At 68.0% G+C, this 57,163-nt stretch carries 50 protein-coding genes (1 of these 50 cut by a window edge); 30 read left to right on the top strand and 20 right to left on the bottom strand.

Annotation, left to right across the window (positions count from 1 at the left end):
* From NR810_RS29830 to NR810_RS29815, 4 genes are all read right to left on the bottom strand, one after another.
* Positions 1-595, bottom strand: the 5' portion of a protein-coding gene (locus NR810_RS29830; protein ID WP_257457692.1) for a serine/threonine-protein kinase. 917 nt of this gene lie to the left of the window's left edge; only the first 595 of its 1,512 coding nucleotides appear in the window; it begins with the start codon at positions 593-595; its stop codon lies off the left edge, out of view.
* 169 nt (positions 596-764) lie between these two features.
* Positions 765-1,541, bottom strand: a complete 777-nt coding sequence (locus NR810_RS29825) for a hypothetical protein (protein ID WP_257457690.1) — start codon at positions 1,539-1,541, stop codon at positions 765-767.
* Positions 1,538-2,101: a hypothetical protein gene (locus tag NR810_RS29820; protein ID WP_257457689.1), complete on the bottom strand. Its 564-nt coding sequence runs from the start codon at positions 2,099-2,101 to the stop codon at positions 1,538-1,540. Before NR810_RS29820 ends, NR810_RS29825 begins: the two co-directional genes overlap by 4 nt.
* Positions 2,102-2,184: 83 nt before the next feature.
* Positions 2,185-2,814 carry a DUF3575 domain-containing protein gene (locus tag NR810_RS29815; protein WP_257457687.1) on the bottom strand — a complete coding sequence of 210 codons (630 nt, stop codon included), beginning with the start codon at positions 2,812-2,814 and terminating at the stop codon, positions 2,185-2,187.
* 66 nt (positions 2,815-2,880) lie between these two features.
* Here NR810_RS29815 and NR810_RS29810 point away from each other — a divergent pair, with 66 nt between their 5' ends.
* From NR810_RS29810 to NR810_RS29800, 3 genes are all read left to right on the top strand, one after another.
* On the top strand, positions 2,881-3,705 hold the full coding sequence (locus NR810_RS29810; protein ID WP_257457685.1) for an acyl-CoA thioesterase: 825 nt from the start codon (positions 2,881-2,883) through the stop codon (positions 3,703-3,705).
* A gap of 222 nt (positions 3,706-3,927) precedes the next feature.
* Positions 3,928-4,299 carry a hypothetical protein gene (locus NR810_RS29805; protein WP_257457683.1) on the top strand — a complete coding sequence of 124 codons (372 nt, stop codon included), beginning with the start codon at positions 3,928-3,930 and terminating at the stop codon, positions 4,297-4,299.
* Between the two features lie 282 nt (positions 4,300-4,581).
* The gene (locus NR810_RS29800; protein WP_257457682.1) at positions 4,582-5,070 is read left to right on the top strand and encodes a hypothetical protein; all 489 of its coding nucleotides are present in this window, start codon (positions 4,582-4,584) and stop codon (positions 5,068-5,070) included.
* 4 nt (positions 5,071-5,074) lie between these two features.
* Here the strand turns inward: NR810_RS29800 and NR810_RS29795 are convergent, their stop codons facing one another.
* Positions 5,075-6,376, bottom strand: a complete 1,302-nt coding sequence (locus NR810_RS29795) for an MFS transporter (RefSeq protein WP_257457681.1) — start codon at positions 6,374-6,376, stop codon at positions 5,075-5,077.
* A gap of 409 nt (positions 6,377-6,785) precedes the next feature.
* On the opposite strand from NR810_RS29795, the gene NR810_RS29790 reads away from it, so the two are divergent.
* The 4 genes from NR810_RS29790 to NR810_RS29775 all read left to right on the top strand — a co-directional run bounded on the left by NR810_RS29790 (position 6,786) and on the right by NR810_RS29775 (position 12,353).
* Positions 6,786-8,864, top strand: coding sequence for a serine/threonine protein kinase (locus NR810_RS29790; protein ID WP_306818626.1), 2,079 nt, complete (start codon positions 6,786-6,788; stop codon positions 8,862-8,864).
* Positions 8,865-9,175: 311 nt separating this feature from the next.
* Positions 9,176-9,922: a DUF2381 family protein gene (locus NR810_RS29785; RefSeq protein WP_257457911.1), complete on the top strand. Its 747-nt coding sequence runs from the start codon at positions 9,176-9,178 to the stop codon at positions 9,920-9,922.
* A gap of 110 nt (positions 9,923-10,032) precedes the next feature.
* On the top strand, positions 10,033-11,715 hold the full coding sequence (gene sitA5 / locus NR810_RS29780; protein WP_257457679.1) for a SitA5 family polymorphic toxin: 1,683 nt from the start codon (positions 10,033-10,035) through the stop codon (positions 11,713-11,715).
* A gap of 11 nt (positions 11,716-11,726) precedes the next feature.
* Positions 11,727-12,353 carry a hypothetical protein gene (locus tag NR810_RS29775; protein ID WP_257457678.1) on the top strand — a complete coding sequence of 209 codons (627 nt, stop codon included), beginning with the start codon at positions 11,727-11,729 and terminating at the stop codon, positions 12,351-12,353.
* A gap of 144 nt (positions 12,354-12,497) precedes the next feature.
* Here the strand turns inward: NR810_RS29775 and NR810_RS29770 are convergent, their stop codons facing one another.
* Positions 12,498-14,096 carry a CapA family protein gene (locus NR810_RS29770; protein ID WP_257457676.1) on the bottom strand — a complete coding sequence of 533 codons (1,599 nt, stop codon included), beginning with the start codon at positions 14,094-14,096 and terminating at the stop codon, positions 12,498-12,500.
* A 245-nt stretch (positions 14,097-14,341) separates the two neighbouring features.
* On the opposite strand from NR810_RS29770, the gene NR810_RS29765 reads away from it, so the two are divergent.
* From NR810_RS29765 to NR810_RS29755, 3 genes are all read left to right on the top strand, one after another.
* Complete coding sequence (locus NR810_RS29765) at positions 14,342-14,839, top strand: DUF4365 domain-containing protein (RefSeq protein ID WP_257457674.1); 498 nt, start codon at positions 14,342-14,344, stop codon at positions 14,837-14,839.
* Positions 14,836-15,969, top strand: coding sequence for a hypothetical protein (locus tag NR810_RS29760; RefSeq protein WP_257457673.1), 1,134 nt, complete (start codon positions 14,836-14,838; stop codon positions 15,967-15,969). The genes NR810_RS29765 and NR810_RS29760 overlap by 4 nt, the downstream gene beginning before the upstream one ends.
* A gap of 77 nt (positions 15,970-16,046) precedes the next feature.
* Positions 16,047-16,430 carry an Ig-like domain-containing protein gene (locus tag NR810_RS29755; RefSeq protein WP_257457672.1) on the top strand — a complete coding sequence of 128 codons (384 nt, stop codon included), beginning with the start codon at positions 16,047-16,049 and terminating at the stop codon, positions 16,428-16,430.
* A gap of 33 nt (positions 16,431-16,463) precedes the next feature.
* Here NR810_RS29755 and NR810_RS29750 read toward each other — a convergent pair whose 3' ends face one another.
* The gene (locus NR810_RS29750) at positions 16,464-17,225 is read right to left on the bottom strand and encodes a hypothetical protein (protein WP_257457671.1); all 762 of its coding nucleotides are present in this window, start codon (positions 17,223-17,225) and stop codon (positions 16,464-16,466) included.
* A gap of 69 nt (positions 17,226-17,294) precedes the next feature.
* Here NR810_RS29750 and NR810_RS29745 point away from each other — a divergent pair, with 69 nt between their 5' ends.
* From NR810_RS29745 to NR810_RS29735, 3 genes are all read left to right on the top strand, one after another.
* Positions 17,295-18,188, top strand: coding sequence for a metallophosphoesterase family protein (locus tag NR810_RS29745; protein WP_257457670.1), 894 nt, complete (start codon positions 17,295-17,297; stop codon positions 18,186-18,188).
* A gap of 63 nt (positions 18,189-18,251) precedes the next feature.
* Entirely contained in the window at positions 18,252-19,625 is a 1,374-nt protein-coding gene (locus NR810_RS29740; protein ID WP_257457669.1) for a hypothetical protein, read from the top strand.
* A gap of 113 nt (positions 19,626-19,738) precedes the next feature.
* Complete coding sequence (locus tag NR810_RS29735) at positions 19,739-20,986, top strand: hypothetical protein (RefSeq protein WP_257457668.1); 1,248 nt, start codon at positions 19,739-19,741, stop codon at positions 20,984-20,986.
* Positions 20,987-21,081: 95 nt separating this feature from the next.
* On the opposite strand, the gene NR810_RS29730 is transcribed toward NR810_RS29735, so the two are convergent.
* On the bottom strand, positions 21,082-22,044 hold the full coding sequence (locus tag NR810_RS29730) for a hypothetical protein (protein ID WP_257457667.1): 963 nt from the start codon (positions 22,042-22,044) through the stop codon (positions 21,082-21,084).
* A 98-nt stretch (positions 22,045-22,142) separates the two neighbouring features.
* Positions 22,143-23,516: an MFS transporter gene (locus NR810_RS29725; protein WP_257457666.1), complete on the bottom strand. Its 1,374-nt coding sequence runs from the start codon at positions 23,514-23,516 to the stop codon at positions 22,143-22,145.
* A 70-nt stretch (positions 23,517-23,586) separates the two neighbouring features.
* Here NR810_RS29725 and NR810_RS29720 point away from each other — a divergent pair, with 70 nt between their 5' ends.
* The 6 genes from NR810_RS29720 to NR810_RS29695 all read left to right on the top strand — a co-directional run bounded on the left by NR810_RS29720 (position 23,587) and on the right by NR810_RS29695 (position 29,074).
* Complete coding sequence (locus NR810_RS29720; RefSeq protein ID WP_257457664.1) at positions 23,587-24,480, top strand: LysR family transcriptional regulator; 894 nt, start codon at positions 23,587-23,589, stop codon at positions 24,478-24,480.
* Positions 24,481-24,736: 256 nt separating this feature from the next.
* A complete protein-coding gene (locus NR810_RS29715) occupies positions 24,737-25,192 on the top strand; it encodes a hypothetical protein (protein ID WP_257457662.1) in 456 nt (151 codons plus the stop codon).
* Positions 25,193-25,199: 7 nt separating this feature from the next.
* Positions 25,200-25,697 carry a hypothetical protein gene (locus tag NR810_RS29710; protein WP_257457661.1) on the top strand — a complete coding sequence of 166 codons (498 nt, stop codon included), beginning with the start codon at positions 25,200-25,202 and terminating at the stop codon, positions 25,695-25,697.
* A gap of 18 nt (positions 25,698-25,715) precedes the next feature.
* Complete coding sequence (locus NR810_RS29705; protein WP_257457660.1) at positions 25,716-26,903, top strand: winged helix-turn-helix domain-containing protein; 1,188 nt, start codon at positions 25,716-25,718, stop codon at positions 26,901-26,903.
* Between the two features lie 30 nt (positions 26,904-26,933).
* On the top strand, positions 26,934-27,476 hold the full coding sequence (locus NR810_RS29700) for a GNAT family N-acetyltransferase (protein WP_257457657.1): 543 nt from the start codon (positions 26,934-26,936) through the stop codon (positions 27,474-27,476).
* A gap of 32 nt (positions 27,477-27,508) precedes the next feature.
* Positions 27,509-29,074 carry an alpha/beta hydrolase-fold protein gene (locus tag NR810_RS29695; protein WP_257457656.1) on the top strand — a complete coding sequence of 522 codons (1,566 nt, stop codon included), beginning with the start codon at positions 27,509-27,511 and terminating at the stop codon, positions 29,072-29,074.
* A 6-nt stretch (positions 29,075-29,080) separates the two neighbouring features.
* Here the strand turns inward: NR810_RS29695 and NR810_RS29690 are convergent, their stop codons facing one another.
* Complete coding sequence (locus NR810_RS29690; RefSeq protein ID WP_257457910.1) at positions 29,081-29,839, bottom strand: tRNA1(Val) (adenine(37)-N6)-methyltransferase; 759 nt, start codon at positions 29,837-29,839, stop codon at positions 29,081-29,083.
* A gap of 120 nt (positions 29,840-29,959) precedes the next feature.
* Between NR810_RS29690 and NR810_RS29685 the strand changes: the two genes are divergently transcribed.
* Entirely contained in the window at positions 29,960-30,469 is a 510-nt protein-coding gene (locus tag NR810_RS29685) for a hypothetical protein (RefSeq protein ID WP_257457655.1), read from the top strand.
* Between the two features lie 21 nt (positions 30,470-30,490).
* Here the strand turns inward: NR810_RS29685 and NR810_RS29680 are convergent, their stop codons facing one another.
* The 7 genes from NR810_RS29680 to NR810_RS29650 form a co-directional block, all read right to left on the bottom strand.
* A complete protein-coding gene (locus tag NR810_RS29680) occupies positions 30,491-31,408 on the bottom strand; it encodes a hypothetical protein (RefSeq protein WP_257457654.1) in 918 nt (305 codons plus the stop codon).
* A 41-nt stretch (positions 31,409-31,449) separates the two neighbouring features.
* Positions 31,450-35,472: a hypothetical protein gene (locus NR810_RS29675; protein WP_257457653.1), complete on the bottom strand. Its 4,023-nt coding sequence runs from the start codon at positions 35,470-35,472 to the stop codon at positions 31,450-31,452.
* A gap of 121 nt (positions 35,473-35,593) precedes the next feature.
* Positions 35,594-37,462: a beta propeller repeat protein gene (locus NR810_RS29670; protein ID WP_257457652.1), complete on the bottom strand. Its 1,869-nt coding sequence runs from the start codon at positions 37,460-37,462 to the stop codon at positions 35,594-35,596.
* A 112-nt stretch (positions 37,463-37,574) separates the two neighbouring features.
* Positions 37,575-38,252, bottom strand: a complete 678-nt coding sequence (locus NR810_RS29665; protein WP_257457651.1) for a retron system putative HNH endonuclease — start codon at positions 38,250-38,252, stop codon at positions 37,575-37,577.
* Complete coding sequence (locus NR810_RS29660; RefSeq protein ID WP_257457649.1) at positions 38,249-39,589, bottom strand: AAA family ATPase; 1,341 nt, start codon at positions 39,587-39,589, stop codon at positions 38,249-38,251. Before NR810_RS29660 ends, NR810_RS29665 begins: the two co-directional genes overlap by 4 nt.
* A gap of 22 nt (positions 39,590-39,611) precedes the next feature.
* Positions 39,612-40,571: a glutathione synthase gene (gshB, locus tag NR810_RS29655; protein ID WP_257457648.1), complete on the bottom strand. Its 960-nt coding sequence runs from the start codon at positions 40,569-40,571 to the stop codon at positions 39,612-39,614.
* Between the two features lie 880 nt (positions 40,572-41,451).
* Complete coding sequence (locus NR810_RS29650) at positions 41,452-41,703, bottom strand: hypothetical protein (protein WP_257457647.1); 252 nt, start codon at positions 41,701-41,703, stop codon at positions 41,452-41,454.
* Between the two features lie 148 nt (positions 41,704-41,851).
* Between NR810_RS29650 and NR810_RS29645 the strand changes: the two genes are divergently transcribed.
* Genes NR810_RS29645 through NR810_RS29630 form a run of 4 tightly spaced genes read left to right on the top strand, consistent with a single transcriptional unit; the run spans position 41,852 to position 47,744 of the window.
* Positions 41,852-43,120 carry an endonuclease domain-containing protein gene (locus tag NR810_RS29645; protein ID WP_257457909.1) on the top strand — a complete coding sequence of 423 codons (1,269 nt, stop codon included), beginning with the start codon at positions 41,852-41,854 and terminating at the stop codon, positions 43,118-43,120.
* Positions 43,121-43,137: 17 nt separating this feature from the next.
* Complete coding sequence (locus NR810_RS29640; protein ID WP_257457646.1) at positions 43,138-44,139, top strand: hypothetical protein; 1,002 nt, start codon at positions 43,138-43,140, stop codon at positions 44,137-44,139.
* A 36-nt stretch (positions 44,140-44,175) separates the two neighbouring features.
* Positions 44,176-47,427 (top strand): helicase HerA domain-containing protein, encoded by a 3,252-nt coding sequence (locus NR810_RS29635; RefSeq protein ID WP_257457645.1) that lies wholly within the window; start codon positions 44,176-44,178, stop codon positions 47,425-47,427.
* A gap of 2 nt (positions 47,428-47,429) precedes the next feature.
* Positions 47,430-47,744, top strand: coding sequence for a DUF1330 domain-containing protein (locus NR810_RS29630; protein WP_257457643.1), 315 nt, complete (start codon positions 47,430-47,432; stop codon positions 47,742-47,744).
* An 86-nt stretch (positions 47,745-47,830) separates the two neighbouring features.
* Here NR810_RS29630 and NR810_RS29625 read toward each other — a convergent pair whose 3' ends face one another.
* Both NR810_RS29625 and NR810_RS29620 read right to left on the bottom strand, forming a co-directional pair.
* On the bottom strand, positions 47,831-49,678 hold the full coding sequence (locus NR810_RS29625) for a serine/threonine-protein kinase (RefSeq protein WP_257457642.1): 1,848 nt from the start codon (positions 49,676-49,678) through the stop codon (positions 47,831-47,833).
* A gap of 288 nt (positions 49,679-49,966) precedes the next feature.
* A complete protein-coding gene (locus NR810_RS29620) occupies positions 49,967-50,254 on the bottom strand; it encodes a hypothetical protein (RefSeq protein WP_257457641.1) in 288 nt (95 codons plus the stop codon).
* Between the two features lie 242 nt (positions 50,255-50,496).
* Here NR810_RS29620 and NR810_RS29615 point away from each other — a divergent pair, with 242 nt between their 5' ends.
* From NR810_RS29615 to NR810_RS29590, 6 genes are all read left to right on the top strand, one after another.
* Positions 50,497-52,638, top strand: coding sequence for a tenascin-X (locus NR810_RS29615; protein ID WP_257457640.1), 2,142 nt, complete (start codon positions 50,497-50,499; stop codon positions 52,636-52,638).
* A gap of 481 nt (positions 52,639-53,119) precedes the next feature.
* Positions 53,120-53,530, top strand: coding sequence for a hypothetical protein (locus NR810_RS29610; RefSeq protein ID WP_257457639.1), 411 nt, complete (start codon positions 53,120-53,122; stop codon positions 53,528-53,530).
* On the top strand, positions 53,530-53,931 hold the full coding sequence (locus tag NR810_RS29605; RefSeq protein WP_257457637.1) for a hypothetical protein: 402 nt from the start codon (positions 53,530-53,532) through the stop codon (positions 53,929-53,931). The genes NR810_RS29610 and NR810_RS29605 overlap by 1 nt, the downstream gene beginning before the upstream one ends.
* Before the next feature lie 124 nt (positions 53,932-54,055).
* Positions 54,056-54,703, top strand: a complete 648-nt coding sequence (locus tag NR810_RS29600; RefSeq protein WP_257457635.1) for a hypothetical protein — start codon at positions 54,056-54,058, stop codon at positions 54,701-54,703.
* Positions 54,704-54,731: 28 nt separating this feature from the next.
* Positions 54,732-55,196, top strand: coding sequence for a hypothetical protein (locus NR810_RS29595; RefSeq protein WP_257457634.1), 465 nt, complete (start codon positions 54,732-54,734; stop codon positions 55,194-55,196).
* 78 nt (positions 55,197-55,274) lie between these two features.
* Entirely contained in the window at positions 55,275-56,315 is a 1,041-nt protein-coding gene (locus NR810_RS29590; protein ID WP_257457633.1) for a phytoene/squalene synthase family protein, read from the top strand.
* A 213-nt stretch (positions 56,316-56,528) separates the two neighbouring features.
* Here the strand turns inward: NR810_RS29590 and NR810_RS29585 are convergent.
* On the bottom strand, positions 56,529-57,163 hold a 635-nt coding region (locus NR810_RS29585), incomplete at its 5' end, for a tetratricopeptide repeat protein (RefSeq protein WP_257457631.1).

Genomic DNA, 57,163 nt, shown 5'->3' with positions numbered 1-57,163 from the left:
CTCCGATGCGCTCCTCCAGCGTGTACTGGCCCAGCCGCATGGCCTCGCGGACCTTGCGTTGGAGCCCGTAGATGACGTGCGAGATGAAGGCGCACAACACGACGGACACCAGACACCAGAGCAGGACGAGACCGGCGAGGAAGCCGGGGGAGGGGACGTAGGCGGGGTCCTTGCCGTGAGTATGGGACCACCAGGTGCCCAGGGCGATGGGGACGGAGCAGAGCACACCGACGAGCACCGTGCGCAGGGGGGTGCTGGGGACGATGCCGGCGCGCGCGGTGAAGAGCATCGAGAGGACGAGGATGAAGACGAAGTCGGCGCCGAGGACGGAGTCGAACTGGGAGAGGAAGACGCCGAGCAGCGCGGCGAGCGTGAAGGTGGCGCCCAGGTCGATGGCGGCGAGCGTGGAGAGCGCGCGGGTGCCGCGGCGGAGCCACAGCCAGAGGGAGCCGGAGAGGAGGATGGCCGCCACGCGCAGCCACGTCATGGGCGAGTCGAAGAAGGTATAGCGCGCGTCGATGAGCGTGAACAGCAGGGCATCGATGCCGAGCATGACGCCCCAGAGCACGAAGAGCAGGGCGAGGTACGTGGCCATGCGGCTCTGAACCCAGGCGCGTACCTCTTCCGCGTCTCCGGGCAGACTCCTGAACCCGAAAGCGCGCCACCAGGAGCCAGACCGCGAGGAGGTGTGCATGGCGGGAGCACCATACCCGTGTCGGGGTCCGCGTGCGCCACAGAGGGGAGCCTGCCCACCTGCTTCGGCGTCAGCCCTCGCCGGGAGCGTTCGGCTTCTGAGACTGAGAGCGAAATTCGGCGGCATGGGAGAGGAGCTGGCGGATGGCCTGCTCCGCGTCTCCCTGGCTGGCCTGAAGGAGTGGTGACGTCCACTCCTGGCCCGGCGGCAGGCCCTTGTCCTCCTGGAGCCAGCGCTCGAAGCGCGGGTACTCCTCGTCTCGTGCGCCCGCCAGCGCGAGGCACAACCGGTAGCCATCGATGAAGCCCGCCATCCGCCTCACCTCGATGGGACCGATGAACATTCCGAGCCGTCCGGGCACGTCTCCAATCTCCCGGCGGACTTCCAACAGCATGTCCAGCGTGGGCTTGGGCGGGTGCACGGGAATCCAGGAGGCCGCCCTGCTCGCGGGGTGTTCACCGCTGAAGTGCCACGGGATGGAGGCCAGTGCTTCCGGGGAGAGGGCACGGAACTCGGCGACGAAGTCCAAGAACTTGAGCAGGGCGCGCTTCTGGTCTCCGTGGAATTCCTCCAGATAGGCAGTTTCCCATCCCCGGCCCGGCCAGGCTTTCTTGACATCGCGAAACCACTCGCCGAACACCGAGTCCGCCCCCTCCTCGACGCCCAGGGAATGGAGACACTCCCCATAACCCCCGATAAAGCACATCAACCAATCCACGTCGGGCATGCCGATGTAGAGGTACGGACCCGTCGCGCGGCTTCTCAGGTCCTCGCGGATGCGCAGCAGCACGTCCAGCAGGGGCACAACGGGCTTCACGTCGGCGAGCGCGGCGGGCTGCTGGCTCATGGGGCCACCATCACTGTTTCAACGACCTTCTGGGTGATCTCCGAACGGGCGCCCAGCCTCTCCAGGTACTCGGCCCAGGGCATTCCCACTGCTCCTGTGTATGCGTCGTACGCGCGACCGTTCATCCGGACCAGGACATGATAACCATTCCGTGAAAGATTCACATCCAGGCCGCTCGGCATCTTGAACATCATGTAGGGGTATTTGATGCGGGAGCTGGTCTCCAGCTCCACGAACTCCGGCTTGCCGCCCAGCCGTGTGAAGGCGGCGGAGATGGACTGCGCCACGCCCTGGCAAGAGCCCGCCACCTGCTTGCTCGTGTCGAATGCCGTCTTGAAGGCCCACAACCAGGCGGGGGCTTCCTTGCCCGTGGTCACCACCCAGTAATCGATGGCCTCCGTCACCTGTCCCCGCGCCAGCAGGCTGAGGGTATGAGCCCGGAGCGTGTCCGCGCCCATCACCTGCGCGGCCACCATCTCCCGGACGGGTACTGCACCGTACGCAGTGCCGGTGAACCCCATCCCCAGGAACAAAATCAGACAGACGCGCGGCAGCCACATGCAGCGTGATTCTCAGCCGCGGCCCGCGCCGTGTCGATGCACACCGATTGACTGCCCGGGCGCACCCGGAGTGCGTCACCCGCTCAGAACGTCCAGCCCACGGCGAGCTGCCCGCGAGGGCCCACACTCCACTCGTCGAAGGGCGTGCGCAGCTCCAGCCACTCGCCACCACTCGTCAGCATCGTGGGCTCGCTCACCGTGCCTCGCTCATACGTCAGTCCCAGGCCCAACGAGGCCTGCACGGTGAAGCCCCGGCCCAGGCGCAGGCTGTAGCCCGTGAGCACCGCGCCTCCCACGCTCCACGCCTTCTCCAGCGAGCCCACCGGGTAGCCCCCGCCCTTCAACTCCCACCACCCATGTGCCACCTCGAGCCGGGGACCCACCCACATCCCGTTCAGCGCCGAGCCCGTCATGTAGAAGCGCGCGCCGGGCTCGATTCCCACCCGTAGGAACGCCTCGTCCGAGTCGCCCAGCAGGCCGTTCCATGTCTCCAGGTCGAAGGCCACCCGCAGTCCCAGGTTCACGCTGAAGTGCTCGTCCACCTCCCGCTCCCCCTCCACCGAGAACCCGTTCCGGTCCAACAACGGCACCGTCACGCCCACGAACGTCCGGCGGGGCTCCAGGCGGGGCACGGTGGCGCTCGTGGCCACCTCGCCCTCGTTGCCCGCCGCGGCCATCCACAGTGCCGTCATCACTCCCACCACACCGTGCATGTCACCTCCTCCGACGCGCTCCGGCTCCACCTTCCACCCGTAGCACGGACTCACTAGGGTGTGGCCATGTCCTCGAACACCCTCGAATCCCCCTTCGTCACCGCCACCACCTGGAGCTCCCTGGGGGATGGGCGCTACCGCGGCGACATCCGCCCCGAGTGGTTCCAGGGGCGTGGCGCCTACGGCGGCATGCTCGGGGGCTCCCTGCTGCGCTCGATGATGCGCGAGCTGAACGATTCGGCCCGCGCGCCGCGCTCGCTCACCGTGCACTTCTGCGCTCCCGTGAGCGAGGGCGAGGCCACGCTCGCGGTGCGCATCGAGCGCGCCGGCCGCCAGGTGACGCACCTGTCCGCGCGGCTGGAGCAGGCCGGACAGGTGGCCTGCCTCGCGAGCGCCACCTTCGCCACCTCGCGCGAGACGCCCCTCGTCTACGACGACGCGCGTGCGCCCCGGGTGCCGCCTCCCTTCGACGTGCCTTCCATGCCGAGCGAGTTGCTCCCCACCTTCGGCGCTCACTTCGATTACCGCTGGTGCGTGGGCGCCGCGCCCTACTCGGGTGCCGCCGAGGCCCGCACCGGTGGGTGGATCCGCCCGCGCGTCCCGACACCGCTCGATGCGCCCCTCGTGGTGGGCCTGCTCGATGCGTACCCGCCCGCCGCGCTCTCGCGGGTACAGGGCTTCTGCAACGGCGCCACCATGGACTACACCGCGCACTTCTACGCGCCCCTGCCGCTCTCCGGGGCCGCACCGGATGCCTTCTACCTGCGCACCGGCCACTCCCGTCACGCCGCCGAGGGCTACGCGGATGACCTGGCGGAATTGTGGAGTGAGAGCGGTCAATTGCTCGCTCAATTGCGCCAGGTGGCGGCGGTGTTTCCAGCGGCGCGGTGAGCCGTACCGTCTGTCTCCTCGGGAAAGCGAGGGAACTCCAGACACAGGCAAGCATTGACGCGAAGCGCAAGACTCTCTTTCGCGTGTCCAAAGTTGGCCTTCTGTGTAACGGAATGCTAACACGGCGGCCCTCTCCGGTCGGACGGTCATCCACCTCAGGAGGGGGGGATTGAGGTCGGTCCGGGAGGTAGCACTCCCCGCAGTCGCCACAGGAGAAGTCACATGCGCAAGTTCTTCCTCATCAGCAGCGCCGCCGTGTCTCTGTTCGCCGTCGGTTGCACCTCGCCCGAGTCCGTGTGCAAGTCCGGAATCGATCTCGCCTGTGAGCGCGCCTTCGAGTGCATGTCGAACGAGATGAAGGCCACCGAGCAGTTCAAGGCCGCCTACGGCGCCAACGCCGAGGAGTGTAAGACCAAGCAGTACGGCACCGCGAAGTGCGAGGCTCGCAAGGAGTACGACGAGGCCTGCACCGACGGAAAGAAGTACGACCTGGGCAAGGCCTCGGATTGCTCGGACGCGAAGGCGGCCCAGACCTGCACCGACTACCTGGACGCGACCAAGATCCCGGCCGCGTGCAAGGAGATCTGCGCCTAGTCCCGCGCGGCACCTCCAGGTGCCGGAGCCGTGAAGCACGAAGGGCCGGTCTCCCCATCCCGGAGGCCGGCCCTCTCTTCTTTCCCGGCCTTCGTGCCGGAGCTGTTCCACCCGTTGAGAAAGAGGCGGCGAGCGCGGGGACTTCGCACGAGCGGTGAAGGGGAGCGAAGGCCGTCACGGGGGTTCGCCGGGGGCCACTTCCGCTCCACGCGGGGCTCGGGTACCTTGCGCCGCCCTGCGTTCCGCAGTTCCGCAGTACGCAGCAAACCGAGGACCCCAACGATGGCAAGGATTTCCCAGGACCAGGCCCAGGAGCGCCACGCGTTCCTGCTCGAGCTCTTCCGCAAGCAGCCGGACATCAGCCGCAACGAGGCGATGGAGGCCTACAAGGACAAGTTCGGTGCCTCGCTGAACGCCAAGACGTTCAACGAGCTGCGCGAGCAGGCCCTGAGCGAGGCGGACGGCGCCGAGGAGAAGGCCGAGGAGACCTCGAGCGAGTCGGAGTCCGAGAACGAGACGCCGGCGGAGGACGTGGCGTCGCGGCTGAAGGTGGTGGCCTCGTCCGAGCCGATGAACGGCGCGAGCGCCCAGCCGGCGAAGAAGCCGAAGGCGAAGGGCACCGGCCCGAAGAACGTGTTCGTGGACGCCTCGCAGGAGCAGCTGCAGTTCCTGGAGCGCGTGGTGCAGCAGCTCCAGGAGTCCGGCGCGAGCAACCTGCGCATCGACCACGCCACGGACCGGTGGATGGTCCTCACCGTGGAAACGAAGTAGCCGGCTAGAAGTCCCCGGGCCCCTCGAGGTGGACGGAGGGGCTCGGAGCGCCCGCGGGAGCGAGCGCGCTCGGAGTCTCGGTGGCGTCGAAGGCGCGCGGGCGCAACAGGCGCAGCGTGAGCACGAGCGCGAGGAAGAGCAGTGCGCAGCTGACGGTGATGAAGCGCACGCCCACGCGGTCCGCCAGGGCCCCCTGCAACCACACCCCCCCCGCGTACCCCACGCCGAGCATCATGCCGTAGATGCTGCTGATGCGGGCCTGGAGATCGCGCGACACGCGCAGCTGGCAGGTGGTGTTGAAGCCGGTGAGGGTGGCCATGTAGAGCGCGCCCAGGGCGACGATGGCCAGCGCCGCCACGTGCAGGGTGGGCGCCATCCAGTACAGCGCCGCCACGGGGCCGATGAGCAACACGGTCCACTCCATCAACCGCTTGCGGCCGAGCCACTCCACCAGGGGCCCGAGCATCACCGCGGCCGACACGGCGCCCACGCCCTGAGCGGTGACGAGCAGCGAGGTGGCGACCTCGCCCTGGTGGAAGACGCGGATGGCGTACACGGGCACCAGGCCGATGAAGGGGGCCACCAGCGCGGAGAGCGTCAGCGTGCCCATCATCACCAGCAGGATGCCCCGGTCCTGCCACGCCACGCGGGCGCCGCGCACGATGCCGGGCCACAGCTCCTCGGGTACCTGGGCGGCATCCCGGCCGGAGGAGCGCACGCGCCACAGGGCGACGAGCACCGCGAGGAAGGAGAGGGTGTTGCACAGCAGGGCCCAGGCCGGGCCGCCAACGGCGAGCACCAGGGCGGCGAGCATGGGGCCGATGATGCGCCCCAGGTTGTACTGCGCCGAGCTGAGGCTGAAGGCGCTGTGCAGGTCCTCGGAGGGGACGACCTCGGAGATGAGGGCGGAGAAGGCGGGGCCGATGAGGGTGTTGGCGCAGCCGTTGAGGAAGGAGATGACGGCCACGGCGGGCACGGTGAGGCGGCCGGTGAAGGCGAGCACGGTGAGGATGCCGGCCAGCAACGCCTGCACGAGGGTGCCCACGGCGACATAGGCGCGCCGGTCGAAGCGGTCGGCGAGCGCTCCGCCCACGGGGGAGAGCACCACGGCGGGGAGGTAGGTGAGGGCGGCGATGCCCCCGGTGGCCTCGGCGCGGCCCGTCACGGTGGTGACGAACACACCCAGGGCGAGCAGCTCCATCCAGGTGCCGATGTTGGACACGAGCGCGCCGGACCAGACATGGACGAAATCCCGATGCCCGAAAGCTCGGAGGGAAGAGAAACGAGACAGGTGAAGGGCTCGCACGGCGCTCCCCTTGTAACGCACCGGGGTGACGCGCGCTCGGTGGGCACCTGCGCACACGTCCCGAGTGCATGCTCGTCGGCTCGGCGGGTGGGCTTCCGGCAAGCCTTCAGCCGAGGCGAACTCCTATGAACACAAACCAATCACGCACCACACTGCCCCAAGCACCCTCTCCCCCTGGGAGAGGGCCGGGGTGAGGGTATGCGTCCCCGTGCTCGTCCCAGTGTGGAACGAAGAGGCCGGCCCCGAGCCCCCGCGTGCTCACGGGGGCGCGGGTGTCCGGGAAGCCCTCGGAACCCACGGGAGAAGTCAGGTCGGGAGATGGGAGAGGAAACTCGCCCACCGCTCCGGCGATACCACCGCGTGCGTCGGGTTCTGCTAGGGTCGGGCGGACGTTCGGAGGCCCACAACCCTGATCATCCACCTTCCGAGAATTGGCGCCCGGGTCGGCGACTACATCATCACCCAGAAGCTGGGAGAGGGCGGCTCGGGCCATGTGTACAAGGCCGAGCGGGGCAATCGACTCTTCGCCATCAAGTTCCTGACGGACCCGGAGCTGACGGGCTGGAACCGGCGGGAAATCACGCTGATGCTCCGGCTCCAGTTGCCGAACGTGGTGGGCTTTCGCGCGTGCGAGCGGTGGCCCCACCCGGACCTGGGCTACCCCTACATCGTCATGGACTACGTCCACGGGCTGACGATGGACCAGTGGGCGCAGCGCATCAACCCCACGGCCCGGGTGGGGATGCACACGTACCTGAAGATCGCGCGAGCCATGAGGGAGGTGCACCGGCGCGAGGTGCTGCACCGGGACCTGAAGGAAACGAACATCATGATCCGGGCCGATGACGGCGAGCCGGTGGTGATCGACTTCGGATTCGGAGCCATGAAGGGAGCGCCCACGGAGACGAAGCCGGGCCTGGTGCCGCCCGGGACCCCCGAGTATCGCAGCCCCGAGATGCTCAAGTTCCTGAGGGGCGAGGCAGAAGAAATCACATACACCTACACGCTGTCCGACGAGTTGTGGGCGATGGGGGTGCTCCTGTACTGGCTGCTGACGGATGAGATGCCATTCGGCGATCGGACGGAGCTCGGGCTGCACGACCGGATATTGCAGAAGACGCCCAGAGCGCCCCACGACCTGAACCCGCGAGTGCCCGAGGCGGCGAGCCGGCTGTGTATGCGCATGCTGGCGAAGGACCCTCACGAGCGCTTCACGGGTGATGACGAGTTGTGCGCCGCACTGGAAGCGGTGCTGGCCGCGGCCGAGGGGGACGCGAGCTGGGACGAGCCGTTGATGGAGCCCCCGGGCGCGAGCGGGGAGTCCAACGAGGAACCGGAGGAACCGAAGGAGGAACAGCAGTGGATGGCCCACGAGCCCCCACGCGGTTGGTGGCCGGAGGAAGAGCCATCGGCGCGGGAGGAGACAGCGGCCCCCCCCGTGGAGCCAGCAGTGGCCCGTGCCCATGAGCCCGCCGTGGCGGCGGATATGAACGCCTCGCGGGAGGCAAAGCCAGCCGTGGGGACGCAGTGCCCGGAGGCGCCCACCGTGGGGACGGTGGCTGACGGAGCGGGGCCAGGGCGGGAGCAGGAGGTGCGCCACGCCGCGCGGGTGGAAAAGGTCGAGCGGCTTTCCGTGGCGCTGGTGGTGGGTCTCACGGTGGTGGCGGCGCTCGTCGTGGGTTCGCTGAGCGCGTCCGGGCCCGCGCCGGATGCCGCGCCCGCCTCCGTGGCGGACGGGACCTCCTCCCCACCTGATGCATCCGCTCAGGGGGAGGTGACGACTCAGGCCATATCTTTCCGTGAAGTGGCGCGACCGGGAAACCTTGCCGAATCTGAATCAGACGCGGCGCCCGACAGGGCTCAACCCCCCGCGCCTCTTCCTACCGCCATGTCTCGAAAGAAAGATTCCCGCCCGAAGCCCGAAGAGAAGCTCACGCCCCAGTCGCCGAACAAGGCCCGGCGATGTGTCCCCATTCCCCAGAAGGTATGCACGGCGGCCAGTGTCTGCACCATCGTTCTCACGGGCTGCTCTGGCCCCCAGGTACGTCCCACTCCCGAGCCTGTCGAATGCCCGGCGGGTTGGCGCGAGACCCACGCCCGATTGGACATTTCCGGACGAGGAAACGTCGTGCTGCAAGGGTATGAAGGGGAGAACACGGAGAGGGCAACCGTGCATGAGGGCCCCGCCAATGTCGTGGTGTCAGGAGGGGGAATTGGCGATCTGCCTCGGGGCACCTTGCTCTCTGGGACGCGGCAGCCTGGGGAGAACCGCTTCTACGGCACCTTCACCCAGGCGCGGATTCCAGGCGGTGGGACCTACCCCGTTTGTCTGGTCATTGCCCGGGACGCTCCGGGAATCTGGCCCGATGGCTCGACTTGCCCCGTAGGACTGGGTGAGTGTCCCACGCCTGAAAGCAGGCCGGGCAACATGAAGAGCGCGACTCGCTTTCCTGTCTTCGCAAAGGGTGAGTATTGGTTTAGCAGGTAGGTACCCTTGCTTCGAGTGCCGTCCGCAGGGGTTGGCGCGATGTGCGCTCGAGCTTGGCACCGTTTGGGTCAACAGGGGAGCCACATCGGGCCCCGTTCCTTCTGGAGATTGAATTCCCGTGCTGCTCCTGTCTCCCGGCGCTCTCCTGGCGCTGGTTCTCCTCGCGGGTGCTACGGAGGCCACCGAGATCCCCTTCCATCCGCGCTGCGCCGCGAAGCCTCGCATTGACCTGGTGGCGGACTCCACGGGGCAGGCGCCCGAAGTTTGCGTCAGCCCGGACGAGCCGACGACATTGATCTTTTGACTCCCCCCTGGCGCCGAGGGCGGTGGAGTTTCAACCAGCAGGCCGCCTGGCGGATTGGGCACAGGGCCAGGAGGCTTGGAGTGTGCTTGTCATTCCCAAGGAGAATTATCTTCCAGGAGAGCGGGTAAAGATAACGGTGCGATTCGCGGATGGTGCGGCCCCGGCAAGTGCGAGCTTCTGGCTGGTGGGCCACGCGGCGAGGGGAGCACGGCGTGTGGAGGTATTCCGCCAGCCGCACCCCGCGGACGCGCTCAAGAGAGAGGTAATCGAGGCACAGGCCGAAGCACGTCAGTGCCAGGAGGACAAGGCGCGGCTTCTGGTCGAGCTCAAAGAGCCTGGCAGACTCATGGGGACCGCATTGCTGGAGCGTAAACACATGGTTGTGTCAGATGACATCTGGATGCACGTGAAGCACCACCCGGCAAACGCACTCAGGGCGGAAACGGTCCGAAGCTACATCCATCCGGGAAGACTGGCGGTAAGGGTTGAACTCAGCAACCCTGGCGCCGAGTCCTGGAGAGCGGAGGGGGCCGTGTTGAAGGACCCGACGGGCGCGGAGATAGCGCTTTCGGTGTGGCAGGAGTCGGCCATTGATTCCGGCATGCTTGGCCTTGTCGTGGTGGGCGCCGAGAAGCCAGCGGATCAGCTCAGTTGTCCCTGCACCCTCAAGCTGTGGGAAGAACAGGGGCCCCGCACCGTCACCCTCGGGAACATCACGTTCCCGGCAGTGCCGCAAGAAGCGGAGTCCAAGTAGTCGCTGCATCCTCTCTCACTCCACCAACCCGGTGGTTTGACGAGCGCGCCCGTATTTCAGTGTAATTCCGGAGCGACGGCTTTGGGTCGCATCGCCTCTGGAGGTGCGCCGTGTCCACCCGTCTTCCTGGTAGGTGCCCTACAGGCGCGCATCTGGGCCCCTGCTCTCGCGCCTGGGCCCTCATCGTCCTCTTCCAGTTCGCGTGTGCCACGGGCACCCCGCACGGCAGCCTCCTTGCTGGCTACCGTTACAACCCGCTCACCCTCCCGCCGTCTCCCAAGGAACGTGTGGCCGCCACGGTGGAGCCAGGTCTCGAGTCCGCCACCGTGTACGTCGTGGACTTCATGGAGCCCGGCAACGTCACCACCCAACCGGTGCCCATCCCCAGGGCCGAGTTTCAGCAAGCCTTCCAGCGGCTCGCTCGCGACGCGCGGCTGAAGCGGAAGTCTCCACGTGAGGCCGCCCACGAGTTGCTGAGTCTCGTGGCGACGCAGCCGGACGACTCATGGGTCACCATGACGGGTGACTGGGAGGTGGAGCAGCACCACCGCTCGGCCCCCACCTGGACACCCTTGCGTCAGGACGGCCCGGTTGAGCTCATTCCCGAGGCCGAAGCAGCCCTCAAGCAGAAGTACCTGAAGTGGTGTGAGCACCAGGGGGGCGGCGACTGCCTCGGTCTGCTGGACGATGGGCCCTATTTGCGCGCCGATGATCGGCGAGCGTTTGCCCTGGCCTTGGCCTTTGGCAGGGTCCTCGAGGAGACGCGCGATGCACTGAAGGCCGAGCTGCTGGACGTGCGAATGATTGTTTCCATGGTCGTCTGGACAGTGGCCCTCTACTGCATGATGTGGCTGGTGCCCGAGCCGACGACCAAGGCCCTGGCCGCCAGCCTGACCCTCCTCCTCGTGGGCTACCTGGGGCTCGAAACGGTGTACGGCCTCATGGACGGGTGGGCCCGAATGGCCGACACGGCGCACCACGCCGCCACCTTCGAGGAGCTGCGCGCGGCGGGCGAGGAATTCGGCAAGGTGCTGGGCGAGGATGCGGCCCGGGCCATGATTCTCGCCGTGTCCACACTCGCTGGGCACACGCTGGGGCAGGTGGTGGCCCGGGCGAAGTCGCTTCCGCGCTTCAACGTCGCGGGGGCGCAGTTCGAGGCGCAGGGCGGCGCCGCCGTCATGGGGCGCCTGGAAGTCACCGAGACGGCGGTCGCATCGGAAGGCGCCCTGGCCAAGGCGGTGGCGGCGGTGGAAACGGTGGCCACCTCTCCTCAGGGCCCCATGGCCGTGGTCATGCTCAAGAAGGGGCCGGGCGGTGGGACGGGACAGGCCACAGGGGGCCGCTCCTCCGAAACCGTCATCCGTCATCGGGGTGGCAACCGGCAGGTGGAACTCAGCGACGGCCAGCGCTGGCATCTGCCACGCGGAAAGTCGGCCGCGGACATTCCCGCTGAGGACAAGGTGGGCGACATGCTCCAGGAGGCCGTCACCAAGGCCGCCAAGAAGTGGGGGCCCGACAGGCTCTCTTTCAAGGAGGACAAGGCCATCAAGGAGGCCCTGGAGCGAGGAGAATACTGGCTGGCGCGACTGCTAGAGCGCGAGGCCCGAGGGCGTTTCGTGCACGAAGAGGTCAAAGCCCAATTGGGAGGGGGCCTTCGGTTCAAACACCAGGGAGTGGACGTGGTTGACCTGAAGACGGGCCGCAAGTACGAGATTCTCTCCGGCACGGAGTCGAATCTGGCTCGTCACGGCAGGCGCATGGCGGGCGAGTTCTTCCGGATGCTCACCTTCTGAAAGGGACAACCATGGGGTGGCTGGAGAACGTCCGCCTTGAGGACAAGGAGATTGAGAACGAGCGGCTGGAGTTGACGGACAAGAACTCGCTCTATTTCCTTGGCCCCAACCTATCGCTTAGAAACTGCACCGTCATCCTGAAGGTCTCCGCCAGGAACTTGATCATCGTTGGGGCACGGTTCATTGACAGCACCTTCGAGGTGAAGCAAGAGCTGAAAAATCATCAACAATGGGTGAAAGCCTCCCTCAAGGGGTGCCGCTTCAAGGGACGCCTGACGGGGTGCGACTTCGGGCACTGGCCCGACTACGGCACAGGTTGGGAGCACGGGGCCATCGAGGACTGCGACTTCACCGAAGCCCGTCTGGATGGCTGCCGCATCATGGGCTCGGACCCTGCCACCATTCGCTTTCCCAGGTGGCCCTGCTTCACCATCCTGGACCCCATCGGGCGAGCCCCCGAGCTGCGCAGCGTCAAGTGGCCGGGCCGATTTGGCCGCATCGTCATCGAGGACCTGCACAAGCAACCGGCCCCCACGAAGGCCTTGACCTTGTCCGCTACGGTCGAGGCAAAGCACTTCGAGACTACCCCAGAAGAATTCCGCGCCGTCGTCGAAAGGTTTGACTGCATCCTCTACTGAGGGGCGGTCCGAGGTCGCGCGGGGCCTCGCTCTCCCCAAGCGGTCCCCCCTCGCTCACCACATAAAATGCGGGAGAGCCCTCCCACCGGGAGAGGGCCGGGGTGAGGGTATGCGTCCCCGTGCTCCTCCCGGTGCAACGAGAGGCTACTCCGCGCCGGTGGCGATGGCCTTGCGAGGAGTGATGACGCCGTCCGTGCCCACCACGGCGCCGGTATCGGGGAAGTCCTCGGAGGTGAGGCGGCGCACGAGGGGAATGACCTCGCCGGAGGGATCGGGCTGGGGGATGCCGCGGCCTTCCTGGCGGGTGGGGAGGATGCGGCCGGAGCGGAAGCGGCCCTGGGAGTCGAGCTCCACGTCCACGATCATGCCGAGCCCCTGAGGGCCCTTGAGGTTGAAGGTGCCGTAGGTGGCGAAGTTGCCCATGGAGTAGACGATGAGCCGATCCTTGTAGAACTCCAGGGCGCGCACGACGTGGGGCCCGTGGCCGAGCACCAGGTCGGCACCAGCGTCGATGACGGCGTGGGTGAAGACGCGCAGGTTGCCGCGGTTCTCGCCGAAGAACATCTCGGAGCCACGGGGGATGTTGAGGGCCTTGGAGCCCTCGGCGCCGCCGTGGAAGGAGACGAGGACGAGGTCGTGGTTCTGCTTCACCGAGCGCACGAGGGCGGCGGCGCTGGGGGTGTCATTGAGGTAGTTGCAGTTGGCGGAGGTGTGGAAGGCGACCATGCCGATGCGCAGGCCGTTGCGCTCGACGGTGGCGACGGTGCCGGCGGGGCCGCTCCAGCGGATGCCGAGCGCATCGAGGGTGGACTCGGTCTCGCGGCGGCACAGCTCGCCGAAGTCACCGGAGTGGTTGTTGGCGGTGGAGGCCAGGTCGACGCCCGCGTCCTGGAGGTACTTGCCGTAACGGGTGGGGGAGCGGAAGGCGTAGCAGTTGCCGCTCTTGCGGCACTTCTTGGTCTCGCCGTTGTCGCAGAGGGGGCCCTCGAGGTTGATGAAGGTGAGGTCCGCGTCGCGCAGGAGGGGGGCGACGGTGGCGAGGCTGGAGACACCATCATCGGGGGGCAGGAGGCCCTCGGGGAAGGAGGAGCCGAGCATCACGTCACCGACGGCGCGGATGCGCAGACGGGCGTTCTTGGGAGGAGCGGGGCGGGGAGAGGGCTTGCCCGACTCGACGGAGGCGAGCTTCTGCTGAAGGGAGGACTGGCCGCGGGCCTGGGTGAGGGCGTCCTCGAGGTCGGGATGGTTGGGGTCGAGCTTCTGCACCTGGGTCCACTCGGAGAGGGCGTCGGACCAGCGGTTGACGAGCGAGTAGGCCCAGCCGAGCTCCCAGTGGCAGTCGATGCGGGAGGGAGCGGCGCGGGTGCAGGCGGAGAAGGCGTCGATGGCGGCGTTGGCGTCCTTGACCTTGAGGGCCTCGACCCCCCTGGCGTAGAGCGCGTCAGCTCCCTCTCCCCCTGGGAGAGGGTTGGGGTGAGGGTCTTCGGCCTGCGCGGCGGGAGCGGCAGGGGCCTCGGGAGCAGCCGGAGCAGCCGGAGCAGCAGGGGCGGCGGGAGCCTCTGAAGCGGCGGGGGCGGCGGGAGCGGGAGCGGCACTGCTCGCGGAGCCCTGATCGACGGGCTGAGAGCGGGAAGCGGACTCGGACTCGGCCACGGAGGGGCCACGAGCGGTCGCGCAGCCACCAAGGGCGGAGAGCGCGAGCACGGAGAGCAGAAGGGAGCGGGAGCGCATGAGGGCGCGCATCTTACGGCTCCCAGGTCCACGGACAGAGGAAAGCGTGCGCACACGTCCAGCGCTCGACGGCGGAGCAGCCGGGCGGGCGTCCAGGAGTGAGGTAGAGGAAATCCCCGCTGCCCTGAAGGAGGCGAGGAGAAGGTCGAGGGGCCGTGCCCACCACAGTCCACCTGACCGCTTGAGTTGGCCCGGAAAGGCTCCTACAGTCCACCTCTCGGGTTCGGTGGAGCGGATGGAAGGGGCAGGGGATGGGGATGGACATCAACCAGCGCAAAGAGAAGTTTGGCGAGGCGTACCTCCGCGCTGTCGCCAGCGTAGCTGGCTTCACGCTGTACAGGCCCGAGGTCGATGATGACAGCGTGGACTGGGGCATCGCCGCTCGAGGCACTGAAGTGTTGCGCCGCAGACCGCGCGTCGAGCTGCAGCTCAAGTGCACCTCGGCTGATGTCCTCCGGGAGGACGGACTCCACTTCGCCCTGGGTCTGCGCAACTATGAGCAGCTCCGGGAGACGAACCTCCTCGTGCCCCGGATCCTCCTCGTCGTCCGCGTCCCGGTCGAACCCGGCGAATGGCTATCTCAATCGGAGCGGGAGCTCACGCTACGCCACTGCGCCTGGTGGGTATCACTGCGTGGACTCGAACCGACCCCCAATACCGGAACCGTCACGGTCGTACTCCCGCGCCTTCAGGTGCTGAGTCCAGGGGCACTCCACAGGATGATGGAGCGCATCAACCGGGGAGAGGCGCCATGAAACCCGACACGGAATCCTTGATGGCCCTGCGTCCACTCGAGCTGGCGGCCTATCTGCGGAGCCGGGGATGGCACGAAGCCGAGCGTCTGGGCGAGCGTGCCTCCATCTGGCTGGCAAGACGGGGAGGAGAGGAGTTGGAGCTCCTCCTGCCTCTGGACCCCACGCCAGGTGACTACATGTCACGGCTGGCGGAGGTCGTCTCGACGCTGGAAGCGGCCGAGGCGCGTCCACGCTCGGAGATCCTCGACGACATAGCGGCAACGACAGCCGACACCGTCCGCTTCCGCTTCCTGGGTCCCACCTTCGAGCAACACTCGGTCAACGTCGAGCACGGGGTGCACATCTACGAAAACGTGAGGGAGTTGTTGCTCGCCGCGGCCTGTGCGGCGGTTGGACCCCGCCCGGTCTTCTCCACCCGGAAGCCCACACGAGCGCTCGAATACCTCACCACCGTCCAGCTCGCGCCCCCGGCACGGGGAAGCTACGTAGTCACCGTGCGCTCCCCGGTGCCACCGACACTGGCCCACCAGGGAGCCCCTCTCCCCGAGGCGGATGAGCCCTTCGAGCGCCGGGTCATCTCGACCCTGGCCACTTCGCTCGCGGGCGCGCATCGCGCCGCCATCCGCGCGGCTTCCGGTGCGACCTTCCAGCCATTCCACGACGAGGTGGCATCGGGTGTCAGCGCCAATCTGTGCGAGGCACTCGCCGGGCTCGTCGCGCGAAGTGGGGCACGCACGTGCGAGATCACCGTGGCCGAGGCTCCCAGCCGCCCCGGCTTGGAGGAGCGGCACGTATCCTTCTCGGCGGACGTGGCTCCGGTGCTTCGGGAAGCAGCGCGTGTCTTCCGCGCGAGCGCCCTTCGTGAGGATTTCGAGCTGGAGGGGCTCGTCATCCGGCTCGAGCGAGGCGAGGGAGCCACCACGGGTATCGTCACCGTCGCGGGGGTGGTCGACTCCAGCCTCCGCAAGGTGCGGTTGGAGTTGGAAGCCAACGACTACCCGACAGCCATCGAGGCCCACCTCAAAGCGCGGCCCGTGCGCTGTGAGGGCGAGCTCGTCCGCGAGGGCCGTGCCCATGTCCTGCGCCACCCGCGTCGGTTCGTCCTGAAGTCGGAGGAGCGCGAGGAATGAGTTTCGAGCCCTGGACAGTCCCGCTTCCACTGCGACAGGGTCGGAATGAGACTCTTCCCTCTTCACGAGGATTCCCCATGCGCCTCTTCCCCACCGCCGCGGTGCTCGCCGTCTCCGCCCTCCTTCCCGCCTGTGAGGTTCCGATCTCCGAGTACTGTACCCTCGAGGCACGGCCCTCGGTGCAGGTGACGGTGGTGGATGCACAGGGCAATCCGCAGCGGGACGCCCGCGTCACCTTCACGCGGGACGGCGGCCCCGAGCAGCAGGCTCAGTGCAATGGCGGTCGCGACCCGCAGCAGGGCAACTGCGACACCTGGGTGACGGAGTACGAGCGGCCGGGCCAGTTCGTCATCAAGGCCACGAGCGCCGACGGCCAGCGCTCCGTGCAGCAACAGGTCACCGTGACCGAGGACGAGTGCCACGTCCGCAGCGAGTCCGTGAAGCTCGTCCTCCCGGGCTGAACCGTCTCCCCACGAAACGGGCTGACCCCGCCCTCACGGCGTGCAGCTTCCCTCCAGCGACAAGCGGTAGCCCGGAGAGCAGCTGCCCGCCTCGACGCACCAGCCATCGCCTCCGTCGTGCAGACCGGGCCCACAGGCCGACGCCTCGAAGCACTTCGCTTCCGGGTCACCCGTGCTGAGCAGCTCCCCGTGCAACTCCAGGCCCCCGAGATTCACCGTCAGCTCCGCGGGTGAGGGGCTCGCGCGGTAGAGGCGCAGGGGATACGCCGGAAAGCCCAGCCGAACCGACCGCATGCACACCCGCTCGGCCATGCGCTCGGGGACCTCCCGAGGCCCGAGATGAAGCCACGGCGCGAAGCCCTCCGGAGTGCCGTAGACACCCTCCACCGCGTCCAGGAAACCCGGACACGCCGAGTCCGCCGTGAGCCGCGCCTCCGTGAGCCCTCCCTGGACACCGTTCCTCCCCGTGAAGACGAGCCGCAGGGGACACTCTCCTCGAGCCAGCGACACGGTGAACTCGAGCCGGGCCACACACCGGTCCTCGACCGCGTCCACGTCCACCTTGTGCACGGCCGTCACCGTCACCCTTCCGCCGCTGTAGTCGATGGGCACCCCGCCCGCCTGGACGATGCCCGAGGGCGACAGCCGCGAGGCACAGGCCCCCGCGTCCGAAGAACCCTCGTCCGGCGGGTAATAGCCGGGATCGATCGCCACACCGGGCTCGAGCACCCAGCAGCCCGAGGTCATCGTTCCCATCAGCACGAGACCGAGCAGTGTCCTCCCTCGACGTGACATCCCGGCTCCTCCCAACGCTACGTTCGACGCCTCGCAGTGCATTGCCCGAAACCCTCCGGAGTGGATCCCATGAACCTGTCCCCCCTTCTGCGCCGCGCGGGGAGCGCGGCCCTGCTTCTGTCACTCGGTGCCTGCCAGACGGCGGGAGTCTCGGGAGGAACGAGCTCGCAGGTGCGTCCGCCACCGGCGGTCCTGGTGGGAGCGGGAGACATCGCGAGCTGCGAGTCGGACCAGGACGAGGCCACGGCGAAGCTGTTGGATGGACTCGAGGGGACGGTGTTCACGCTGGGGGACAACGCCTATCCGGATGGCACGGCGGAAGACTACGCGAAGTGCTACGCGCCTTCATGGGGGCGGCACAAGCAGCGCACGCGCCCGACGCCGGGCAACCATGAGTACCACTCGGCCCGGGCGCAGCCGTACTTCGAGTACTTCGGCGAGGCGGCGGGCAGGCCGGGCCAGGGCTACTACAGCTACGAGGCGGGCACCTGGCACGTGGTGGTGCTCAACACCGAGCTTCCGGCGGAGGCGCGAGCGGAGCAGGAGCGCTGGCTGCGCGAGGACCTGAAGGCGAACCCGGCACGGTGCACGCTGGCCTACTGGCACCGGCCGCTCTTCAGCTCGGGGTGGGAGCGGGACAACCCGGGCGTGAAGGAGCTGTGGGACGCGCTGTACGAGGCCGGAGCGGAGCTGGTGCTGTCGGGCCACGACCACTTCTACGAGCGCTTCGCCCCCCAGACGCCCGACGGCCACGCGGATCCAGAGCGGGGCATCCGGGAGTTCGTGGTGGGAACGGGAGGCAAGGACTCCTACGTCTTCGGCGATCCCCAGCCCCACAGCGAGGTGCGCCAGAGCGACACCTTCGGGGTGCTGAAGCTCACGCTGGAGGACGGCGCCTACTCGTGGGAGTTCCTCTCCGTGGAAGGTGACTTCGAGGATCGGGGCCAGGGCGTCTGTCATTAGAAGCCCGGGTACCTCCAGCGGAAGTCCGCACTTTCCAGTACAGTCGTTACCTGGAGGTAGGCATTGGCGAGCAAGGACCGGGTCCTGGGTGAAGTACGGAGGCTGGCGAGCTTCGACGAGAACGGCATCGCCCACCGGGCCCTCCTCATCCTGATGCTGGCGCTGCTCCCGGCGTGCGGAGGCTGTCACAAGACGGACGCCGAGCGCGCCGCGGAGGAGCGGGCGAAGATCGAGAAGCGGATTCGCGACTCGAACACGCTCGTGCCCTACCGCGCGCTCAAACTGACACTGAGGGCCCATGGCGCGGAGGATCAGCCCGAGGCGGTGACGGCGCTCTGGGAGATGGTGCAGGAGACACAGAAGCTGCCACAGCGGGAGCTCACCCCGGAGGAGGCGCGCCAGGCGGCGGCGACGTACCTGAAGCTGGCCATCGCCTTCTATCGGGCGAAGCAGACGCTGCGGGAGCACGACGAGGACGACTATCCACTGCTGTGGTCGAAGCTGGAGCTCGCGAAGCAGACACGGCCCGAGCCGCCGTTGCCCGGCTACGACGAGGGCATGGAGCACCTGTTCGAGGGGCTGTTGCTGGTGCTGCTGGACACGGTGGACCAAGGCAACCGGCTGCCGATGACGGACCTGACGCTCTACGAGTTCTCCCGCGCCACGCCGCAACCCGGGTGGCCCGCCCTGCTGCGCACGGTGTCGCGTGCGGGCCGGGGCCTGTCCTTCATGCAGGCGCGCTACCACTACGCCTCCGAGGAGGAGCTCACCGCCTACGTGACCGAGGTGGAGGCGCTGCCGGAAGTGGACCTGCGCCTGCTGGGCCAGCTGAGCCACGGGGGAGCGACTCCAGAGCGGACGCGCGAGGGCCTGCTGGCGGCGGGCTACTTCCTGCGCGCGTGGAACCGGATGCAGCTGAAGCGGGACGAGCCGGCGGCGGACGACGTGGAGCGGGGGCTGAAGTCACTGGAGAACCTCGGCATCGAGAATGAGCTGACGTGGTGGGGCTGGGCCTTCGTGCACTACCGCCGCGAGAAGTATCCGGAGGCGGCGGTGAGCCTCGACAAGCTGGCGAGCAGCCCATACGTGGACGAGCCGACACGCCAGGAGCTCCAGGCCAGCGCGGAGGAGCTGCGCCAGCACGGCAAGAGCCTGCCCATCTTCCGGCAGCACCGCGCTGCGCTCATCCTGGTGCGCGCGCTGGTGGCGAGGGCGGGCGGAGTGGAGGAGCTCCTCGTCACCTTGCTGGGCGAGGAGCGGGCCAGACAGGTGTACGAGCCCGTGGCGTGGATGGACCGGGTGGTGCAAGGACTGGCCGCGGTGAAGGGAGAGGACGTGGTGCGCGAGGCCGGGGGCGTGATGGACAAGGCGCTCGAGGCGGGCAACCAGGGGTGGAGCACGTTGAAGGAGAAGCTCGGTAACTCCGGGCCTCCATAGACAGACAGTCATCCTCTGAACGTCCTGGGGAGCGCACTGGCCGGGTGTGGGCTTGGAGCGCTCCTGACGATGACTACCCTCGGCTCCCCTGAATCGACATCGGGAGCCCCCTCGTGGCCGAAGGTTTCTCGCACGTCTCCCCCCGCGCGCTCGTCCTCTCTCCCCTCCTGCTCGCCATGCTGGTGTCCCGGCCAGTGCGCGCCGACGAGGGCCCCACACCGCTGGAGGACAACCGCCGCATCACCACGGGTTACATCCAGCTCGCCGGGTCCTTCCAGGCGCTGCTCGACCCGGACTTCCAACCTGGGGGCACGAGCGGCGTCCGCCCCAACTGGTTCGGCTTCGCGCCCCATGCCTCGCACGAGGCCGGCAAGGGCATGTTCAACGCGGCGCTCGCGCGGCACCTGCTCGACATGGCCCGGGGACAGCCCTCGCTGTCGGTGGCCGGGGCGCTGGACCGGCTGGGACTCACGGGCACCTTGCGCCTCTCCGTGGAGCAGCTCTCCCTGGAGCTGGTGCTCCAGGGACTGCCCACGGATCCGGCCACGGCGCTCGGCGCGCTCACCACGGGGATGAATGGCCAGGCCCTGGCGGATCCGCGCACCCTGCTGACCACCGCGTCACGACTCGCCTCGCTGTACTGGAGCGCGCCGGGGGTGCATCCGCTCGACAAGGCGGAGGCCGTGGTGCGTACGCTGGAGCGCACCCTGCACGAGGGCAACGTGGCCATCTTCGCGGACATCGGCGGGGCGGCGAATGCGTACCTCGACTGGCGCCAGTCAGCCGGAGCGGTGACACCCGAGCGCGTCCTGGGGGACTTCCAGCTGCCCGGCGCGAGGCCGGAGGAGACACGGCTCGCCTACGCCTACGCACTGGCCCACATGCACGACACGCCGAGACCCCACGTCTTCGACACACTCTTCCCGGGGATGGACGGGAGGAGCCTGGTAGTGGCGGCGTTCGCGCTCTACGAGCGGGCGCGGCTCAGCGGCGAGCCCGGCGAGCGCGAGGCCCTCATCGGGGTGGCGAACAACTACCTGGCGTGGCGCGAGCAGCACGACGCGGTGCAGGTGGCGTTCACCCCGGCCACGGCGCGGACGGACGAGGTGTCACGCCCCGAGGTGATGCGAGCGATGACGCCGATGCTGGTGGTGCACTTCGGCACGCTGGAGTGGACGCTGGCGGACTACGCATACGGCCAGCCGGAGCGGGACGGAAACGTGCTCACGGCGCCGCCGACGGAGTACGGCTGGGCGACGTTCTGGGAGCGCTGGGAGCCCATCCTGGATTCATTCGAGGGGGGCTACGGGGAGCCAGAGGCCCTCTGGGTGATGCCAGGACCCCTGGAGGATCCCTTCTAAACAACAACACCGAACAACAACCCCTCTCCCTCTGGGAGAGGGACGGGGTGAGGGTAGGTCCCCCCGTCCTCCAACCCGCGACCCCCCCCCCGCGCTCACTTGCGCTTCTTGACGGTGACCTTCTTCGCGGGCCGGCAGAGGGCGCTGGGCTTCTTGTCGACGGAGGCCTGCTGGAAGGAGCGGCGCCCATCGCAGGCGATGCGGAGGTCGGGGTTGTCGTCCTTGGGGACGCGGAAGGTCTTGGCCTTGGCGCCGCGGACCATCAGGTGCTGCCACCAGACCTTGGCGCGGTCCTTGCCGTACATGGCGTTGCCGCACTCCACATAGGGGAGGCGACCCAGCACGGAGGAGAAGGAGGGCACATGGGCACCCTCGACGAGCCGGGTGCCGAAGAAGACGCGGCCCTCGTAGCGGACGAAGCCGCAGCCGAGCTCCTCATAACCCTGACCATCTCCCCGGGGAACGGCGACGAAGGCGGGCAACTCGGGGCGGTTGGTGTGGTTGAGATAGAAGAAGCGGACATCGCGGGGCCGGCAGTCGCGATCGACCTCGAAGGTCTCGGCGTCGGCGAGGTCCAGGCGGGTGAGGACGTCGGCGAGCTGGCCGTTGGGCTCCTTGACGTGGTCATCGCCGCCGAGGGACTGGCTCCAGTAGATGGAGGTGGCGTAGCGGAAGAAGCCGCAGCCGAGGGGACGGAAGGAGTCCGGGGCGAAGGGAACGGGCGGGCGGTTCTTGAGGGGGCGCTGGAGGAGGAGGGTGCAGCCGCGGCGGACGCGGTGGCCATCGAGATAGAAACCATGGCCGAGGGGCCGGAGCATGCCCTCGCCGGTGCCGACCTGCTTGTGGCCACACTGGGTGACTTCCGTTTCCACGAAGGCGGGCTGGGCCGGAGCCGGAGCGGGGGCCGGAGCCTGGAGCTCGGCCTGACCGGCGTCCGGAGCGCCGGTGTCGGGGGTGCCCGCGTCCTGGGCGTGCGCGGCGGAGCCCAGGACCAGCGTTCCGAGGAGGAACGCCAGCGGGGGCGGGAGCCGCTTGGATGAAGACCTCGTACTTCCCATGGCGGCGCATCATGACGTGTCCCGGGCCCGGGAGCGAAGAAACCCGTCAGGGAGGCAAGGGCGCACGGGAGGAGGGGAGGCGGGCGTGGGGGAGAGGCTCAGGAGGCGGCGGGCTCGGCATCGGTGACGACCCGGCCGGGAGCGAACCCCCCGAGGGCCAGCGCGGCGATCCCGGCGACGAGGGCGATGAGGGCGAAACGCAGGGAGAACCCGCCGTGGACGAGGTCCACGAGGGCGATGGTGAAGGAGCCGCCGAGCATGCGGGTGGCGTAGATGGCGCTGGTGACCATGCCGCGGTGGTGCCAGGGGGCGCGGGTCTGGGGGCCGATGAGAGAGGTGGAGGCGGCGGGACCGAGCCCGAGCCCCAGGAGGGCGAGGCTGGCGAAGGTGGCGGGGATGCCCCAGCCGCGAGCCACGCCGAGGGCGAGCAGGGAGGCGCCGAGCAGGGCGATGAGGAAACCACCGCCAGCGCTGGCGCGGAGCCCGCCGCGCATGAAGACGCGGACACCGAAGGTGGAACCGAAGGCCCAGCCGGCGAGCAGCGGCACGAGGGCGGTGCCGGCCATGAGGGGGGTGTAGCCGCCGCGCTCGGTCATCCAGAGGGGGACGAAGGCGGTGGTGGTGTAGAGGAGGCCGCCGCCGAGCAGACCGCCGAGCACGCCACTGAGGACGGTGCGATCGCGCACCAGCTCCAGGGGGATGAGAGGGGAGGGGGAGGTGCGCTGCTGACGCACGACGGCGACGAGGCCGATACAGGCGGCAAGCGCGAAGGCGGAACGGAGACCACTGGAGCCCCCGTGCTCGAGGGCGAAGAGGAGCAGGCCGAGCGAAGCGCCGATGAGGGCGGGGCCCCAGAGGTCGACGCGACCGGAGCGGCGTGGGGGGTCGCGGTAGGAGACGTGGAGCATGACGAGCGCGAGCAGGCCGACGGGGACGTTGACGAGGAAGGCCCAGCGCCACGAGGCGTGCATGACGAGCCAGCCGCCGATGAGGGGGCCGATGACGTTGGCGCCACCCCAGGCGGCGGTGAAGACACCCTGGATGGCGGCGCGTTCACGCAGCGTGTAGATGTCGGCGCTGATGGTCATGGTGGTGGGCTGGAGGGCACCGGCGCCGAGCCCCTGGATCAGGCGGAAGACGATGAGGGAGGGGACGGACCAGGCGGCGCCACAGAGCACGGAGCCGAGGAGGAAGAGGCCCATGCCGAGGGTGAAGACGGGCTTGCGGCCGAGGTGATCGGCGAGCTTGCCGAAGAGGAGCACGCCCACGGTGGAGGCGAAGAGGTAGGCGGAGAAGACCCAGGAGTAGAGGTCCTGGCCACCGAGCTCACGGGTGAGGGTGGGCATGGCGCTGGTGACCACGGTGGTCTCGAAGGCGGCGACCACGAGGCCGAGCATCACGGCGGAGGTGGCCATGCGCCGGGCGGTGCCGGGGCGTGCGGCCGGTTGAAGCTCGGAGAGGCTCGCGTCCATGGTGCAGGAGTAGCCAAACCGGGGGCATGCGGAAAGCGCATCCCGCGCATAGAGTGCATGCGGAGAGCGCATGAACACGGAGCAGTTGAAGGCCTTCGCGCAGGTGGCGCGGGAGGGCCGCCTCACGGTGGCGGCGAGGCAGTTGGGGATGTCCCAGCCGGGGCTGTCGAGACAGCTGCAGGCGCTGGAGAAGGAGCTGGGGGTGCGGCTGCTCGTGCGGACACCGGGCGGAGCGGTGCTGACGGACGCGGGGGAGCGCTTCCTGCCGCACGCGAGGCGGGCGCTGGACGCGCTGGCGGCGGGGACGGCGGAGCTGGGGGAGCTCACGACGACGCCGAGGGGCACGGTGGCGCTGGGAGCGCTGCGAACGGTGGGGATGTACCTGCTGCCGGAGCTGGTGCGGGAGTTCAAGAGCCGCTATCCAGAAGTGCTCCCGAGGCTGAGCGAGGGGATGCACGACGCACTGGAGCGGGGCATCGCGAGCGGCGAGTTGGACCTGTGCATCATGAGCCTGCCGTTGAGGCGGGTGGATCTGGTGGCGCAAAAGCTATGGGAGGAGGAGCTGGTGTTGATGGTGCCGAGGGGGCACCGGCTGGCGAGGCTGAAGAGGCCGGTGGCGCTGACGGAGGCGGTGGAGGAGCCGCTGGTGGTGATTCCGGGGATGGCGGGCACGCACGCGCTGGAGGCGGCGTGCGAGGCGCGAGGGGTGAAACCCCGGGTGGCGGTGGAGGTGGACAACGCCGAGGGCTTGCGGCGGATGGTGGAGCAGGGATTGGGGGTGGCGCTGTTGCCGGCGCTGATGGCGCGGGAGCACGAGACCCGGGGCTTCGACGTGGTGGAGGTGACGAAGGGAGGCCCGAGGCGTCAGGTGGTGCTGGTGCACCGGGGCGAGGAGTACCTCACGGCGGCGGCGAGGGCGCTCAAGTCCTTCATCGTGGAATCACTGCGCCGCTCCGGGCCCTGAAAACAGACAGCCCTGGCTCAGGGCGTTGGAGCGAAGTAGCCGTACTCCTCATCGGTCGCGAGCACCATCGCGCACGCGACCAGCACCAGCCCCAAAGACAGACGAACCAGATGACACATGGCGTATCCCCCCGAAAATGCGAGCCCCTCATCTCAGGACGGCAACGACCCCTCTCCCGTGACATTGGCGTCTCCCAGGGCGCTCTCCCTGTTGCGACACCTGCGTCATATCCACTCGAATCCACTGGAGCCGCGACATGGCCCTGCCTCTCCGTACAGTTGCGTTCGTGATGGCGATCCTGCTGGTGGGCGTTCTTCCCTCCTGCGCACATTCTCTTGACCAGGGCGGAGGGGGAGGCTTTGGACGCAGCACCACGGAAGCACGAATCACCCACCTCATCTCCGAAGGTCAGTTCGCGGAGGCCGAGGCGCTCATTTCCGAGTCCGCCTCAGCGAGGCTGATAGAGCAGTCGACCGCAGTTGCTCTGCGAAGGCAGATCGCGGATCTCTCGATGAAGCTGGGAGAGATTCCAGCTCGGCTGCAGCGAGTCCCGAGCTTTCCAGCAAAACTCAAGGACTTCACTCGCTTTCAGATCCAGAAGATGTACGACAGTGGTGACTTCAGCATTGCATCGAAGAAAGAGCTCCAGACCGCGTTGAAGCTCTTGAAGGATGTCGCGAAGGACAGTTCGCGGCTTCTTCAGAAGATCTGAGGAGATCATGCACCCGAGCCCGCGCGAATTGCAGCAGATGCTCTCCGAGGCCAGGAGTCTGGAGTTGGGAAGTCCCCGGCAGTTGCAACTCCTCGAGACCATCCGGACACACTGCCCGGCTTTCGTCCCCGCGCTCCTGCTCTCAAGCAGGGCCGAGCTCTGGGGTCAGGAAGACGCCGGCCCACCAGAAGCCTTCTTCGACGAGGTCGAGCGGATGCTCCACGACGCCGTCGATGCCTCGGGCCGGGAACCCGCGGCGCTCATCGGACTGGCTCGCTTCATGAGCGTCGTGCGTGACTCACCTCGAGACGCCGAGGCTCTCTACCGTGAGGCTTCGACGAGGGCGTTGGAGATGCTGGAAGAGTCATGGGCGGGCCTCATCGAGGCGCTCGGCGAACAGGACAAGACGGACGAGGCGGCGCGTACCGCGGAGAGCGCCCGTGGAGTCTTCCCCCAGTCGAAGCAGATCTCCGAAGCGTGTGATCTCGCGAAGCTCGGCAGGTAGAATCGCACCCACCTCTCGATGCCCAAGCCAACCTCCCCCCTTCCCGTGACACTACCCCCGGACGAGGCACGGGCCTTCCTCGTCAGCCACCTGGGGCTCGCCACACCCGCGTACCCCCAGGGTGCCGAGGGCGTTCGCGCCCTGCTGCGGCACCTGCGTCACATCCAGTTGGATCCGCTGGACGTCATCGGCACCAACGCGGACCTGGTCGCACTCGCGCGCGTGGACGGCATCTCCAAGGGCGATGTGTACCGCCACCTCTACCCGGGCCACGCCTTCGAGCACTGGGCCAAGGAGCGCTGCATCCTCCCCGCCAGTGCCTTCCCCCACTACCGCGAGCGCTCCCTCGAAACGCCCTGGTGGCACATCGCCACCCGCCTGGAGCGTCTCCCCGCGAAGGTGCTCGGCGCCGTGCTGGAGGAGCTCGAGGCCCATGGTCCCCTCACCGCTGCGGAGCTGACCGACCACGGCGCGGTGCAGCCTCTGGATTGGAGCGGATGGAAGGGCACTGGAAAGGCCAGCTCCATGGCACTCGAGGTGCTGTGGACGCGCTGTCAGATCGTCGTGTGCGGCCGGGGCCCCGGGGGCAAGCGCTATGACGTGCCGCACCGCGCCCTGCCGGACGTGGCACGGGCCTCCGTCGGCTACACCGGCGACGAGGGCTTCTCGCGCTGGGCCCTCGGGGAGCGCGTCGAGGCCGCGGGCCTTCTCTCCCGGGTGTCCGGGCCCCACTGGTCCACCCTGTCCTCCGTGCGCACCTCGCCGCTGCCCGACACGCTCGTGCGCGAGGGCGTGCTGGAGGAGATCGTCCTGCCGGGCTCGCCCCGCCGCTACCTCGCTCCCCGGGGCTTCCGCTCGCGGCCCGTGACTCCGCCGGACGATCGGATGCGAATCCTCGGCCCGTTGGATCCACTGCTGTGGGACCGCGCCCTGGTGAAGCACCTCTTCGGCTTCGAGTACGTCTGGGAGGTCTACAAGCCCGAGGAGCAGCGCCTCTGGGGCTGGTACGTGTGCCCCCTCCTGCACCGCGGCCAGCTGGTGGGGCGGCTCGAGGCACGCGTGCAGGACGGCGTCCTGCGTGTGGAGAAGTTGTGGAGAGAAAAGGGCGTGAAGCTGGACGACACGGCGCTCGACGAGGCCCTGACGCGCCATGCCAGGGCCTGCGGCGCGGTGAAGGTGCGCCGGCCCCGGGCCCGGGTGGGCTGAGGGTCGCGCCACCTGCTAGGGTTGCCCTCAATGACAGCTCCCAGGGGAGAGATCCTGTTCGAGATCGGGGAGTACCGGGTGCGGCGGCTCTCGGAGGAGGACGCGCCGATGCTCCGCGAGCTGGGAGAGCGCTGCCTGGATCACATCGAGTTGCACTACGGCTCGCCGCCCGATCCCTCTCAGCTGATCCCCGACCTGCTGTCGGACCTGCCTCCGGGCAAGACGCTCGCGGACAAGTTCGGCATGGGCGTCTTCGATGGCGCGGGCCGGTTGGTGGGAGGCATCGACGTCATCCGCGACTACCCGGAGCCGCGCGAGTGGTACCTGGGGTTGCTGGTGCTGGACCCCGGCCATCGCAATCATGGCCTGGGAGCGGGATTGATGAACGCGCTGACACAGTGGCTGCGACTGCGGGAGGCCGCGTACCTGCGCCTGGCGGTGTCGGAGCACAACGCGGCGGGCCAGCGCTTCTGGACGCGCCTGGGCTTCCAGCCCGTGAAGCAGGTCATCGCCGAGTTCGGCAACAAGCAGAGCGTGTTCCATGTGCTGCGCCGCGCACTGGAAACGCGATGATTTCCCCCCACCCCCCAGCCACACGCACGAACATGACGCACACACATCCCTCGCGGTTCACGTTCCTCCTGCTGGTCGCGCTGACGGCCCTGGCCGGCTGCGAGCCCAAGCCCGACCCCACCCCCACCGAGCAGAACTACACCGACGTCCAGTTCAACGTGACGGTGCCCACCGAGACGCCCGTCGACGCCACCCTGCTGCTCAAGGGTGAGGATCCGTCGTTCAAAGGTCCCTCCGGACAAGGCCTGGAGCTCACCTTCCAGGGTGGCAACACCTTCTCCGTGAAGGCGAGGCTGCCCAAGAACAAGGAGCTCACCTACACCCTCCAGATGACCTCGCCGACCGCGCAGGTGGCGCTCGACTCGGCGGGGGCGCCGGTGCCCGCCCGGACCGTCCAGGTCCACGAGAACGAGGAGATGGTGGACTTCGAGGTGGAGCGCTGGGGTCCGGAGGGTGGCCACACCGGGCCGCTGACCGTCTTCATCGTCGCGGTCCCGGAGATCACCCCGCCGGACGCGGAGATCTGGCTGTCCGGCAACCAGCCCGAGCTGGGCAACTGGAACGGCGCGGGCGTGAAGCTCTACAAGGCGGTGAACAACAGCTACGCCACCTCGCTCTCCTTCCCGGCGGGCAAGTCGCTCGCCTTCAAGGCGACGCGCGGCTCGTGGGAGACGGTGGAGAAGAGCGCCGAGGGCCAGGAGGTGGGCGACCACCTCTTCAAGACGGGAGGAGGCTTCGAGCGCGTCTCCATCACGGTGGGCTCGTGGGCGGACTTCGGCAGCGTGCCGCCGCCGCAGGTGCTCACCGGCATCATCAAGTACCACCGCTCCGTCACGCCGAAGGACACCACGCTCAAGCCGCGCGACATCATCGTCTGGCTGCCGCCGGGCTACGAGGACCAGAACAACACGACGCGCTACCCGGTGCTGTACATGCATGACGGGCAGAACCTGATGGACGCCACCACGGCGGCGTACAAGGTGGAGTGGGGCGTGGACGAGACGGCTCAGAAGCTCGTCATGGAAGGCAAGGTGGAGCCCCTCATCATCGTGGGCATCTACAACGCGGGGAATGACCGCATCGCCGAGTACACGCACGTGCCCAGCCCGCCCAAGTACCCCAACGGCGGCAAGGCGGATGCGTATGGCGGCTTCCTCGTCGAGGAGCTCAAGCCGTTCATCGACAAGACGTACCGCACACTGCCCGAAGGGCGGCACACGGGCCTCGCGGGCTCGTCGCTGGGGGGCCTCGTGTCCCTGTACCTGGGCATGAAGTACCCGGACACGTTCTCCCGGCTGGGCGTCGTCTCGCCCTCGGTGTGGTGGGCCAACAAGGACATCATCGCCCGGGTGAAGGAGCTGCGCGGCCATCTGTCGCTGCGCATCTGGGAGGACATCGGCACCGCCGAGGGCGACAGCACCCAGGCGGAGACGGAGACGGTCGAGGACGCCGCGGAGCTGCGTGACGCGCTGGTGGCCCAGGGGTGGGTGCTCGACTCCGACCTGAAGTACACCGTGGTGGAGGGCGGCACGCACAACGAGGCGGCCTGGGCCGCGCGCTTCGGGGACATCCTCCAGTACCTGTACCCGCCCCGGTAATCCCTCTCAGTCCCGCTCGGCCCGGGGTGGCTCCATCAGCGAGGCCACCTCGGGCGAGTAGCCCCCGGGGCCCTCACCGTGGGCGATGAGCGGCGGGCGCACCGCGAGCCCCCGCTGCCTGTCTCGCACCGCGTGCACGAGGAAGCGCGTCGCCGGAGCCTCCACGCGCGCGTGCACGAAGCGCAGGGCCACCGGGTACAGCTTCGCCGCCACGAGCAGCGCGAGCACCTCCGCCACGCGCGCCGCCGGGTACACGAGGCTCACCCGTCCCCCCGGTGCCAGCGCGTGCCGGGCCGCCGCCACCACCGAGGGCGCGTCACACGCCAGCTCCTGCTTGGACACGGCACGCTCCTCGTCCGGGCTGCGCACTCCCGCGTGCGCCGGGCGGAACGGAGGGTTGGACACCACGTGCGCGTAGGCCCCGGGTTGAAACAGCGAGCGCGCCTCGCGCAGATCCCCGAGCACGGGCCGCACCCGCCCCTCGCAGGCATTGAGGGCCACGGCACGCACCAGCCGCGCGTGTACCTCGGGCTGCAGCTCCAGCGCGTCCACCGGCCCCAGGCCGAACTGGCACGCCAGCAGGAAGGACACCACGCCACTGCCCGCGCCGAGCTCCAACAACGGGCCTCCCGCGTCCGCGCCCTCGGTGGCCGCGAAGGCCGCGAGCAGCACCGCGTCCAACGTGAAGCGGTAGCCGCTCCGGCGCTGCAACACCCGCACGCCCGCGGTGCCGATGGAGTCGAGCGTCTCGTCCGGCGCGGGCATCACGGAGTCCTCGGAACTGTCGGGCACAAGGCCCTCACTCTATCCGGCCGTGTACAGCCCGCGAGCCCTCCCCGTGGCCGGGGGTGGCTTCACCCGGAGTGATGCACAGCTTGCCCGGCCATGGTCCGCCACCTCTCCCTTCCCGCCGTGCTCCTGGCGCTGGCCTCCAGTGGTTGTGGCAACCAGCTGGAGCCTTGCACCGAGGGCTGCCCGGACATCTCCGGGGTATACGCCGTCCAGAACGCCACACCCGTGGGGCAGTGTCCCTTCAGTCCCTACCTGCTCGCTCCCACCGTGCAGCTGCTGCAGAGCGACAACGGACGGAAGGCCACCCTCGACGTCATCGATCCGTCCTCGAACCTCGAGGTGCAACTGACGGGCGATGTCTATGCGCGCGGACCGGGGGAGGACTCCGAGCTGCTCGGCTCGTTCCAGCTCAACTCCTCGGTGGTACGAGCCGCCAGCCAGTCGGACGGGCAGCCGAGGGTGCTGGACGTGAGCGCGACGGGCTCGGTGTCACTGCGCGAGGGCCGCCGCGTGCTGTCCGCGACGCTGAGCACCACGGACATCACGAATGGCGAGAGCACCGGTTGCAGCATCTCCCTCGCCATCACGGGCGAGGGGAGCTGAGCGCGGGCGCGGCTCCAGACGTCAGGGAGCGCGCTGGTAGTCGGTGAAGATGACCAGCACCTCGTTGCGGACGTTGCCGAGCACGGTGACGACGTAGACGTTCTCGGGCGATTTGGGCTGGCTGATGAGGCGGAAGGGGTCGAAGTTGAAGTACGGCGCCGCGCTGCTCTTCATCTTGCCGTAGGCGGCCGTGCTGGCGTTCCAGGCATACAGACGGCTCTGCCGGTCGAAGGCCAGCACCGTGAGCACCGGGCTTCCAGAAGCTCCCCCCGTCGGCGGGGTGTCCAGGGCTCCCGGCGGCAGCGTGCCCTGGACGCGATAGGACTTGCCCGCCTGGAAGTCGAGGTCGGTGCGAATCACCCCGGCCACGGCCTTGGGTGACTTGGGCGAGGCGCCGAAGGCGAGGAGATCGCCGTTCTTCACCTCATAGGGCGACTGCCCGGTTCCCTTGCGCGCGGGATTGGCCGGCACCTGGACCGTCTGGATGGGCGTCACCAGATCATCCAACCAGAGGAAGACCTGGTAGTAGGCCTGATCCGGCGGAAGGTTGAGCAGGGCGCAGAGGTCGACGTTGAAGTAGCCACTCTCGCGCAAGGCATTGCGGGCGGGCCCGGGGCCAGCGGCATCCTCGTCGCTCATCAACGGGAGGATGGCGTCCTCCTCCTCGTCCTCGATGGCGGGATTGAGATCCGACAGGAAGACCTGACCGCTGGTGGCGTGGATCGCCACCACGGTGATGGGCTTGGGGATCTGCCCGCCGTAGAGCTCGGTGTAGGGCCAGCCCAGCTCATACACACCGAGCAGGGCGATGCTCGGACCACTGGCGCTCTGCCCGGGCTGGAGCGTGAAGGCCAGGTTGGCGAAGGCCTGGGAGAACTTCGGGGAGGAGGGCTGCGGGTCGTACCAGAGGGTCGCGGGGATGCGGAAATCGTTGCTCATGTCTTGCTCCGCTCAGTCGAGGGAATCTCTTCGGAAGGGGCCTAGAAGTCGGTGTCTCCCACCACCTTGGGGACGGAGAGATCCCTCGCCCGCAGGGCCTGGCCGCAGTTGGGGCAGTAGTTCACCGTGATGGGCGTCGAGAGTGAGTGGTACATGATGCACGAGGGCGAGACTCCCACATCGACGAGCTGGCCGGTGTCCAGCTGGGCCGCGGCGAAGTTCTCGACCGCGGACCTGCAATGATTGCCCGTGCCGATCTGGGCGCCGTAGGGAGGAGCGACCTCGCTCACCTTGTCCGGCGGCGGCGGGTTCCTCGAGTTGTAGCGGGTCTGGTTGTTGCGACCGAGATACCAATGGACGTTGCCGTTCTGTCCCTGGTTCGGCACCTTGTTCGCGGTGAGGCCGAGGTAATGGCCGGTCTCGTGCCACATGGTGTGGTTGGCGGACGCGGTCGCGTCGTAGCCGGCGAGGGTGGCCGCCTTCTGCTCCCGGTTGCGGATGCCCACGAAGGTCTTGCTCCCCGAGGAGAAGCCCGAGACGATGGTCTGTTTCCTCAAGGTCACCTGGACCTTCACCTGGTCGAGCGCGCGCCCTCCCAGCAGGTCGAAGATGTTGATCTTCAGCTTGAAGCTGGCTTCGCCCTCGTAGGTGAGGGAGACGCGGTCATCCGGGATGGCGTTGATCACACTGTTGTCCAGCGCCAACACCTTCCCACTTCCCGCGACGAGCCAGTTGGCCTTGGCGGAGAGGTCGTAGGGGTCATTGAGCACCTTCGACACCATCACCAACGTGGGAGCGGTGATCTCGATCCGCTTGGGGGTGGGGGCACCGGAGGCGATGGTATCCATGAGCACGAGGTCGAACGTCCGCTCGGTCGAAGCGGGCAGCCCGTTGCCGGTCCACCACGCGCCCGTGGCATTCGCCTTGGTGATCACTCCCGTATGGGGAACGATCAGGACATTGCCCTTGCGCTCCATCTCGAGGAAGGAGCCGGCGTATTTGTTGATGAAGGTCGGCTCGTTGGCGCGGTTGGTGTAGTCACCCCCGGCATGACGCCGCATCACCGCGAGCGTATAGAAGATCTTCTGCCAGACCTCGAGCGGCTTGGATCGGGTGGTGGCCGGCGCGGTGTCTCCCTTCGCCCCGAGCTCGGTCTCGCCCTTGCGGGCGTCATCGGCGAGGAAGGCCACGGCGTAGAACCTGTCACCGCCGTAGCGGGAGAGCTTGATCCGGGCGCTGGCCTTGCCATCGGAGCCGGTCGCCGCGGTCACGTGCTTGTCAGCGGCCTTGAGCTCGTCTGGGACGTTGGGCACCCGGGGGGTCCCGACGGCGGCGTTGCCATTGCCATTGAACCCCCACAGCATGAAGTCGACATCGATGCCCGCCTTGGCCGGTTCGACCTCGGCGGTGACCAGGACGTTGCGGCCATTCTTCGAGGGATTGCCGTTGTCGTTGGCGAGCAGGGAGCGATCCGGCGGCTGGTTCACGTACTGCGTCCAACCATCGACATCGGGGGTGACCCGGACGATCTTGACCACGGTCATCGCCGCCCAGTCGCCATTGCGCAGTGAAGGCTGGCGGTCCTGCCAGCTCTCGCCGACACGGTCGTCGCGGCGCAGACCGAGCTCGACGCGGACGTCGCACAGGTCGGCGCTCACCGCCTTGCCCTCGGCCCAGTAGGACTTGTCACTGGCGCCCACGTCGGTCTTGCCGAGGGCGAGCGGGCGATCCTTGTCCGCGGCCACGGTGGTGCCGGCCTCGCTATCGTGGAGGGTCAGCCGATCCTGGGTGGAGACGACGCTCACGAGCACCTGATACGAGGCCGCCGCCGCCGGCCAGGTGCTGGTGTCGACCTTCTTGAGCACCAACCTGGCGCGGCCGTACTGCTTCTGGACGTTCTGGACGTGGAGGGAGCGGCCTTCCTGGCGCATGGCCCGGGGGGACATGGCCACCTCGGTGATGGGCGAGGTGCCGCCGTCGTCGCGGTAGACCGTCAGCTTCAGGGGAATGACGGCGAGCTCCCTCTTCGCCTCGCTGGCCACCGTGATGGCCGGAGTGGAGACAGACGGCTCCGGCGCCTTGGCCTTCAGGGTCAGCGTGCTCTTTCCGGAGGCAACGCCTCGCAGGTAGTAGACACGGGCCGGGTCGATGAGCGCCGCATTGGGGATGAGGGCCTTGTCGTCGCGGAAGTTGAGCTCGAGGGTACAGGCCTCGTCGAGGTAGACCCGGACGTTGCCATTGTCCCGCTTCAACTCGCCGTCGCAGGTGTACGGAGTGGTTGGCGCGCTCTGTGTGACGTAGAAGCGCGCCCGCACCGGAGTGGTCCTGTTCTTCGCCTCGGAGGAGGTGTCGAGCAACACCAGGTCGTACTCGGTGTCGATGACCGGCGTCACGGTGTTGGAGGCCTCGACGAAGACCGGCACCGCGCTGGTGGCCGTCTCGGGCTCGAGCTGACTGGAGGGCTGGATGATGAGGTAGGGCTTGTTCGGCGCCGGCAGCTCGAGGGCGAGGGAAGCCTCCTTGTCCAACGCACCGTCCCAGGTCAGGTAGAAGGTCTTGCCCGCCTTCAGGTCGGTATTGGAGATCGGAGCCTCCAGCTTCTTGTCCGCGAAGAGCGGATCCTTGCCCTTTCCAGTCCCGTCGAGGGCGGCATAGACGAGGAGTCGGACATCGCCACGCACCAGCGTGCCATCCTGGCCGTAGGGCGCGGACGCATTGCTCTGGGTGATGGCGACCTTGACGGGAGTGAGCCGACCCGGCGCCACCGTCCCCTGAGCGGCGAGCGTCCTGCCAATGAAGTTGGCCGCCTTGATGGGGACCGTGACCGAGGCGGGAGGGGCCAGCGCGAACGCCCTGTCCTTGGCGTCATGGAGGGACAGGCCGAGCGTCACATCACCGGGGGCCGTGCCCGCGAGGTAGAGCTCGAGGGGTTTGCCCGCGGTGAGCAAGGCATTGGGGATGACGGCCTGGTTGTCGAAGAAGGCGACTGGCCGGGTCCGGTCCTCGTTCCAGAACAACTGGAGACTGGGAGAGCCGCGCTGAAGCACCGCGGCGCCCTTGTAGGGGAGGACCTTGCCGGGGGTCTGATCGATCGACAGCAGCACCCTGGGCGAGGTGCCAACGAGCGAAGGGAACCAGAGGGCGCCGTCATGCTCCCGGGGAAGGCCGAGCACCACCCGGGGCGTCACGGTATTGACGGGAACCAACGACACCTGACGGGCCGCCGTTCCGGCCGGTACGACCTGCTTGGGGTCGCTGTTGGGCTTGAGGCTCAGGGTCAGGATGACGGTGGCGGGGGAGACATCCGGTGCCGCCTTCATGAAGAAGGGGAGGGGAGCATTCGGCGCCAGGTTGGAGGAGGGAATCACCGCCTTGCCGTCGGTCACCACCAGCTTCGTGGTGCAGGAGGCGTCGGTGTAGAGCTGGATGCTGGCGTCCTTCGGCGAGAGGGAGAGCTCGCCGGTGCCGTTGTAGGCGGCGGTGGAGTCGTTGTCGGTCCTCTCGTAGGTGAAGGTGACGGCGGTGGGAGCGCCGCTGGGGTAGACCCGGGGGTCGAACGGTTCGGTGTTGCCGATCAGGACCTTGGGGGTCAACACGGCGGCGGCCTTGACGGTGATGTCCTTGGAGGCGCCCGCGTCGTTCTGGATGACGTTGATGCGGTTGCTCTTGGTGCCGGTGGTGAAGTCGGTCTGCTTCCGCTCCGACGTCTCCAGGAGATCCAACACCAGCGTCAGACGGATCGGGACGATGCCGCTGGCGACAATCCCTTTCATGTAGCAGGTGATGCCCGTCCTGCCACCGCCGAAGTCCTGGGTCCTGAGCTGGGCGGGGGTGAGGCGCGCCTGGTTCTCCGAGAACTGGAGCTTCTGCGTGCAGGCGCTGTCCAGGTAGAGGTCGATGCCCTCGCGGCTACGGGTGATCGTTCCACCTCCCGGATAGGGGGCAGTGACCCCATCCGTCTGCGTCATGGAGAAGTCGATCCGCGTCGGCTGCTCCGTTCCCCCGGAGGGATCGAACCAGAGTTCGGCGGATGTACTGATCTGCGGAGTGACGATGTTGGGCATCGGTGGCGTCCTGAGCTTGCAGCCGTGAAAAGCGCTGCCGGGGGGACGCACGGATGCGAGGAGTTGTGACTCACCTCCGAGGCCAACGTGGCCCCGGAGGTCCGTACCCGAAGTACTCCGCTCAGGGTCTCTTGCGCAGGATGGTGCCACCGGGGCCGACGACGAGCAGGCCCTGGTCACCCAATGGCAGCACGCCCCGGAACGGGCGATTCACCCCCGTGTCCTCGGTGGCCCAGCCGCTGCCCGTCCAGCGCAGCAGGGTGCCATTGTCCCCGCTGGCCCAGACCGCTCCCGCCCCGTTGCCTCGGACGGAGAACAGCTCCACGCCGAGCGGTGTGGAGACATCCGTCCAGGCCGTGCCATTCCAGTGGAAGGCCTTGCCCGCCCTGCCCACCACCCACACGTCGCCGGGCCCACTGCCCCACACGTCGTTGAGCCAGGCCGTGGACGGCAGCGTCACCGTCGTCAGCGCGGTGCCATTCCAGCGGCGCAGGCCATCGCTGCCCGTCACCCACACGTCGTCGGGTCCGCTGCCCCACAGGCCCGTCAGGGTCGAGGCCGTCGTGGAGGTCACCTTCCAGGTGGAGCCGTTCCACCGTCCCACCTTGTTGGTGCCCACCGTCCACACGTCACTCGGGCCGCTGCCCCACACGTCGTTGTAACCGCCCAGCCACAGCCCCGATTGCGCGGCGGCGGAGCTCCACGTCGTGCCATTCCATCGATAGATGATCTCCCCGGCCGCCCAGACATCGTTGGGAGCACTGCCCCACATCGCCTTGAAGCGGTAGTCACTGCCCGTCGATACCGTCCGCCAGGCCTCGCCGTCGTAGTGCAGCACGCCCGCGTCGGTGCCGCCCACCGCCCAGATGTCGTCGGCTCCAAAGGCCAGCAGGCCCTGGAGGTTCTGGTTGTTCTCGCCCTCGGACCTGCGCGCCCAGCCCAGTCCGTCGAAGTGGCGCACGTCGCCATTGTCCCCGACGATCCAGAGATCCTTCGCGCTCGTGCCTCCCACGGCGTTCACCTTCTGCACCGGGAACGAAGCCACGGACCAGCTCGAGCCGTCATAGCGGATGACGGCGCCCGTGGTGGTGGCCCGGATGTCGTCGGGACCACTGGTCCAGACGGAGGTGAGCTCCGCGCTGTAGGGTGTGGTGACGAGCGACCACGCACTCCCGTTCCAGCGCAGCACCTTTCCGCTCGTGCCCACCGCCACGACATGACCGGACGCGCTGCCCCAGACGTCGTGGAGGGTGCTGCCCGTGACGGGAATGGAGACGGACGTCCACTCCGTCCCGTTCCAGTGGTGCACCCAGCCACCCGAGGCGGCCCCACCCACGGCCCACACGTCGTCCGCGCTCGCGCCCCAGACGGAGCGGAAGGTGGACGTGGTTCCCACCGAGGCCACATTCCAGGCCGAGCCGTTCCAGTGCAGCAGGGTGCCCGCCTCGCCCACGGCCCACGCGTCGCTCGGGCCACTGGCCCACACGCCGTACAGCGTCTTGTTCGTGCCGCTCTGCACCGTCTTCCAGCCGGTACCGTCCCAGTGCAGCACGACGCCGGCCTCGCCCACGGCCCACACGTCGCGCCGGCTGCTGCCCCACACCGAGTTCAGCGTGCCGGTGGTCAGCGAGGGGAAGTACGTCCAGCCCGTCCCGTCCCAGCGCTGGAGGATGCCGCGCTCGCCCACCATCCACACGTCATTGGCACTGGCGGCCCAGACGGCTTTCAGGTGGTTGCCCTGCGGCCGGGGATTCTCCCAGCACCAGCCCTCAGCGTTGCAGAGGGGAAAGGCATTCCCCACCGCCATGCCCGCATCGTCCTCCGAAGTGCCCCCATCACCCTGGGGGTTGCCTCCGTCACCGGTCGTCCCACCGGTTCCGGCATCACTCGTTTCCGAGGACAGGGGTGGCTGCGCCCCTGGCGCATCGCCACCACAGCCATACACTCCGGACAGTCCACACAACGCCAACACCACGGCCCAAAGCTTCATACTTCCAGGTGTCCTTCCTCCGCTTCCCACTCCGGCCAACGGGGAACGCGGTGCTCTCTTCTTGACAGAAGGAACCTGGATTGGATCGGCTAGCAGTACGGGCTCGAAGTGGTCAGCTCGTCAGTGGGGCGGAAGAGAGCGGTATTCCCTTCGAGAGAGCATCCCGGAGCAGGTTCGCGAACGCGGAGTACTCCTCGGATGCCGAGGCCGCCTCGTCGAGCAGGCGCCGCGCGTCGGGATCGATCGTGGCACGCTGGGCAATGAACCAGAGTTGTTTGACGCGGGTCGACCGGTGTCTGCGCAGATCCTGGCGATTGAGCCCGAAACACTTCTCCGTGGTATCCCCCCGCGTCGTCCTTCCCCGCACGCTGGCGAGCCTCGTCACAGGGTCGTACTCGAAGGAGAGATGCCGCTCCGGGTCCTCGGTCGTGGGATTCACGAGAGGTCCCCCCTCGGCCTTGAGCGGGAACGCGTCACCCTTGTGCTCACTGCCGTTGCACACGCCGCAGGCCAGGACGAGGTTGGACCAGGTGAAGGCCTGCTTCGGGTACTTCGATTTCGGTCGGTAGTGCTCGATGTGCCCGTAGTCGACGTGCCGGATGGAGCTCTCGCAATACGCGCATTTGCCATGGAAGAGCGTGACGAGCGCATCCTTCACGTCCTCGTGCCGGTACCTGTCCAGGACGCGCTGACGCTCCTCGGGCGTACGCGCCCTCTGGAGGTCCTTCAACCACCGCGCCCGATGGCGAGTCAGGATGTCGGGCGCACGTCCACGCCTCACCTGGATCATCCCCGGCCTTTCCCCTGGAGCGCCTTGTCGATGTAGGCCTCCAGCCTCGCATCCAGCGAGCCCGGCTCGGGTGGACCCCCGAGAGGTCTGGCCTGCTGCATGAACGCACGCAGCCGCGCGAACTCCTTCTGCTCGGCCTGACTGCGCTTCTTCTTGCGAGCCAGGGCGTCATACCTGTCGATGGCGGCCTGGGTTGGAGGCGAGTAGGGCGACAACTGGCCGAACGCCTCGCTTTGAAGGATGCCGTCCACACTGAGGGCCGCGGGGGTCTCCACCTGTTCCACCCGTGTGACACCCTCTTCGAGCGTCAGTCGCAAGGTGAGGGCGTCCTTTCCGGCTCCAGCGGCCACGAAGGGGCTGTGCGTCGCGACGAAGAACTGGAGCTTCGGGAACTGTTCGCGCAACCAGCCAGCGATGTACCGCTGCCAGCGGGGGTGCAGGTGGATGTCCAACTCATCGATGAGCACCACCCCTTCCTCATGAAGGGGGTTGGTACTCTTGGGAAATGCCTGGATGAGCCTCCAGATCAGATCACCAGCGAGCGCTAGGATGCTCCGGTAGCCATCGCTCATCGCGATGGTGGGCACCTTCCGGCCACCCACGTCGAAGAGGATACGTCCCTGCTCGTTCACGCTGTCGAAGCGGGTACCGCTCGGCAGCATGCGATTGATGGCGTCGATGCCCAGGTCGCGTTGGCGTCGAGCCTGACTGGAGTTCCGACCTCCTCTGGCACTGACGTAGTCGAGGTAGAGCACCCACCGCTCGAATGTCGCCAGCGGTTCGTCCTCGTTGAATTGGGTGAGGAAATTCGTGTAGCGCGCTTGGGGCTCCAGCGATGGAACGATGACCTGATGGGAACGAGTCAGACGGCGAAAAGCGCCGTAACCGGCAGAGAACCACCCCTGCCCTCTTGAAGAGAAGGTGTTCTCGCGCAGCCACGACAACGACCGTGACGGCCACCCCAAGATGGTGGGCTCGGTGTAGACCTCGTTCTTCCAAGAGAGTCGGCCCGTACCTGTCACCAACAAGGTGTAGCCGATCGCCTTTGATGAGCCCTTTGCCTTTCCCGGATCCTTGGAGCCTTGATGAAAGCGGACGGTCAGATAACCCAGTTTCGACTCATCGCGTAACCATCCCACTGGCCGGGGAACCAATGTCTGCGCTCCCTCCGGCCCAGCCATCAGGAGACCAAGTGCCTGGAGCACCGTGCTCTTACCGCCACCGTTCTCACCGAGCAGGGTCACCCAGCGGTATGGCTCGCCATTGTCGTGAGTGAAGGACAATTGCTGCAAATCGAAGCTGCGGATGTTCTGAATCTTCAGGCGCTCGATCCACATGGTGGGCCGTCCCCAACGGCGCTCAGCGCCTGCTTCCCGCGAGCCTCTCGGCGACGTCGATGATCTTCGCCGAGACGTTGGTGTTGTCCAGCTTGTCGATCTCCGCGATGCCGGTGGGGCTGGTGACGTTCACCTCGGTGAGCCAGTCGCCAATCACGTCGATGCCCACGAAGTACAGGCCGCGCGCCTGGAGCACCGGCTTGAGCCGGGCGCAGATCTCCAGCTCACGCGGGGTGAGCTGCGTCTTCACCGGAGTACCACCAGCGGCCATGTTGCCACGGTGATCGTCCTGGGCCGGGACGCGCAGCACCGCGCCACAGGGCTCCCCGTCCACGAGGATGATGCGCTTGTCACCCTGGCGGCTCTCGGGCAGGTAGGCCTGCGCGACGATCGCCTTACGGCCTCCGAGCGTGAGCACCTCCAGCAGCGAGCGGGTGTTCCGGTCTCCAGGTTGGAGGAAGACGATGCCCTGGCCGCCGAAGCCCTCGACGGGCTTGAGGATGGTGCCCTGCGGATGGTTCGCGACGAACCGGGCGAGCGACACCATGTCACGGGCGATGAGCGTCTCGGGCATGAGCTCGGGGAAGCGCAAGCCGAAGAGCTTCTCGTTGGCGTCGCGGATGCCCGTGGGGTTGTTGAGGAAGACGGGCTCGCGGCCGTTGCACAGCTCCACCAGTTGGGTGGCCTGGATGAAGTCGGCGTCGACGGGCGGATCCTTGCGCAGGAAGAGCACGTCGAGGCTCGAGAGCGGGCGGACCTCCTCGTCGCGCAGGTCGAAGTGATTGCCGGGCTCGCGGCGCACGGTGACGGTGCGCATGCGCGCCTCGGCGGAGGTGCCGCCAAAGCGGAGCCAGGGCTGCTCGAAGTAGCGCACCTGATGCCCGCGCCGCTGGGCCTCGAGCATGAGGGCGAAGGTGGAGTCGTGATCCACCCGAACGCCCTCGAGCGGGTCCATGAGGAAGCCGATGGTGAGCGCGGCCATGGGTGTGGGTGCCTCCTTGGGGGGTACGAAATGATACCCGTTGAGTAGACGCCCGGAGGCGGCCGCGCGAGAGAAAAAGCAAGGCGGGCTCAGATACGCCGGCAAGCTCCCTGGACACAGGAAGTGCCTGGAGGGCATGCGGACCTGCCCTCACCACAGGTGAGGTGGGTACACTCCATCTTCAGCTTCAGTCGAGAATCCTTGTAACGAGGTGGCCACACGGAACAAAGGTCACCTTCGGGGCAGGGCACCTTCTGGCAGTTCTCCCCACGAACTTCCGCGCAGGCGGAGATGCCCTCACCCAGGGTGATGCACTCCTGGCCCTCGGGGCAGCGTATCCCGTCACAAGAGGGCAAGCACGAAGGACCGTCCAGTCCCTCCCGGCAGAAGAAGCCTCGTGGGCAACTCGTGGGCTCGTCCAGCTGGCAGGGGCGGCCACACCACCCCTCCGTGCAACGAAGTCCCCGCGCACAGGTCTGCTCTTCCATCCCCAGGGTCTGCACGCAGGCCTCTCCCTCCGCCCTCACGCCAGGAGGAACACACGTCCTTATCAGTCCCCCATCTCCCAGGGTACGCACCGTCTGGCACATCCAATCTTCACCACACTGGAAGTCCACCTGACACGTGCTGCCACCACAGAAGCCCTTGCGTTCACCCGCGAAGTACAGACAACCGAGCGGCGGCTCGCAGTCCTCACGTCTCCAACAGTCCCGCCCGAAGGTCTGAAGCGCCTTCTGCTCGTGTGGAGGAAGGATCGGAACCACCTGCTCACCTACCCGAGGCTCCTCCACCGGCTGCTCCCGCTGCAGAGTGCCGATGAGCAACATCAGCGGCACGGGCAACACCAACCCTACAATGCCACCGATGAGGGTGCTCCACTTCACTGGCACTCCACTTTGCAGGGCAATGAGGTGCAGTCACGAACCTCCACCTTGCCCTCGGGGCAGTGCCCCTCCTCCTCGTCATCCAGCTCCTGCTCCCGCCCCTTCAGCTCGCGCCTTCGCTCTTCCTGCATCGCCTTCAGGTCCATCTCCATTGCCTGGTCGAGCTTGCCGCCCTTTCCATAGACCTCAGGGCACCCTGTTCCCAGAACCATCAATCCCATCGCGGCTATGAGCATGGCGCGTCGCATGAAGCCCCCCTGACCGGATGTTGCCTCAACCGTCCGATGGACTCCGAAGTGGAGCGATGCTTCGTCCGTGTGGGATGCCCACTGCCCGACACCGGGGCTGGGTGGCCCCCCTTGATGCCGTGCCGCGACTTCGGGGACGCTCTTGTCCGTGCCCCTCGCCAGATCCGATGCACGGAGCGATTCCTTCGCCCTCCACGAGCTGGACCGGCATCAGCGTCGGCGCGAGCAGGGCATCCCCACCCTCACCGTGCTCGCCGGGCCGCCGGGCGGCGCCATGTCGCTCTGGCGCCGCTGGCTCGATTCCCGTCGTCAGGCCTTCCGCACCTCCCTCGCCGCGAACGAGGCCGAGGTCGTCCGGGAGTGGTTGGAGGCACTCGCCAGCTCCAGGAACCTCGAGGCCGACGCCGCCGACTTCCTGGGTACCTCCGCCGGTCTCCCCCCGGGTGAGTTGCGCTCGCGGTTGGAGGGAAAGACAGCGCACGAGCGCGACATCCTCCTCCACGAGCTCTTCCCCTCCATCCCCGGTGGAGATCTCTCCGCCGCGTGCAGGTGCCTGCTCCAACCACAAGTTACCCACAATTCCCAGAAGCCTCTCGACGCGGTGCTCGAGGCCTTCGCGCAGGAGCCCACCCGCGCCCTCGTGGCACTGCATGCGCTCGTCCCGGCCGGTACGGCCCCGGCGCTCCTGCTCTGGGGCTCCGGCCCCTCCTGGCTGGCTCGCGCGGCCCGGCTCGCCGCCCGGTTCTGTGACGCCATCCCCTCGTTCGTCGTGGCCCTCCAGGTGGATCGGCCCGCCGTCGACGCGTACCTGCGGAGCGGTGAGAGCCAGGCGCTCGCCCTCGTCCGCGAGGGTCTGCTGGAGCTCGAGGCCCCTTCCCCCGAGGCCATGAAGCGCAAGCTGAAGGCGCTGGGTGTCCAGGCTCCGGAGACGCTCTCCGGGCCGCTCGCCCGGCTGGCGGCCGAGGGTGTTCCGGACGAGCTCCTCACCCGTTATGGAGAGGCGGCCCTCGCGCGGGAGGCCGCCACCCGGGAGCCCGAGGCGGCGGACAAGGCCCGCAGCAGCGCCGAGCGCTTCCTGCGCGACCTGCTCGACTCCCTGCCGGACACGCATGGTCTCTTCGAGAACAACCAGCGCACCGGCTTCCGCATCAACAACCGGCCGGTGGAGGTAGACTTCCTCTCGCAGCGGTTGCGCGTGGCCATCGAGGTCGACGGCTACTACCACTTCCAGGGTGAGGAGGCCTACCGGCGCGACCGGCGCAAGGACCTCGCCCTCCAACGGCACGGATACCTGGTGCTACGCTTCCTCGCCAACGACGTGGTGGCGCGTCTCGAGGAAATCCGCGACACTATTCTAGAAGTCATCTCGCAACGGCGTGACGCCATGAGTGGGTCTTCGCCGCACAGGGAGGGTTGAAGATGGAGGGGCATGAGGTGTCTCGCCTGGGCGAGCTGGTGCTCGTGTGGATGCTGTCGCGGGCCGACGGCAAGGGCGCTCGCAGTGCCGTGTCCCGCGCGCTCGAGCCCTTCGCCGAGCACCGGTGGACCCGTGGCGAGTGGAGCACCCGTCTCGACGAGACGCTGGCGGCACTCGAGGCCGGTGGGCTCGTGCAGCAGACGGCGCGCAAGGGCCTGGCCCTCACCCGCGAGGGACGCGCCCGGGCCCTCCAGGCGCTCGGGGTGGAGCGCCTCGCGAAGACTCCCTCCTGGAAGCAGCTCCGGCTCACCTACCTGACGGCGCGCGCACTGGGACTGCCTCCCACCCCGGGCAATTTGAAGCAGCTCGGCGGCGCCAGCGGTCTGCGCGCGGTGCTCGTGCAGAAGCAGCTGGGGCTCGACGGCGTCGGCACCCGGAGCCTCAAGAACGTGCAGGACGAGCTGTGCTGGAAGCAGCTCGGCGTGGAGACGGACAAGCCCTTCACCCTGGCCGCCGTGCAGTCCTTCCTGCTCGGCAAGGTGCTCCAGTCCTCCCGCGAGGTGGGACCCGCCCAGGCCATGCAGCAGCTCGCCGCCAGGAGCGTGGGCGCTCGGCGCATGGACGCGGAGAGCCTCCGCCTGGCCGCCCTCCAATCCTGGCTCCTCCCCACCTCCGAGCCCGCCCCCTCCACTCCGCGCCCGAGCCCCGCTCCGTCCGCTCCGGCCCCGCGCCCCACCGAGGACGGCCTCCCCGCCTTCGCCGAGCGCGTGCTGCACACCGCCCGTACCGCGCGCAGTGGCCGCTTCGGGGACGATCGGGTCTTCATCTCGCACGTGTGGCGCGCCATGAGCGACCAGGGGCTGGATGAGCAGTCCTTCAAGAACCGGCTCGTCGAGGCCAACCAGAAGCGCCTCCTGTCCCTGAGCCGCGCGGACATGGTCGAGCTGATGGATCCCTCCGACGTCGCCGCCTCGGAGATCCGCCACCTCGGCGCCACCTTCCACTTCATCGCCCTGTAGCGCTCCACTCCTCGTACGGCACCCGGGGGATTGCCGATGACCCAGACCGATAACCGCCTCGCCGCCTTCCTCTCCGACCGCACCGAGGTCTTCCACTCCATCCAGCACCGCCACGAGGTCTGGCGCGAGGATCCCTTCGACGTGGAGACGGTGCACCAGGAGGCGCGCACCGCCTTCGAGCGCCTGCTCCTGCGCGCCACCACGCCTCCCGGTCTGGACTCGGGCCGCATCCTGCTGCTGCTCGGCGACTCGGGCTGCGGCAAGACGCACCTGCTGCGGGCCTTCCGCACCATGGCCCATGAGCGCTCGCTCGGCTTCGTGGGCTACATGCAGATGACGACGTCCACGTCCAACTACGGGCGCTACGTCCTCTCCAACCTCATCGACTCGCTCGATCAGCCCTACAGCGAGCCGTCCGAGCCCCGCTCCGGGTTGCAGAAGCTCTCCGACGCGCTGCTCGCCCACTGCGGCCCGGTGGCCGCCCTGATGGCGGATCCCGAGGCGGATCCCGAGGAGATCCCCAAGCTGGTGGAGTTCGCCGCGGATGATCTCCAGAAGCAGCCCCGCTTCGAGAAGCTCGATCTGGACCTGCTGCGCGCGCTCCTCTTCCTCCAGCGCGAGGACACGCGCATCCGCGGCCGCGTCCTCAAGTACCTGCGCTGCGAGGACCTGTCCGACAGCGATCGCAAGGTGCTCGGCGGGCTGGTGCCGCGCATCTACGACAACCACCCGCAGGAGATGGTGGAGCACCTCGGCCGGCTCGCGGCGGCGCTCAACCAGTCGCTCGTGCTGTGCGTGGATCAGCTCGAGGGCTTCGACATCGAGGCCACCAACGCGCAGTCCTTCCGGCGGGCCATGCACATGCTGTGCGACTTCGCCGAGCGCGCGCCCTCGTCGATCGTCGTCATCAGCTGCCTGCACAACTTCTGGACGGGCCTGAGCGGCCAGCTGCCCAAGTCCCTGTTGGATCGCATCGAGCGCGACCCGGACACCATCAAGCTGGGGCACCTGCGCACGGCCGAGGAGGCACGCCTCATCACCGAGCGCCGGCTGGAGCACCTGTACGCGGTGGAGGACGCGCCCTTCGATCCGGCCGAGCCCACCTACCCCTTCCCCCACGAGGGCTTCGAGGCGCTGTCCGGCAGGAGCACGCGCGAGGTGCTCGACGCCTGCCGCCGCTGGCGCGAGCAGGCCGTCCGCGATGGCGCGCTGCCCCAGCGCTTCCCCCTGGAGCTCAAGGCCCCGCCGGGCACCGATTCCTCGGAGAAGGAGAAGAAGAAGCAACACCAGGAGCTGGATCAGGCCTGGAACGACTTCCGCTCCACGCACTCCACGCCACCTCCCGAGGAGGACAAGAAGCTCGCCGAGCTCCTCACGTGGGCGCTCCGGGCCAGCATGGACGAGCTGGACACCGGCCACCGCGTCGAGGTCCGCACCGAGGGTGAGGCCCTCCACGTGGACATGTCCCCGGGGGATCAGCGGCTGCGCGTGACGCTGTGCAACAAGGGCACCCAGCGGGGCGGGCTCGTGAATCAGATCGAGCAGGCCCGGAAGCTGGCCCGGGGCCGCACGGCCGTCGTCGTGCGGACCAGCGACTTCCCGAGCAACCCGAAGGCGGCCACCGCCATCGAGCTCGGCAAGCTCATCAGCAAGGGAGGGCGCCGCGCGGTCATCGAGGACAGCGACTACCGCACCCTGCTCGCCCTGCGCGAGTTCCGTCGGCAGCACGAGTCCCGTCCCGACTTCGCCACCTGGCTGCGCACGAGCCGGCCCCTCACCCAGCTCAAGCCCCTGCGCGACATCCTCCACCTGGATGACCTGCGCTCCGCGGCGAACCCCGCCCCCGTGGCCACCGGGCCCGCCCTCACCCCCGTGCCCATGCCCCTGCCCCCGGCCGCCACGCCTCCCTTCGGCACGCCCGTGGTCTCCCCACCGGAGGCCACCCCGCCCGCGCCGAGCACCCGGCCCGTGGCCCCTCCGGTGACGGTGAAGCCTCCAGCTCCCGTGCCTCCCATGCCCCCACGCAAGCGGGATCCGATCCGCATCGGTGAGGTGGACAGCCTGCTGCGCGAGCCCGTCCTCTTCTCCCCCGACGAGCTGACCCGGCATGCCGCGTTCCTCGGCGGCTCCGGCAGTGGCAAGACGACGCTCGCCCTCAACGTGGTGGAGCAGCTCCTGCTCCAGGGCATCCCCACCATCCTCGTCGATCGGAAGGGAGATCTCGCTGGCTACGCCACGGATTCCTTCTGGACCCATCCCATCGAGGATGCCCGCCGCAACGCGCGCAGGAACCAGCTCCACGAGCGGCTCGACGTGGCCCTCTTCACCCCGGGCCACCCCCACGGCCGCCCGCTGGCCATCCCCATCGTCCCGGATGGGCTCGCCTCGCTCTCGGACTTCGACAGGCAGCAGGCCACCCGCCACGCCGCCGAGGCCCTGTCCGGCATGCTGGATTACCGGCAGAGCCCCCGGGACAAGTCCTGCCGCACCCTGCTGGCGCAGGCGCTCGATCAGTACGTGCAGCTCACCCAGGACAGCGTCAGCCTGGAGAATCTCGTCAAGTTCATCGGCGACAAGGATCCGCGCCTGGTGAACGCCGCGGGCCGCCTGGACATGAAGCTGTTCGACAAGCTCGCCGATGACCTCGACCGGCTGCGCATCGACGCGAAGCTGCTCCTGGGCTCCGAGGCCGAGAAGCTCGACATGGACCTGCTGCTCGGCCGCGGCCTCCACGCCAAGTCCGGCAGGACGCGCCTGACCATCATCAGCACCAAGTTCCTCGGCGACAACAACAACGTCCTCTTCTGGGTGTCCCAGCTGCTCATCGAGGTGACGCGCTGGCTCAACCGCAATCCCTCCAATGGCTTGCAGGCCGTGCTCATGTTCGACGAGGCCGACCTGTACCTGCCCGCCATGCGCCAGCCCTCCACCAAGCAGCCCATGGAGAACCTCCTCAAGCGCGCCCGCTCGGCAGGTCTGGGATTGATGCTCGCCACCCAGAGCCCCGGTGACTTCGACTACAAGTGCCGCGACACCATCCGCTCCTGGTTCATCGGCCGCGTCAAGGAGAAGACCGCCCTGGACAAGATGAAGCCCATGCTCAACGAGGCCCGCGTAGACGTCTCGCGGATTCCCGGCCAGGGTGTCGGTGAATTCCACATCGCCCGCGACGGCAAGGTGGATCGCGTCAAGACCGAGCCTTCCGCCCTCGCCACCGATCAGCTCTCCGATGATGAGCTGCTGCGCCTCGCCGCTCGCACTTCACCCTCGGCCCACCCGGAGTCCTGAACATGCCCGCCTACGTGGTCGTGGAGATCGAGGTGAAGGACGCGGAGACCTACGAGCGCTACAAGCTGCTCGCTCCGCCGGCGATCGCCTCCTATGGTGGCCGTTATCTGGCGCGCGGAGGCGCCACCGAGGCACTCGAGGGCTCGTGGCACCCCAAGCGCTTCGTCATCCTGGAGTTCCCCTCCACCGAGCAGGCCCGCGCCTGGTGGGCTTCTCCCGAGTACGCCGCCGCCAAGGCCCTCCGGCAGGCCTGCACTCAGACGGAGATGCTCCTCGTCGAGGGTCTTCCCCCAGGCGCCGATCCCACCAGGAAGTAGGCAGGGGAGGGGTTACACGGGATTGATCCGGGGAGCGGATACCCTCACCCCGGCCCTCTCCCAGAGGGAGAGGGTGGAAGGGGTGGTCACTTCTCGGGGATGTCCGTCAGCGACAGCTTGAACTGCGCCGTCTTGCCCATCTCGATGGGCACCGAGAGCTCCCTCTTCTTCTTGTCCGCTCCCTTGATCATCAGCAGGTGCTTGCCCACCGGCACCGGCACCTTGAACAGCGGTGTCTTGCCCAACGAGCGCCCGTTCAGGAACACCTCCGCCTCCGGCAGGATGACCAGCGTCAGCGAGCCCTGCTGCTTCACGCTCCTCGGGGAATCGCCGTCACCGTCCTTCTTCACCACGGCCTGAGTGTCCTTCGTCTCCACCGGGGGCTTCGCTCCCGCCTCCGCGGTGGCACCCTCCGACGGATCCGTGCCTCCCGCCTTCCGCTCCTCGCCGTTCAGCTGGATGGGCGTCATCGGAGACGGGTCTCCCACGAACACGGCCGGCGCCCCGGTGGTCTCCTGCTCCTGGATCGCCGCGACCAGCTTCACCGCTCCGAAACCCAGGCCTCCTCCCACCACCAGCAGCACGAGGATCGCTCCCCAGAACCTGCCCGCCCCCGCCTTCGGCTGCTCCGTCGTGACTCCGGGCTCCTTCGAAGCCCCGGGCTCCCTCGGAACCTCGTGCTCCTTCGTGGCGGTCCGCGTCACCTTCCTGCCCGTCGTGGCGACCGCCCGCGTCCCCGACACCGGAGCCTCGAGCCGGGCCGTGCCGCTCTGCTCCCGCGCCCCTTCCTCACGCTTCCGTCCCTGCACCGGCTGCTTCGGGCGCTCGCGCGCCGCGGGCTGTCTCTCCGTCCGCACCGGGGTCGGCTCCGCCTCCACCGCGCCTCCCAGCATCCGCGCCGTCCCCGAGTCAACCTGCCCGCTCGCCTCGTCCGCGCTCTCCAGCAACCGGCGCGTCACCTCCATCCGATTCTGGAAGTGCTCGCGCATGAAGGCCGCGCGTTGCTCGGCATCGAAGAGCAGCGGGCCCGCCGCCGCCTCGAGCGCCCTCGCCATGTCCCGGCCGTTCGCGTAGCGCTCCTCCCGGTTGCGCGTCAGCGCCTTGAGCACCACCGCCGACACCTCGGACGGAATCGAGGGCACCAGCGCCGTCGGCTCCGGAACCGGCGCCTCGAGGATCATCTCCATCTCCTGGCGCTCGGTCTCCCCGGCGAACAGCCGCTTGCCCGTCAACAGCTCGTGGAGCATCACCCCCACGGCGAACAAGTCACTCCGGCCATCCAGCGGCTCGCAGCGCACCTGCTCCGGAGACATGTACCCGGCGGTGCCCTTCACCATCCCCACCTGCGTGCGGCTGGCCCCGTCACGCGCCTTGGCGATGCCGAAGTCCAGCAGCTTCACCACCCCGTCGTACGCCACCATCACGTTCTTCTGCGCCACGTCCCGGTGGATGACGGGGTAGGGCTTTCCGCCCGGCGTAGTGAAGGTGTGCGCCGAGTGCAACGCCAGGCACACGTCCCGCGCCACCGACAGGCTGAAGCCCGGCGGCAGCACCACGCCCTTGCGGCGGCACACGGAGGTGATCTGGTTGAGGTTCTGCCCCGCGATGAACTCCATCGCCAGGAAGAGGCCCTCATCGTCCTGCCCCAGCTCGAACACCTGCCCGATGTTCGGGTGGTTGAGCGCCGCGGTGATGCGCGCTTCATCCAGGAACATCTTCTCGAACTGCTCGTTGCTGCGCGCGTCCGGGAGGATCCTCTTGAGTGCTACATACTTGCGGAACCCGCCCGGCCCCGACGTGAAGCCCAGGAAGAGCTCCGCCATCCCCCCCACCGACAGCTGCGCGAGCACCTGGTACCTTCCGATGCGCTCGCCAAAGTGCAGATCGAGGTTGGGGGAGCTCAGCGTCTGAGACTCTTTGGCCGGTCCGGACATGGGCGCCGAGGATAGCCCACACACCCTGTGGACGGCCTGTGGATGGCTGTGGGTGTCCCTGTGGATAACCCGGCGGACTCACCCGGCCCTGTGGAAGCCCGGGGATAAGCGCCAACTTCCCCACATGTAGCACATCCGGAGATCCTGAATGATTCCGAGTGCTTCCAGACTTTTCCACAAGCCCACAGCCCCTGCTGTTACCCCTGTTTGATCAATACCTCTATTACTCCAGTGAAGAAACAGAGGGCCCTGGGGACAACGGGAGTTGTGGAAAGGCAACCGGGCGGCTCAGTGCCGGCCACGCACCAGCGAGACGAGTGAGAGCAGGGCGCGCGAGGCATCCAGCTCGATGCCCACGTCGCAGCCGGCCAGGAAGAACTCGAGGGTGACGGGGCCCTGGCGGGGCAGCAGGCAGCGCTCGTGCCAGGCCTGGACGGCCAGCCGGAAGAGCTCGCCCAGCAGGGTGTGGCGGACGTCCGGGGGGAGCTGATCCATCCGCGGCTGCAGCGCGAGCGGGATGTAGACGGTGAAGGCCTGCGCCAGTTGCTCGGAAATGGCGGATTCGATGGAAGCCATGTCTCCAGGCCGTGCGAGAACCGTACCGGGGGTGGTTCCAGTGTTTTCGGGGGGTTGGAAAGACTCCCCACCCGGGAAGACCGTAGAAACGCCAGTGCCCCCGAGGGTGATGCGGTGAACGGGAAAGCCCGGAAAGGAGGGGAGCCCCCTCGCGGCCCGGAAGGGGGAGGCCTATCTCCCGGGAACCCGGGGGCTGACCGATGACGCACGACACGAGACGCGGGGCGCGGAGGCTGATGTGGATGGGGCTCCTGCTCACGGGGCTCCTGGGGGCCTGCCGTGAGGAGAAGCCGCCGCTGACGGACTCCACCAGCCAGGTGCGCTTCTCACAGGAGGCAGTGGCCTTTCCGGCCACGTACGTGGGTGCCTCGCGGGAGGGCTCGGTGCGGCTGGTGAGCGAGGGCCGGGCCTCGGCGCGGGTCGAATGGGACCCGGTGCCCGAGCCCTTCTCGGTGGAGGGACTGCCCGAGCGGGTGGAGCCTGGGGGGGAGCCTTCGGTGAAGGTGCGCTTCGATCCCAAGGCGGCGGGGCCGGTGGCGGCGACGCTGGTGGGCCGGGACGAGGGGGGCCGCACGGTGACGCTGCGGCTGTCGGGCGAGGGCCAGCCGGTGCCTTCGTGCCCCACGCCGGTGGCCTGCCACCGCTTCACCTTCGACGTGGTGAAGGAGGAGTGCGTCGAGGAGGTGCTGGCGGACGGCACGGTGTGCGATCCGGGCAACCAGTGCGTGCTGGACGCGGTGTGCCGCGAGGGCCGGTGCGGTGGCCGCGAGCGCGTGTGTGATGACGGGAATGCGTGCACCACGGACGTGTGCTCCCCGCTGGACGGGTGTCAGTCGGTGCCGGCGCCGCCGTGTCCGGGGGATGGGGCGTGCCAGGAGGGCTACTGCGATGCCCGGAAGGGATGCCAGCTGCGGCCGGCGGCCAATGGCACCTTCTGTGGAGAGACGCGCGGGTGCGATCTGGCGGACGTGTGCGTGGAGGGCGCGTGCGTGAAGGGGGATCCGCCGGATCACTTCGTGTGCGCGCCGGCCTCGCCGTGCCAGGAGGAGGGCCGGTGCCAGGGCCCGGTGTGCGTGCGGCCACCGGCGAAGGTGCTGGCGCCGGGGTGGAAGTACGACGCGGCGGCCGAGGGCAAGAAGCTGCACGACATGATGGTGGGGCCCACGGGGGACCTGACGCTGTCGGGTTATTTCACGCCGGCGGTGCTGGGAGCGACGGAGGCCTCGCGGGTGGAGACGCCGGTCTCGGGCCGGCGGTGCATGCTGTGGAACGAGCGGCTGCTGTGCATGGACGTGCCGAGGCAGGGGCAGGTGTCGCTGATGGAGCGGGCGACGGGGACACCGCGCTGGTCGTTCGAACTGGCGGGGGCGCGGCCGGACATCGCGAACAGGACCTCGACGCTCTTCCTGGCGCGGCTGGCGGTGATGGCGCCGGATCGGCTGGCGGCGCTCTTCGAGGCGTACCCGGTGGGGCAGGACTCAAGGACACAGTGCCGGCTGTACTACCTGGTGGTGCTAGACGCGATGGGCGGGATGGTGTCGGCGCGGGCGCTGGAGGATCCGCTGCTGTCCGAGTGCAACCACCCGCACCCGTTCGGGCTGGCGTCGGACACGGTGGGGGATCTGTACGTGACGTTCTCGCCGACGATGAACACGGGGGCGCCGCTGAGGGCGGGAGCTCCGACGCTGGTGATGGCGTTCTCGTCGGACGGGGTGCCGCTCTGGAGGAGGACGCTGCCCTTTGAAGGAGGCGAGCTGGGGCTGGTGCGGGGACTGCTGATGCCCGAGGGAGGCACGGAGCCGCTGCGCACGTCGGACGGTGGAGCAGTGGGGACGCTGCCCTCGAAGCTGGGGAGGGCGGTGGCGACACCCGAGGTGCTGGTGCCGAGCCCCGAGGGAGCGACGGTGAACCCGGACGTGGTGCCGCGGGAGTCCACGCGGCTGCGAGGGTACAGGGTGCCGGGGCTGGCGCCGGCATGGACGTACGCGTTGCCCGTGGGCTCGAGCTTCACCTCGAAGGAGTTGCGGCTGGGAACGTGGCCGGAGGGTGGGGTGAAGCAGACGCTGGTGCTGGGCTTCGCGGCGGAGGGAAGCAAACCCATGCTGGTGGGAGTGAGGGCGAAGGACGGGAGCGAGGCCTTCCGCTGCGAGCTGGGCTACACGCCGAGGAGCGTGCCGCAGCTGTTCGAGCTGGGTCCGGGGTCGCTGACGTTGATGGACGGAGCGACGACGTGCGGCGAGTGCGATCCACCCTTCGCGGAGAGCAAGGCGCGCTTCCAACGCTTCATGCTGCCGAAGCTGGAGCCGGCGGAGGCTCCCTGGCCGGGCACGTTCGGTGGGCCGGGACACGACCACCACGAGGATCCAGTGCGCGCGGTGCCGTGAGGGTGCCTGCCTGGAATCGATCCGCGCCGCATCGTACGGTTGAACCGGGCAGAAAGGGTGCTCGGACACCACCTTTCAGGTCAATAAAGGGATGCATCCAAGCCGCGCAGCGGGTACCGTTACGCCGAATGCCCATTTCCTGGATGCCAGCCCAGCGCGAGAAAGTGTCTGAAGTGCTCGACAGATATCCTGCGGAGAGCAATCGCTGTGAGGCTGCCGCGAGGGAGATCCTCCCCATTGCCCGTGAGCTCGAAGCATCGGCGCGAGCCCGCAGGTTGGTTCCACTCGAAGGACGCTTCCTGGTTCCCAAGCGTGGAATGCGATGGTGGGAGCATGTCGCCGTCCACGTGCACCAGCATGTCGTCGATGCGCTGACGGGAGTCGATGGTACTCCCGCGCCATCGTATGCAGGTCAGCACTACCTCTATCCCGACCGCCTGGCCTGGCGGGATTGGGACGAGAATCAAGTGGCGGTGAAGCAATGAGCCTGTTGCAACGGACACTGCTCGAATTCATCGATGAGCGGCTCGAATCGCTGCTGCGTGTTCCCGAGATGTGGGGATCGGACGAGAGTGTCGAGTTGCAGGTCCTGCAACTGCTGGAAGTCCGCCTGCTGACCCTGAGCCCTTCCTTGAAGAACGAGGTAGCGAGGATCCAGCAGGACTATGTCCGGTATGTCCGGGAAAAGTTTCCAGGCGAACCGCCTGAGACGTTGGCCATGTTGCTCTCGAAGCAGGGGCGCGGCGTGGAGTTGGCCAGCATGCTCCGGGAGTTCGTCGATGCGGAGCGAAGGAGATCCGCGGAGGCCCTGGAACGATTCCCCTCGGGCAGGCGGTTGCTGGATGATGTACCCGGGCAGCAGCGTCCTCCTCGTCACTACGAACTGAACTGATGTACGCGACCGCACATCGGGTTTCCCGAAACGACCAGACGGGTGTCAACGCCTTCTTGTACCTGCACGGGCGGAATTTTTCCTGGCCCCAGGATGCCTCATCACTTCCCGATACGAGCCCGGGGACTCTCACCGAGCGCCAACTCATCTCGGTTCCGCCGGGTCATAATCCCGTCCACTCGTATCTGGACGTGGTCGCACCGGATGGAACGCCTCGGACCGTTCTCCTCGAAGCCTTGAGGGTGTTCGGCCAGGATGTGGCCGAGAGAAGCAATCCGGCCATCTTCGTCCTGGGTCAGGTCACCCTTCGTTTCGGGGTGCGGATTGGCCTCGAATCGGAGCGGGAATCCGAGCTTGGCCTGCTGCTCGCGGCGTTGGAGCAGGTGCTGCCCTCACCTTGAATGTCGATTCCCAAGGGCTCCTGGGGCTCCCGTGGTCCGCCCCCGGAGCATCCGAGGGAGCAGTCGTGCCTGTCCCTCACCCGCGCCCCTAGCTTGAGGGGTGGTGACGAAAGGCAGGTCCACCTTGACGCAGCCCGCTTCCCCGAGGCGCGGTGTCCTCGCTTCGCTCGTGCTGGTGCTCGCGCTGGGCCTCGGCTCCTCCGCGGCGGCCGAGGTCACCGTCTCCGGTAGAGCGCTCCTCCTCCTCGAGGTCGGCGAGCGCCGCCTCCAGGTTCGGGTCGAATCCAGGCGCATCTCCGGCGGTGGCCTCGAGCTGCGCCGCTCCGGGAATGGTCTCCGAGGCACCCTGAGAGGCCTCCCGGTGGAGCTGAAATGGGACGAGGAGGGCAACATCACCGGCCAGGCGGCCGGCGCCTCCGTGGAGCTCGTGGCCCTTCCTCGCTCGCCCCAGCCCGGGGTGGAGCTGCGCGGCTGGTTCGGCGCCGACACGGCCGAGCTGTCCGTGACGCCCACGGGAATCGCCGGCTCGGTGGGGGGCTGCGGCTACTCGCTGCCCCTGGCCGGCAACCACTACTCGGGCTGGCGTACTTGCGATGAGACCCGGGGCCCTCCCGTCCCCGTGACACTGCGCATTCCCAGCAACGTCATCCCTCTCACCCAGATCGAGGAGGGCGCTCTCCTGGCCCTCCTGCTCTCGGACGAGGCCCTCCCGCCAGCCTCCTCCGCGGGGGAGTCACCGGGCCAGGGCGGCGCGGGCGCTCCATCTCCATAGGAGGGCAGCGGAAGCACAGGAGGCACCCATGGCAGGCAAGGCGTTGGCATGGCTCGCGGTGCTCGGGCTGGTGGGCCCGGTGGCGGGCGCGCAGCAGGGGGCGGACAGGCCGGAGGATCTCCCAGACAACATGGACGAGTTCCGCCAGACGCCGCAGTCGGACGACTCGCCCGTCACGCCGGAGGCCGAGGAGGGCACGGGCGGCTCCGGCCTGGCCGGCACCGGGAAGGAAGGCGAGCTCCACGGCGAGGTGGTGAAGGTGCAGGGCGACCAGCTCTGGCTGCGGCACGGCGGGGCCGTCTTCCCGCTCGAGCTGACGGAGGAAACGCGCTTCAGCCCGGACCGGCGCCAGGCGCTCCAGGCAGGACAGGAGGTGCGGGCGCGCTTCACACTGGAAGAGGACGGTTATGTGGTGAACGCCCTGGAGCCACTGGAGCGTGACGCAGCCGGGCAGAAGCCGGGCGCGGAGCAGCGAGAAGCACCAGAGCGATGACGGGGTGAAGGGATTCCGTGCACCTGGAGCCCGGGTGGGGTTGAATCCCGCGCCTCTGTGCTGAGCCTCTCGCCGACCATGTCGCCGCGGAACGAACCCGACGCCGTCTCCTTCTGTCGCGAGGTGCTGCCCGCTGTGTCGCGCACATTCGCGTTGAACATCCCGGTGCTGCCCGGCCCGTTGGACACGGCGGTGATGGTGGCCTACCTGCTGTGCCGGATCGCCGACACACTGGAGGACGAGGCGCACGGCCCGGCGAGCGCGGCGCTGCTGGCGGAGCTGGCGCGGTTGAGCAGGCTGCCGGAGGGTTGGCAGGAGGACGCGAGGCGCTTCACCCGGGAGGCGCTGCGGGAGCTGCGGGCGCAGACGCCGGCGGCCGAGCTGCGGCTGTTGGAGGGGATGCCCCGGGTACTGGAGGCGCTGGCGGTGCACGAGGCGCCGGTGCGCGAGCACGTGGCGGCGTGCGTGGCGACGATGACGGAGGGGATGGGGAGGATGGGGGACAAGGGGCGCGTCTCGGGAGGAGGCCTGGGGTTGGAGAGCCTCGAGGAGACGATGCGCTACTGCTACTACGTGGCGGGGACGGTGGGGGAGATGCTGACGCGGCTGTTCACCTGGTACTCGCCAGCGGTGGCGGAGCGGGCGGGGAAGCTGGAGCCGAGGGCGGTGGCGTTCGGCAACGCGCTGCAACTGGTGAACATCCTCAAGGACGTGCGGGAGGATCTGGAGCGGGGGAGCTGCTGGCTGCCGAGGACGGTGTTGGCGGAGTACGGGGTGACGCCGGAGTCCCTGCTGGCGCCGGACAAGCGGGGCGAGGCGATGAAGGCGCACGGGAAGCTGGTGGCGGTGGCGCACCGGGAGCTGCGCCAGGCCTTCGAGTACGTGATGGCGTTGCCGAGGGAGGAGCACGGCATCCGGTTGTTCTGCCTGTGGCCGCTGTTCCTGGCGGTGATGACGCTGCGCAAGGTGTACGGGAACGAGGCGGTGCTGGAGAAGCAGCCGGTGAAGATCTCCCGGCGGACGGTGAAGTGGGTGCTGGGCTCGACGAAGCTGCTGGTGGCGCGCGACTCGGTGCTGAAGATGATGTTCGCGGCGCTCACCGCTCCGCTGCCGGCCTAGACGGTCGACCCATGTGATCCATTTTCAGCAAGACTAGCAGCAGTTTTGAGCCTGTTTCGGTAGGTGCTTCGCCGGTTCCATGTCCGAGGAGCAGTCAGCCAAGAATGGAGCCTACCGAAATAGGCTCTTTGCCGATTGCAGTCGCTTCTTCTATCAACGGCTGCTCTTACTTCAAGGACTGGGAGATATGGTTATTGCTGAGCAGAGTTCACCTTAAAAGCGTTTGAACAAAGTGGAAAGCTGCTTTGTTTGAGGGTGCTCTGGGCCGAGCTGAGTAAAGTATACTCGATAGGCATGTTGTAAGAGATCGATGGCACGCTGGCGATCACCCAAGTTAAGAAGGACACTGCCGAGAAAAATTTCGCTTTGCGCTATCGAGAAATGATCTCGCGTACCGTAGATACGTTCTTCAATGGCGACAACTCGTTCGAGCAGTTTACGAGTGGCCTTTAGATCGCCTTGAAGCATAAGCACCGCAGCCAGCTCGTGCAGGGTTGCCGTAACCTCCAGGTGCTCCTCTGTTCCATATACCTTAGTATTGATGCGTAGGGCTCGTTCAAATAGTGGGTGAGCATCACGTGGGTTCCCCTGCTCCAGGAGCACCCTGCCCAATTCGTGCAGAGATTTCGCTACGAAGGGGTGCTCCTCCGTGCCGAATACCTTATTATAAATGTGCAAAGTATGTTCAAACAGTCGGCATGCGCTAGGCAGGTAGCCCTGTGCATGGAGCACTCGTGCAAGTTCATGCAAAGATGCTGCTGTGTTAGGGTTTTCATCTGAACCGAATTCTTTAATGAATAGGCGTATGGCACGCTTGAGCCGCTTGCGAGCACCAAGCAGGTCCCCTT

The sequence above is a fragment of the Archangium lipolyticum genome (genome assembly GCF_024623785.1).
GTDB lineage: Bacteria > Myxococcota > Myxococcia > Myxococcales > Myxococcaceae > Archangium > Archangium lipolyticum.
This window is presented reverse-complemented; position numbering and strand designations above follow the sequence as displayed.

What these genes read in the sequence shown, in the direction of transcription:
- NR810_RS29705 (WP_257457660.1), top strand. Translation starts at nt 25,716, where the DNA reads ATGCCCAAGCCAACCTCCCCCCTTCCCGTGACACTACCCCCGGACGAG.
- NR810_RS29750 (WP_257457671.1), bottom strand. Translation starts at nt 17,225, where the DNA reads ATGTCACGTCGAGGGAGGACACTGCTCGGTCTCGTGCTGATGGGAACG.
- NR810_RS29670 (WP_257457652.1), bottom strand. Translation starts at nt 37,462, where the DNA reads ATGAAGCTTTGGGCCGTGGTGTTGGCGTTGTGTGGACTGTCCGGAGTG.
- NR810_RS29720 (WP_257457664.1), top strand. Translation starts at nt 23,587, where the DNA reads ATGAACACGGAGCAGTTGAAGGCCTTCGCGCAGGTGGCGCGGGAGGGC.
- NR810_RS29760 (WP_257457673.1), top strand. Translation starts at nt 14,836, where the DNA reads ATGAAACCCGACACGGAATCCTTGATGGCCCTGCGTCCACTCGAGCTG.
- gshB (WP_257457648.1), bottom strand. Translation starts at nt 40,571, where the DNA reads ATGGCCGCGCTCACCATCGGCTTCCTCATGGACCCGCTCGAGGGCGTT.
- NR810_RS29770 (WP_257457676.1), bottom strand. Translation starts at nt 14,096, where the DNA reads ATGCGCGCCCTCATGCGCTCCCGCTCCCTTCTGCTCTCCGTGCTCGCG.
- NR810_RS29660 (WP_257457649.1), bottom strand. Translation starts at nt 39,589, where the DNA reads ATGTGGATCGAGCGCCTGAAGATTCAGAACATCCGCAGCTTCGATTTG.
- NR810_RS29635 (WP_257457645.1), top strand. Translation starts at nt 44,176, where the DNA reads ATGACCCAGACCGATAACCGCCTCGCCGCCTTCCTCTCCGACCGCACC.
- NR810_RS29820 (WP_257457689.1), bottom strand. Translation starts at nt 2,101, where the DNA reads ATGTGGCTGCCGCGCGTCTGTCTGATTTTGTTCCTGGGGATGGGGTTC.
- NR810_RS29615 (WP_257457640.1), top strand. Translation starts at nt 50,497, where the DNA reads ATGGGGCTCCTGCTCACGGGGCTCCTGGGGGCCTGCCGTGAGGAGAAG.
- NR810_RS29745 (WP_257457670.1), top strand. Translation starts at nt 17,295, where the DNA reads ATGAACCTGTCCCCCCTTCTGCGCCGCGCGGGGAGCGCGGCCCTGCTT.
- NR810_RS29690 (WP_257457910.1), bottom strand. Translation starts at nt 29,839, where the DNA reads ATGCCCGCGCCGGACGAGACGCTCGACTCCATCGGCACCGCGGGCGTG.
- NR810_RS29620 (WP_257457641.1), bottom strand. Translation starts at nt 50,254, where the DNA reads ATGGCTTCCATCGAATCCGCCATTTCCGAGCAACTGGCGCAGGCCTTC.
- NR810_RS29685 (WP_257457655.1), top strand. Translation starts at nt 29,960, where the DNA reads ATGGTCCGCCACCTCTCCCTTCCCGCCGTGCTCCTGGCGCTGGCCTCC.
- NR810_RS29825 (WP_257457690.1), bottom strand. Translation starts at nt 1,541, where the DNA reads ATGAGCCAGCAGCCCGCCGCGCTCGCCGACGTGAAGCCCGTTGTGCCC.
- NR810_RS29800 (WP_257457682.1), top strand. Translation starts at nt 4,582, where the DNA reads ATGGCAAGGATTTCCCAGGACCAGGCCCAGGAGCGCCACGCGTTCCTG.
- NR810_RS29665 (WP_257457651.1), bottom strand. Translation starts at nt 38,252, where the DNA reads ATGATCCAGGTGAGGCGTGGACGTGCGCCCGACATCCTGACTCGCCAT.
- NR810_RS29805 (WP_257457683.1), top strand. Translation starts at nt 3,928, where the DNA reads ATGCGCAAGTTCTTCCTCATCAGCAGCGCCGCCGTGTCTCTGTTCGCC.
- NR810_RS29590 (WP_257457633.1), top strand. Translation starts at nt 55,275, where the DNA reads ATGTCGCCGCGGAACGAACCCGACGCCGTCTCCTTCTGTCGCGAGGTG.
- NR810_RS29625 (WP_257457642.1), bottom strand. Translation starts at nt 49,678, where the DNA reads ATGTCCGGACCGGCCAAAGAGTCTCAGACGCTGAGCTCCCCCAACCTC.
- NR810_RS29815 (WP_257457687.1), bottom strand. Translation starts at nt 2,814, where the DNA reads ATGCACGGTGTGGTGGGAGTGATGACGGCACTGTGGATGGCCGCGGCG.
- NR810_RS29765 (WP_257457674.1), top strand. Translation starts at nt 14,342, where the DNA reads ATGGACATCAACCAGCGCAAAGAGAAGTTTGGCGAGGCGTACCTCCGC.
- NR810_RS29630 (WP_257457643.1), top strand. Translation starts at nt 47,430, where the DNA reads ATGCCCGCCTACGTGGTCGTGGAGATCGAGGTGAAGGACGCGGAGACC.
- NR810_RS29715 (WP_257457662.1), top strand. Translation starts at nt 24,737, where the DNA reads ATGGCCCTGCCTCTCCGTACAGTTGCGTTCGTGATGGCGATCCTGCTG.
- NR810_RS29680 (WP_257457654.1), bottom strand. Translation starts at nt 31,408, where the DNA reads ATGAGCAACGATTTCCGCATCCCCGCGACCCTCTGGTACGACCCGCAG.
- NR810_RS29610 (WP_257457639.1), top strand. Translation starts at nt 53,120, where the DNA reads ATGAGCCTGTTGCAACGGACACTGCTCGAATTCATCGATGAGCGGCTC.
- NR810_RS29675 (WP_257457653.1), bottom strand. Translation starts at nt 35,472, where the DNA reads ATGCCCAACATCGTCACTCCGCAGATCAGTACATCCGCCGAACTCTGG.
- NR810_RS29700 (WP_257457657.1), top strand. Translation starts at nt 26,934, where the DNA reads ATGACAGCTCCCAGGGGAGAGATCCTGTTCGAGATCGGGGAGTACCGG.
- NR810_RS29730 (WP_257457667.1), bottom strand. Translation starts at nt 22,044, where the DNA reads ATGGGAAGTACGAGGTCTTCATCCAAGCGGCTCCCGCCCCCGCTGGCG.
- NR810_RS29595 (WP_257457634.1), top strand. Translation starts at nt 54,732, where the DNA reads ATGGCAGGCAAGGCGTTGGCATGGCTCGCGGTGCTCGGGCTGGTGGGC.
- NR810_RS29810 (WP_257457685.1), top strand. Translation starts at nt 2,881, where the DNA reads ATGTCCTCGAACACCCTCGAATCCCCCTTCGTCACCGCCACCACCTGG.
- NR810_RS29755 (WP_257457672.1), top strand. Translation starts at nt 16,047, where the DNA reads ATGCGCCTCTTCCCCACCGCCGCGGTGCTCGCCGTCTCCGCCCTCCTT.
- NR810_RS29695 (WP_257457656.1), top strand. Translation starts at nt 27,509, where the DNA reads ATGACGCACACACATCCCTCGCGGTTCACGTTCCTCCTGCTGGTCGCG.
- NR810_RS29605 (WP_257457637.1), top strand. Translation starts at nt 53,530, where the DNA reads ATGTACGCGACCGCACATCGGGTTTCCCGAAACGACCAGACGGGTGTC.
- NR810_RS29650 (WP_257457647.1), bottom strand. Translation starts at nt 41,703, where the DNA reads ATGCGACGCGCCATGCTCATAGCCGCGATGGGATTGATGGTTCTGGGA.
- NR810_RS29775 (WP_257457678.1), top strand. Translation starts at nt 11,727, where the DNA reads ATGGGGTGGCTGGAGAACGTCCGCCTTGAGGACAAGGAGATTGAGAAC.
- NR810_RS29725 (WP_257457666.1), bottom strand. Translation starts at nt 23,516, where the DNA reads ATGGACGCGAGCCTCTCCGAGCTTCAACCGGCCGCACGCCCCGGCACC.
- NR810_RS29710 (WP_257457661.1), top strand. Translation starts at nt 25,200, where the DNA reads ATGCACCCGAGCCCGCGCGAATTGCAGCAGATGCTCTCCGAGGCCAGG.